Source organism: Acinetobacter sp. YH12098 (assembly GCF_013419235.1).
Lineage (GTDB): Bacteria > Pseudomonadota > Gammaproteobacteria > Pseudomonadales > Moraxellaceae > Acinetobacter > Acinetobacter amyesii.
The window spans coordinates 1-55,521 of record NZ_VPAO01000029.1 but is presented as its reverse complement, the minus strand read 5'-3'; the positions used below and the strand labels follow the sequence as shown (position 1 = coordinate 55,521).

Below are 55,521 nucleotides of genomic sequence, written 5' to 3'. Positions count from 1 at the left end.
GAGGAATTGCCACAAGATACGATAAGCTAAAACGTAACTATCAAAGCGCTGTTGCTTTAGCTTGTATATTTATATGGTTGCCTCTTTAGCTCAATTTATCGGCTGTAAATGTCAACACACCCTAATATCAGTACAAATTTAGGGATTTCTGAAGGGAAAATTATTGATGACAATGGCAAACTTTATGCACATGCAACTGCAACCTGCATGATTATACGTCCTTAATATTTTATTTTTCTGCTCGCAATTCAATGCGAGCAGATGATGATTCAAACTTAAATTGCTGAATGTAAGGCACGAATTAATTGGCCTTCGCTTAGATCAATGCGATTACTGCCCTTTTGAAAGCAGTAATATTTTAAAGCACTATCTAACTCAACACGAAGTTCCCGTTGTTCTGAGATAGACCATACTTTAGAACAATTTGAGCCTGATAATGCATTACCTGCCAATTGGTATAAATACAAATCTTGCTTGCGTTTTAAAGGCACACGACGACCATCATCTTTATGTTCAAAACGTAAATGACATGGTACATTGATCAACCATTTTTCACTAAACCACAGTTGTAATAAATCACCCAATGCCAAGTCACGTCGACCCAAAGGCCAAACGTCAACGTATGCACCTTCGACAGGTGTTTGATATTTCTCTTGGTTACTGATAATGGAAAGATAGTTTTCTTGGTAAAAAGAAAAATTTGAAAAAATCTGAGAAATAGTCAGCGTATTCATTCGCTTTCTCCTGTTTAGCCATTTTAGTGCTGGCAAGTTGGGTTTAAATCCACACTGTTTAAACATATGTTTAAACGCTCTGTTGTTGCATTCAGACTATCAATTGAATTTTTTCTTTGCAAGCCTAAGATTCATTTTTTCTAAAAAATTCTTCTTTTTGTTCAAATAAAAAACATCTATCACGCATTTCTCCTCATATTGGTATTTTTAGCTTGACCCTCTTCAAAATCTGCTTATAATCGCATTCAGATTCTCCAATAGCTCAGTCGGTAGAGCGACGGACTGTTAATCCGCAGGTCCCTGGTTCGAGCCCAGGTTGGAGAGCCAAATTCTAAAGCCCATTTATTTAAATGGGCTTTTTTAATGCCTATGATTTACATATAATCTATAAGTCATTGTCATTAAAATAAAAAAATGTTCATTCAAGTTGATGCTGAATCAAATAAAACTGCCTTAAAACACTATCTCACTGCATTCATTTTTCTTTTAATTTTTATCAGCCCATTTGCAATTTATTTGGTGAGCTGTACACCCGAAAGTGAAATTGAACAACACTTCAAAACGCCACCCAATTTATATAATAGTGAATCTAACACCCTTCTTGACAGCAACCTACAATGGTTGGTTCCACCTCAGCAGATTCAAAATCACAATATTATTCGCGAAATATCTGAATCTGTATTGAACGAGATAACAGAAGGACAATATTGGTCGAGCACACCGATTACACTGCAAAACCAATCTGATCAACTGTATATCCATATTGATTTTGCAGGTCAGCAACAAACTCGAAAAGATCTTGAAATTTCGGTACTGCCGTTATGCATTGTTAACGAAAAAGAAACACCATGTATGAAAGCTGGATTAAATGCAACTGGACAACTTTTTAACATCTCAACTCAAAAAAATACGCAATATCGCACATTGGAGACCAATAAATCTTGGATCTTTTATGGCCATGATTTCCAAGAAAATTATATTATTCCACCACAAGCCACTCTCAAATTTTTAGTTAAAGCCAACATCCCTGAACACTTAACCCTGCAATGGCTTAGGCTAAGCATCAGTACTAGCCCCATTGTTGAGAAACAGCAGAATTATATGCTCATGACGCAAAACAGTATGAAAATAAAATATGCACTTGCTCTATTGCCACTCTTCATTTTAGCTTTGATGCACATTTTTCAAGGGTTTGAAAGCCTGCGTAATTTATCTATCGGCGCACTTTCAGCACTTTTATTTGTAATCAACACCATCATTTGGGATATCCACTATATGGTGATTGGTTGTCTGATTTTATGTTTTGCAAGTGTCTGTTATTGTTTTGAGAGCCGATATTATCGATTGCTTTATTTAACGGGTTATTTACTAATTGCAGGCTATTCGCAGCAATATTATGGTGGTTTTAATAAACACTTCTTCACCCAAACCAGTTTAATTTTATTGATAGGTTTATCGATGTTTTATCTTGAACCTAAAGATAGCTAAATCATTTTCATAAAAAAGCTCTGCAAATCGCAGAGCTTTTTCTCATTTAACTACCCTTAGATTACATTAAAGCTCAAAGTATATTTATATCGTTTTAATGCGTCTCCCTTCATTTCAAAAGGCTGCTGATAGTCAATTTTCAGTAAATACTGACCACGATCTGATAGGCTAAAATTCAAGTTTCCTTCTTGATCAGTTTTAAGCGTTTTATAAACTTTTCCTTCACGGCTGTAATCCGTTGTTTGCTGCAAAATTTCAATCTGCAAACCCGCAACCGCTTTTTTCTGATCTAGCACTTTCAGTTGTACTGGCTCATTTTGCATAATGGCATTCGGATGGGTTCTAAATTGCACATCAAAACCATCATGCAAATAATTCACTACATTTGTAGACGTTACACGGCGCGATACAAAAGTTTCAATGATTTCTTGGGTTTGAATACTTTTGATTTGCGACTTTTTAGTCAACTCGGCTGTATAAATAACATTTGCATTCGCAGTTTTTTGAGGATCACGTACACCATTGATTAACGCTTTCCACTGCTTTTGATCATAAGCAAAACGCGCTGTACTTCCCTGCTTTTCACCACGAATACGATACGTGCCATCCTGCTTATTTTCTAAACTATAACTGCTGACTGTTTGAGTTTTTGCCCAATCAGCATCCGTTAAATGCAGCTTTTCACCTGACGGTGTATGTACATGGAAATTAAAATTTTTAATGGCTATTTCAGAAACAAACGGATTGTCATAAAAACCAGAAAGAATGGCACTATGATTATTAAATGTTTGATAGTTTAGAGGTGCAACATAAGGATAATGCGCTTCAGCCTGACCAACCGCACACAAAGCGATACAGAGTAAAGTGAATTGTAATTTCATATTGAATAAGTGAGCTTAAATTGTTTGATTCATAGAGATCGTTTCATTTTAGATTCACCCAAGACAATTGTAAATAATTCTTATTATCGTTTATTTTAAGTGCATAAAAAATCCCCCATTTTGGAGGATTATTTTATCAAGCTGCTTTGACTGGCACACCACTATGAAAGCGGAATAAATCATCTGGGCTGCTAATCAGATTTTTTTCAACTTCACGAATATGCTCAATACGCATCTGAATATCTTCTTTCGGGTTCTTTAGCTTATTGGTCATCGCCACATCCATGGCTAATGCCAAATAGTCCTCATAATGGCGTGATTCAGACTTTAGCAAATAGCGGTAGTAACGCCCCAACTCTTCATCCACATGTGGTGCAAGCGCATAGAAACGCTCACATGACCGTGCTTCAACAAATGCGCCTATCACCAAGATATCAATTAACGCTTCTGGCTCATAAGTCCGTACTTCTTTGCGTAGACCACCTGCATACCGACCAGCACTGATTGCAGTCCATTCCTGACCACGTTTTGCCATCAGTTCCAGCACTTGCTCATAGTGCAGCATTTCTTCACGAACTAGCTGTGCCAGTTTGATTTGTAAATCAGAGAAAAAACTATAACGAAACATCAAATTCATTGCTGTACTTGCAGCTTTCTTTTCACAATTGGCATGATCCTGCATTAGGATATCCAAATTATTTAAAGCTTCATCTAGCCATGCTTTTGGTGTTTCACACCCCAAGAAGCCAATGACTGGCTTCATTAGGGCATCATAATCAATATTTGACATATACTTTACTTAAAAAATTAACGTGCGGCTTTAATCGCAGCTTTCATTTGTTTCACAGACTGTGCCAATCCAATAAATACAGCATCAGCAATAATCGAGTGACCAATATTCAATTCATGAATTTGCGCAATGCGCGCAATCGGAGTGACATTGTCAATATTTAAGCCATGACCAGCATTCACAATCAATCCTTTAGATGCCGCATATTCAGCACCTTGAATGATACGCTCCAGCTCTGCTTTCTGCGCTTCAGGTGTTTCAGCATCTGCATATGCACCTGTATGCAACTCAATCGTTGGCGCGCCACAGGCAATCGCCGCATCAATTTGAGCAAAGTCAGCATCAATAAATAATGAAACTTCGCAACCAATCGCTGCGAGTGCTTGAGTCGCATTTTTTACATCTTCAAAATGCCCAACAACATCTAGACCGCCTTCAGTCGTGACTTCTTCACGCTTTTCAGGAACAAAGCATACATGATGCGGCTGAATCTCTTTGGCAAATTCAACCATTTCATTGGTCACTGCCATTTCAAGATTCATATGGGTTTTTAATACAGAACGCATACGACGCACATCATCATCTTTAATATGGCGACGATCTTCACGTAAATGTAGCGTAATCCCTTCCGCCCCCGCTTGCTCACAAATAATTGCGGCATTCACAGGATCTGGATAAGTTGTCCCACGTGCATTTCGTAGTGTTGCCACATGGTCAATATTTACACCAAGCAAAGCTGCCATAATTCTTTCCTAATGACGTTGAGTTTGAGAATTCTGTATCCACAATTGACGACTTTTTAATGGACGATCGCCAAGCAAGGAAGTAATCATTTGTCGGTACAACTTAGACAGTAATTGTAACTGTTCAGAATTAAATTCCCCACCTTTTTCATAATCACACATACTTAAAATATGTTGACCTGACAATGTTGCGCGTGAGGCTTTAATGACAGGTTGAAAACCTTCATTTAAATGAAATTGATAATTTTCATGAGGCTGAATTTGCTGTTGATTTGCATCAGTTGAAAAATCCAACGCAAAACCCAACTCTTCAAGCAGCACATGCTCAAATTGTCTAAGGATTTGCCGTAAGAATAGATCAGGGTGGGCCTGGACAGACATGCATTGAAGTTTTTCCAAGGTGTGTGCATATTGAGCAAATGTCTCAGGCATCTCAACCTCTAACGGACATAGCCTCAATAAAACTTCATTTAGATAAAATCCTGAAAAAAAAGCATCACCAAAAAAGAAAATCGGTTGATTTACAATTTCGAGTTTACTAAAGTTTTTAAGTTCGGACTTACCAGATGCTTGCAAGCAAATTGGTTGATACTGGGGAGGTGGCGTTTGCCTGAGAATACCATCAATTCGACCATGCTCCTGAGTAAACAAGTGCACAATATGACTTTTTTCACGATATTTACGATGGTGAATTAAATAACCATGCAGTATCTCATTACGCATGATTTGAAATATTAATCCTTGTCTTTCTTTTTCTTGTCGTCTTCATCTTCATCCCCATCTGGAATGACTGCACCCACAACTGCAGCAGTACCTTTAACCACGCCTTTTGTGGTTTTATAAGCCACTTTGACAGGAACAGTAACGATTTTATGAATACACCCTTGTAGAAACAAAACACATGCCACTACAGCTAATACTTTCATCATTACTCTTCCCTCAAAGTTTGTTATTTAACGATTAGATATCGCTATAACCCAAGCTTTTCAACGCACGTTCATCATCAGACCAACCACCTTTGACTTTCACCCAAAGTGTCAGCATGATTTTTTGCTCGAACATTTTTTCCATATCCACACGTGCATCCATACCGATTTTCTTCAGTTTGGCACCCTTCTCACCAATCACAATAGCCTTCTGACCAGAGCGATCGACAAAAATCGTCGCATCAATATAGGTACACGCCGCTTTAGGACGACCAGTTTTTGGATTAACTGTTGCTTCTTCTGTTTTAAACGACTCAATTTGAACGGTTAGATCATAAGGAAGCTCTTCCCCCAATTGACGCATGATTTTTTCACGAATAATTTCAGAGGCAAGGAAGCGCTCTGAACGATCCGTTAATTGCTCAAGTGAATACAGTGGTGGTTGGAATGGTAAATATTTCTCAATCGTGCTGCGCAAATGATCTAAATTTGCACCACGTAATGCTGATACAGGAACAATTTCTGCAAAATTCATTAATTTTGCACGCTCTTGTATCAATGGTAATGCATGGTTTTTATTCTCTAGTGTATCAATTTTATTGATCACAAGAATCACTGGCATATCGGCATTTTTTAGCTTTTCTAACACTAAATCATCATTCTGTGTCCATTTGTCTGCATCAATCACAAACAAAACTAAGTTCACATCACGAAGTGCAGAATGTGCCGCACGGTTCATCATTTTATTAATGGCACGGACTTCTTTTTTGTGCATCCCCGGGGTATCTACGAATACCGCTTGAGATTTTTCGCGTGAGTCAATACCCACAATTTTATGACGTGTGGTCTGTGGTTTACGAGAGGTAATGGAAAGTTTTTGACCCAAAATATGGTTCATCAACGTTGATTTACCCACGTTTGGACGACCAACAATCGCTACAAAACCACTTTTAAAATCGGCCGGAATTTCAGTGCCTTGCGCACTAAAAAACTGACTAATTAAATCGTTACTGTCGCCTTGCGACTCATGATCAGCATCTACGTGATCGGAATGAGTAGTCATTAAGACTTTTTCTCCAAAATTTCTAAGATTTCTGCCGCTACTGCCTGTTCAGCAAAGCGACGGCTTGAACCTTCACCGTATTTAACAGGGAGCCCTTCAACTGTACATTCAACTTTAAAATGTTGGTTCGGAGCATCACCCTGAATATCTACAACCTCGTAAACCGGGAGAGGTTTTTTACGTGCTTGTAAATACTCTTGCAAACGTGATTTAGGATCTTTCAGTTGATCAGTTGGTTCAATATGATCTAAATATGGCACATACCATTTAAGAACAATCGGTTCCAGAATTTTTAAATCCTGACAATCGACATAGATTGCACCAATGATCGATTCAACGGTATCCGCAAGTATAGACTCACGATGATGACCGCCAGATTTCAACTCACCTGTACTCAAGATTAATTCTTGACTGAGTTTTAAGTCATTGGCAATTTTTCCTAGCGCTTCCTGACGAACCAGTGTCGCACGCATACGCGTTAGACGCCCTTCATTTTCATGCGGGTAGGCATGGTACAGATAATTGGCAATTATCATACCCAACAATGAATCGCCCAGATATTCTAGGCGTTCATAATTGTATTTATGGCTCACCGATCGGTGGGTCAAGGCCAGTTGTAACAATTCAGGTTGTTTAAACTGATAACCGATACGACTTGCTAAACGAGCTTCATTTAGCTTGGACTGAGCTTTGATCAAAACTTTTCTCGAACTTCAACACAATATCAATATTCAATAAGAAAGGTTTTCTTATTTCATAATCTGTTTTCACTTGTAGACCATCTACATTAGTGACTTGAGCAATATCTTTAAAATTTAAATCACGTACACCATTCATATCTAAACGCTGTGACATTTGTGACTCAAACTTACTCGGAGCAATATTTTTAGGACTGCTCTTCATCAATTCTTCAATTTCATTGTTGACGAGACGATCGTCAACATACGGTCCCCAAACCGCAATTAAAGCTTTAGCTAAAAAAGCAAAACCAATAATAGCAATTAAAATTGCTATATAAGACGTTCCCCGTTGATGTCTCATTTTATTTTCCTGATGTAAGACTAATCAATACTGCCATTACGGCTAAACGAAGGCAGTTTTAAACCAGGTTCCTTATGCATCCACTTGTAAAAAGCCCGTCCAGTGAGGTTTTCTTCAGGCACAAAGCCCCAAAAACGACTGTCCGCACTTTGATCGCGATTATCCCCCATCGCGAAATAGTGACCTTTAGGAACCTTAACTTCCCAATATAAACCATTTTCTGTTGAATATTTACCATTTTCAACATAGTTGATAAATGGCGCTTGGCGCGCAACATTGACACCTTCAAGCTCACGCATGGTAAACGTATGCTTACCCATGGTTTCTTTATGATAAATCGATGTAGGTGTGTCGAGTTGATCTTTTTCACGGCTAAATTCCACAGGAACTTTTGCCACTTTCTGACCATTCACACTCAGTTGACCATGATCATAAATAATATGATCCCCTGGTAAACCAACCACACGTTTAATATAGCTAATGGTTGGTTGTGGTGGATAACGGAATACAATGACATCACCACGCTCAGGTTCACCGACATCAAGAATTTTTTTATTGACGATAGGTAAACGTACGCCATACTGATATTTATTCACCACAATAAAATCACCTGTCTCTAAAGTTGGAACCATAGAGTCTGATGGAATATTAAATGGCTCATATAAGAATGAACGCATTACCAAAACTATCGCTAGAATCGGCCAAAAGTCATAAGCCCATGCGATAACGACATTTTCATTCCCTTTACCTTTGGTCTGTCGTTGTTTCCAGACAAACTTATCCAACAGCCAAATTAAGAAAAAAATGACTGTGGCAGGAACAAGGATCAAATTAAAGTCAAAATCCATGAGCTCATAAACCTCTATTTATTATCTTTCTACTTTCAATACCGCAAGGAACGCTTCTTGTGGGATTTCGACGCTGCCCACTTGTTTCATACGTTTCTTACCTTCTTTTTGTTTCGCAAGAAGTTTCTTCTTACGCGACACGTCACCACCATAACATTTAGCCAAAACGTTTTTACGCATCGCTTTTACAGTTGAACGTGCAATGATTTGCGCGCCAATTGCTGCTTGAATAGCCACATCAAACATTTGACGTGGAATCAAGTCTTTCATTTTTTCAACTAGAGCAATACCACGATGACGAGCATCTTGGCGGTGACAAATCATGGCCAAGGCATCAACCTTCTCACCATTAATTAGCACATCCACCTTAACCAAAGATGAACTCTCAAAACGGACAAAGCTATAGTCAAGCGATGCAAAGCCACGTGAACATGATTTCAACTTATCAAAGAAATCCATTACCACTTCAGCCATTGGAATTTCAAACGTAATGGCCACTTGGTTCGCCATGAACTTCATATTCTTTTGAACGCCGCGACGTTCAACACATAAAGTCATCACATTACCCAAGTATTCTTGCGGTACTAAAATGTGACATTCAGCAATTGGCTCACGTAAGTCTTCAACTGTTGAACCATCCGGCATTTTAGAAGGACTATCGATATAAATGGTTTGACCATTTTTCATCACCGCTTCATAAATTACGGTTGGTGCTGAAGAAATCAGGTCCAGATCATACTCACGTTCTAAACGTTCTTGTACTATTTCCATGTGCAGCATACCCAAGAAGCCACAACGGAAGCCAAAACCAAGTGCATCTGAACTTTCAGGTTCAAAGAACAACGCTGAGTCATTAATTTGCAGTTTGTGCAGCGCCTCACGGAACGGTTCAAATTCACTTGAATCGATTGGGAATAAACCTGCATAGACCTGTGGTTTAACTTTTTTGAAGCCTGGTAAGGTTGGTACTTCTGGTGTAGTTGCCAAGGTAATCGTATCACCAACTGGAGCACCAAAAATATCTTTAATACCCGCGATCACGAAACCAACTTCACCTGCTTCGAGCATGTCAGTTTCTGTATGTTTAGGATTAAAAATACCTACTGAAGTAATGATGTGCGTTTGACCTGTTGATTTCATCAACATTTTATCGCCTTTACGCACACGGCCTTCTTTAATACGAACCAAAGAAACCACGCCTAAATAGTTGTCGAACCAAGAGTCAACAATTAAGGCTTGTAATGGTGCATTACGATCGCCTTCGGGTGCAGGAATAACATTTACCAGTGTTTCAAGCACCCCTTCAATGCCTAGACCGGTTTTAGCTGAACATGTAGGTGCTTCAGTCGCTTCGATACCAATAATGTCTTCAATTTCTTGAATAACACGCTCTGGCTCTGCTTGCGGCAAATCAATTTTATTTAAAACAGGTAGGACTTCTAAACCTTGTTCAATTGCGGTATAGCAATTCGCTACAGATTGTGCTTCTACCCCTTGTGCAGCATCGACAACCAATAGTGCACCTTCACACGCAGCCAATGAACGTGAAACTTCATAAGAAAAGTCAACGTGCCCCGGTGTGTCAATGAAGTTGAGTTGGTATTCTTCACCATTAGGATGGGTGTAATACAAAGTCACTGACGCAGCTTTAATCGTAATACCACGCTCACGTTCCAATTCCATAGAATCTAGAACCTGCGCCTGCATTTCACGATCTTGCAAACCACCACAAGTTTGAATAAATCGGTCGGCAAGGGTCGACTTACCATGGTCGATATGCGCAATGATCGAGAAGTTACGAATGTTTTTTATATCAACAGATTTTTTAGCTTGCGCCATGGGCTACCTTGGAAAAATAAAAGCGCTATACATGCAATTCTTTATGCATAGCAAAAGCCGAATAGAAATTGCCGAGGATTATAGCAGATGGATTTTTCAAAGTATCGAAAATAATGCATTGCTTTTATGCAAGTCATTCATCCTACATGGAGAACTTGGCTAGTCTTGGTTTGAAATTTTGCGATAAAATCAAACTCAAAGATCATAAGCACTAAAATCCAGCGGATTTAGGCTATCCGCAATAGGTTGATACGCTTGGGTAAAGGTTGGCGACATGCGTTTTGGACGACCTGTGGCAATTTCAATGCATGCCCACTGCGTATTGCCTGTAAATAATATCGCTTTGTCTTTAGGGCGATAAAATACATACTGCCGAAACGAATACAATGCATTGATATCATTTAGCCAAGTTCGTAAAATAATCTCCTCACCTTCGAGCGCTGCTTTACGATATTGCACATGATGCTCAACAGCGACCATGGCATGCTTCAATTCAATATATTCTTTTAAGCCTAAACCCAAAGCTTCAATATGTGCTGTCGCGACATCTTGCATCCAACTGACGTACACCACGTTATTCACATGATTTAATGTGTCGATATGTTCAGCTTGAACTGTAATTTTTAAATCAAAGATATCGCTCATAGCGTCCTGCAAATTTTAAATTGTGGCCCACAGTCTACCCATTTTTATCTAAGGGTGAATTGCAAAAACGCTAAAGTTAAAAAACCACTCGCTTGGAGTGGTTTTCATTCAGCAAATCATTATTGAATGCGCATGCCCACAATCGCACGTTGCCCCTGACGAATCAAAGAAACACGTGCAATGCTGCCATTTTTCAATTCTGAAATAACTTTCACAAAATCTTCTGCATTATTCACAGCTTTATTATTAACTTGAGTCACAACGTCACCCGGCTGAATTCGCGCTTGTGCAGCAATACCACTAGCTCGTACATCTTGAATTAATACACCACCTTTCACACTCAGTTGCTTTAATTCATCTGCAGTTAAATTACGAATTGACACCCCAATCACCGGGCCTTTTTTCACAGGTGCAATTTCAGCTTTTGCAGGCGTATCATCTGGTGCAGTGATCAAGGTTGCTGAAATGTTTTGGCGTTTATCATCACGTAATACTTCAAGCTGAATACTTTGATTAGGACCTGTACGATTGAGATAATTCAGTAGTTCGCCAGTACGTGAAATCGGTGTACCATTAAATTTCAAAATGACATCACCCGCTTTAAAGCCAGCTTTTGCTGCGGGTGAATTCGGTGCAACTTGAGTAATCAATGAGCCCTCAGGTTTTGAAAGGTTATAGGATTCAGCAAGATTCCGATCGATATCTTGCAGCATAACGCCTAAGTAAGCACGTGTCACCTTGCCGTTTTTCTTTAATTGGTCTGCAACATCCATCGCCACATCAATAGGAATCGAGAACGATAAACCCATATAACCACCCGTACCACTAAAGATACGAGAGTTCACCCCAACCACTTCACCAGACTGGTTAAATAAAGGGCCGCCTGAGTTTCCGGGGTTCAATGCCACATCGGTTTGAATAAATGGAACCGAGGTTTCTCCCATCATATTGCGCATTTTCGCACTGACAATCCCTGCCGAAGCTGAATAGTCAAAACCAAATGGTGAACCAATAGCCAACACTGGCTCACCTACACGTAAACGGTCAACATTACCTGTGCGTAGCTCTGGAAAATTTGAACCTTTCACCTTTAGCAAAGCCACATCAGTCCGCTCATCACTACCCACAACGGTGGCATCAATTTCACGGCGGTCATTCAATACGATGGTGACTTTCGATGCATCTTCTACCACATGGTGATTAGTTAATAGATAACCATCTTTACTAATAAAGAATGCGCTTCCATAACCGGTCTTTTCTTGCGGCATTTTTTGCTGCGGGATAACGACCTGATTACCGAAAAAGCGTCGTAATATTTCTGGGACTTGTTGCTGCAAAAGCTCTTCTTGACTAAGCTTTTTAACCACATTCACGCTTACGACAGCTGGGCTGACTTGTTCAACCAAATTGGAAAAATCAACAGGACCCGCTGCCTGAGTCTGCACGCTAGCAACCGTAAACACAGCTGCATAGAGTCCCTTTTGTAAATACGATTTATTCATTGTTAGCATTCACTCAATTGTGCTTATCATTTGAAATACGTTAGTTTTTATCACAATGCAAGTCTAAGCTTCGTAATAAAATGTTTGATGATTATTTATGATAAACAATCTTAAACATTCCTTAAATATTACAGATCTATGAATATTTTTCATTATTTAGTTAATTTATAGTCATTGCGTTTTTAGGCAAAAACAGTTGTGATGATCGGACATTTTTAAAATTAGCTGATGGACATGTCTAATTTAAACACGACACATCAATTTGATGTGATTATTGTGGGAAGTGGCGGTGCAGGCCTAAGTTTAGCCCTATCGTTACCAGATCATTTTAATATTGCTGTTTTAGCTAAATCGACGCTGACGGATGCCAGTACATATTATGCCCAAGGTGGTGTTGCTGCCGTCCTCGATAAAACAGATTCTATTGAACAACATATCAATGACACCATGATTGCCGGTGCGCATTTATGTGAAATGGCAGCGGTAAAACAAACCGTTGAAGGTGGTAAATCTTCTGTCGATTTTCTACTGAATCAGGGTGTGCAATTTACTTTAGACGACCAAGAACAGTTACATCTGACACGTGAAGGTGGTCACTCTCACCGGCGGATTATCCATGCAGCAGATGCCACAGGTCGTGCTATTTCCACAACATTGGTTGAACGTGCGCAAGAAAAAGCCAATATTCATATTTTTGAAAATTTTATTGCAATCGATTTAATCACCGCACAAAAATTAAATCCTGAAGCTGAAAACCGTGCTCTCGGTCTATATGCTTTAGATGAAAAAACCGAAAAAGTACATACCTTTTTAGCACCGTTCACTGCCCTTGCCTGTGGTGGTGCCATGAAGGCATATTTATATACATCAAATCCCGACATTGCGACGGGTGATGGTATTGCCATGGCGTATCGTGCAGGCTGCCGTGTTGCCAATATGGAGTTTAACCAATTCCATCCAACCTGTTTATATCATCCTCAAGCTCGCTCTTTCTTAATTACCGAAGCGATGCGTGGCGAAGGTGCCTATTTACGTCTTCCAGATGGTGAACGCTTTATGCTGCGCTTTGATGAGCGTGCCGAATTAGCACCACGCGATATCGTAGCGCGCGCTATTGATTATGAAATCAAACGTCTAGGAATCCGTCATGTTTGGCTTGATATCACCCATAAACCTGCAGAATTTGTCAAAGAACATTTCCCTACATTGTATGAACGCTTAATGGAACTCGGTATTGATATTACCAAAGAAATGATTCCGGTGGTTCCGGCAGCACACTACACCTGTGGTGGCGTTGTGGTTGATGAAAACAGTCAGACCGATATTCCAGGCCTATATGCCATTGGAGAAACCTCTTATACCGGCCTACATGGTGCAAACCGTATGGCAAGTAACTCCTTACTTGAATGTTTCGTCTATGGTATGAGTGCTTCAACACATATCACAGCACAACATCAAGGGACTTATCAGGCGCCTCATGTCCCAGAATGGGATGACTCGCAAGTGACTAACCCTGATGAAGATGTAGTGATTTTGCAAAATTGGGACGAGCTTCGCCAAACCATGTGGAACTACGTGGGCATTGTCAGAACGACCAAGCGGCTTCAACGAGCGCTCCATCGTATTGAAATGCTTAAGCGTGAAATCACCGAGTATTATCAAGATTATCAAGTCAGTAAAAATCTGATTGAACTCCGTAACTTAGTATTGGTATCAGAAATGATTGTGCGCTGTGCAATGGAACGTAAAGAGTCTCGTGGACTGCATTTCACTTTGGACTATCCTGAACAAGCAGCAGAATTACGAAAAACAGTCCTAACTCCACCCAATTTCCAAGTGGAATGTCCATTGGTGAATACAGAACTGGTTTCTTAAACATCTAAAATGTCTAAAAACCATAAAAAGCCGAATGTAAATTCGGCTTTTTATTTGAATCAGCAAATGCAATTGAGCCTTTATAATCGCTTCGGTGGAATAGAATAGCTTCCTGTTATATGTGCAACAGGCTCATCCACACCTGCTGAATACACCAACACCTCACCATAAATTATACTTTTGCCCACTTTCAGCAATCGACACTCGCCTATTAAGTCTTTATTGGCTTCTGGCTTTCTTAAAAAATTAATATTCATATTGGTCGTGACCGCAAGTCCCACAATCCCGATCTCCCCCAAGATGGCCACATATAGCGCAAAGTCAGCCAAAGTCATCATGGTTGGGCCAGAAATCGTATTACCCGGTCTTAGATCTTGTTCAGTGACATGCCAAATTAAGGTCGCGGTTTGCTGTCCAACTTCTTGAATCGTGCAATTTTTTAAACTTGGGGCAAATTCACGTTGTAAAAAATCAATAATCGCCTGCTTTCGATGCGGCATAAAAAAATCATCCATAACTTATGCTATGAATGATTTTTAAATCAAATACCTAAAGATTACTATGGCATTTTAGATCTGTTGCAAATGCAATAATGCCTGTTGAAAAACCTGTTCAGGTGTTTGCGTCGCATCGAGGCGCTTCATGCGTGCAGGTTCATTTTCATGAATTTCAGCAAAACCTGAACGCACTTTCTCAAAGAAAGTTGCTTTCTCTTGCTCAAATCGATCTAAAGCGCCACGTTCACGTGCACGTAACATCCCCGTTTCAATAGGAGCATCTAACCAAAAGGTAATATCAGGCATACGCGCCACAAAACCGCCATTTAAAACTTTCAGTTTTTCTCGGTCCAAACCACGGCCTGCACACTGATATGCAAAACTCGAATCTGTAAAACGGTCACATAAAACGATTTTATCTGCAGACAGTGCCGGTAGAATCACGGCTTCTAAATGCTGTGCACGTGCTGCATACATCAGCAATAATTCAGTATCATTACTCATGGTTTCTTCGTGGTTCACCGAAAGTAACAGTGAGCGAATTTGCTCTGCCATAGGTGTACCACCCGGCTCACGGGTTAATACCACATCTTTTGCTAAGTGTTGGAAATGCTCATGTAGTTTACGAATCAACGTGGTTTTACCCACACCTTCCGTGCCTTCAAAACTAATAAACATGCTCACTCCTCAATTTTTCGCACGAATTACCGATAAATACTCTTGTACCGCTCGGTTATGGTCTGACAAATTACTGCTAAATTTATGACCACCGTTACCTGTTGCCACGAAATAGATGTTATTTGACGCATCTGGATGCATCGCGGCTTCAATTGCTTTTTGACTCGGCAAAGCAATCGGTGTAGGCGGTAAGCCATTGATCGTATACGTATTATATGCTGTAGGTGTACGTAGATCTTGGCGAGTGATATTGCCTTGGTATTTATCACCCATGCCATAAATAACCGTAGGGTCCGTTTGTAAACGCATGCCTTGCTGTAAACGACGGACAAACACACCAGATACTTGCTCCAACTCACGATCAAGACTGGTTTCTTTTTCAATAATCGACGCCATAATCAAGGCTTCATATTTATCTTTGTACGGTAAATTTTGAGCTCGATTATTCCAAGCCTGATCTAAGGCTTTGATTTGTCGGTTATACAAATCCTTCAAAATTTTTCGATCAGACTCGCCTTTTGCAAAGAAATACGTATTCGGTGCAAATAATCCTTCAGGGTGTGAATACGGAATACCGAGCTCTTTTAAGATTTGTGCATACGGTAAATGACTGATGTCATGTGTCACCAAAGGGTCATTTTTTAAAGCATCTATCAGTTGCTTAAATGTCGTCCCTTCGATCACTAAAATTCGATTCATTTGCGCATTTTCAGAGTTAGAAATCAGTTTCATGACTTCACGTACGCTCATGCCTTCATGGATTTCATACACACCTGCTTTTAAGGTGTCATTAATCATGAACTTTTGGTACAACTTCAAAATAATAGGAAAATTAACTTGTTTCTCTTTGGCTAGTCTGTCAATAAATCCTGAATAGGTATCCCCTGCACCAATCGCCAACATTTGCTTTTTGCCTTCCACAGGATAGGCTTTAAACAAACTCGACCACAGTAAAATCGCCACAAGTACAACGATACCAAGTAGCACAACCAAACATGCTTTAAATGGAAAACCTGCTTTGGCAGATTTTTTCTTATTTGTTTTTTTAGACACGGTGGACATATTAACGAATCTGACTTAATTGAAGTGTTCGGAAAAGTTCAATACAAGCTTGAACATCTAACTCAACTCCATTCAGAGTTGATGCAATTTTCATGGGATTTAAGGCATTACAGAAAAAAACACTCTGAAAATGCGTAATTTCATCCATATTGACGTGACGTTGAGTACATGGAATCTGAAGCTGCTGCATCCGTTTTAAAATTTCTGCACGCATGACACCATGCACGCCATTATAACGAAGTTCGGGCGTAATCCATCCTTCATTTGTGCGAATAAAACAATTACTGCTCACACCTTCGACAACTGTACCTTGCACATCCGTCACTAAAGCTTCGCCCCATGGGGTTTGATCCAACTCTGCTTTGAGCATGACTTGTTCTAATCGATTTAAGGACTTTAAGCCCACCAAACTTGGCATGGTTAACCCAATAGCTTGATGTAATACACCACTTTCGACAGTTTCGTACTCAAAATCTGCAACGGTTTTGGGGTAATAAAACACCCAAACCTCTGCGGGGTGCTCAGGTAAACTATAGCCACGCTGACCAATACCACGACTCAACACAATTTTTAAAGTGCCATTGACGACATCTTGTTTACGTAACAATTTTAAAGTGTCTTCAATAAGGTTTAAATCTGCATTTAGCTTTAATCGCTCATTGCTCAATTTTAATCGTGCAATATGCAAAGCTAAAAGTTCTATTTGTCCTTGGCGAATACGTGCCGTGCTAAAACAGCCATCGCCATAGTGAAAGGCTCGATCAAGTAAATTAACTTGTTCTATTTGCTGCGCATTTTTAAAACACTGCATACGTCGTCATCCCAATTACATCACTTTATTTTAAAAAATAATTGCTCAGCATATATTTCTTTTTTGTTCATATTAAATTCTTTTTTAATTATTTTTTCTGCATTAAAACTACAGATATTCTTGCCTCATCCAACAAAACATGTATAAAAATTGAGGACAACATGAATCTATCGAAATTAAAACTTGGGGTTTTGGCTGCATTCATTTCTGCCACAGCATTCAGTGCATCTGCCAAAGATTTCTTAAATGTGTCATATGATCCAACCCGTGAATTGTATGACAACTTCAATAAAGACTTTAGTGTTTACTGGAAAAAAACCACAGGCCAAGACATTAACTTTAAACAATCTCATGGTGGCTCAGGCAAACAGGCTCGTGCAGTTATTGATGGTCTAGATGCAGATGTAGTTACGTTGGCTTTGGCTGCAGATATTGATGAAATTGCTGCACGTGGTTTAGTTGCAAAAGACTGGCAAAAGAAATTTCCGCAAAACTCAACGCCATATACATCGACCATTGTGTTCTTAGTGCATAAAGGCAACCCGAAAGGCATTAAAGACTGGGGCGATTTAATTAAACCTGGTGTCGACATTATTACCCCGAACCCAAAAACATCGGGTGGTGCGCGCTGGAACTATCTAGCAGCGTGGGCTTGGGCAAAACATCAAGCAGGTGGTAATGATGCAAAAGCCCAAGAATTTGTCCGTCAAATTTATAAGCAAACCAAAGTCCTCGACTCAGGTGCTCGTGGTGCAACAACTACATTCGCAGAACGTGGTATTGGTGACGTGTTATTGGCATGGGAAAATGAAGCACATTTGGCAGTTCGTGAACAGCCGGGTAAGTTTGAGATCGTGACCCCTTCACTTTCTATCTTGGCCGAGCCGCCTGTTGCGATAGTAGAAAAAAATGCCAAGAAGGATGGCAATGAAAATTTAGCCAAAGCGTATTTAAATTATCTGTACTCACCTGCAGGTCAAACCATTGCAGCACAGAACTATTATCGTCCACGTAATGCTGCGGTACTGGCAAAATATAAATCCGTCTTTAAACCTTTAAAATTAGTGACTATTGATAAAGAGTTTGGCGGTTGGAGCAAAGTACAGAAAAAACATTTTGAAAATGGTGGCGTCTTTGATCAAATCGTGAAGACCAATAATTCCAAATAATGCTTTAGATACAGGAAAGCATCTTCCTTTCGCATAAGGTCGATGCTTTTTTTTCGTAGATACGTCTGTTATCTTTTTTATTCATATAAAATTCGTTTTTAATTATTTTTTATGCATAAAGATTGGCGCTATTCTTCACCCATGTTACAGATAAAGTAAAAATTATTGAGGTTCACATGAGTATTTCCGCAAAGTTAAAATTGGGTGTTCTTGCTGCAGTCATTTCGACAGTTTCTTTTGGCGCAGCTGCAAAAGATTTTTTAAACGTATCTTACGACCCAACGCGTGAACTCTATGAAAGTGTGAATAAAGACTTCAGCAAATATTGGGAAAGCCGTACAGGTCAAAAAATTAATTTTAAACAATCTCACGGTGGTTCTGGCAAACAAGCGCGTGCAGTCATTGATGGCTTAGATGCCGATGTGGTGACTTTAGCACTTGCAGCGGATATTGATGTGATTGCAGAAAAAGCCAAACTTTTACCTGCAGATTGGCAGAAGAAACTTCCACAAAACTCAACGCCATATACCTCAACGATTGTATTCTTAGTCCGTAAAGGCAACCCAAAAGCGATTAAAGATTGGGGCGATCTAGTTAAACCAGGCGTGGGTATTATCACCCCAAACCCGAAAACCTCAGGCGGTGCGCGTTGGAACTATTTAGCTGCGTGGGCTTGGGCAAAACATCAAGCGGGTGGTAATGATACAACGGCTCAAGAATTCGTCCGTAAGATTTATAAAAACACCAAAGTACTCGATTCAGGCGCACGTGGTTCGACTACGACCTTTGCTGAACGTGGTATTGGTGATGTATTGCTGGCTTGGGAAAATGAAGCACATTTAGCGATTCGTGAACAACCGGGTAAATTTGAAATTGTGACCCCTTCACTTTCAATTTTAGCTGAGCCCCCTGTTGCTATTTTAGAAAAAAACGCAGAGAAAAAAGGTAATCTTTATTTAGCCAAAGGTTATTTAAACTTCCTTTATTCACCACGTGGTCAGCAAATCGCGGCTCAAAATTTTTACCGTCCACGTAACGCTACAACGCTTGCACAATACGCATCAGTCTTTAAGCCACTTAAACTCGTCACCATTGATAAAGAATTTGGTGGTTGGGATAAAGTCCAAAAAGCACACTTTGAAAATGGCGGCGTGTTTGACCAAATCGTCAAAACCAACAATGGAAAATAAGACCATTCATTGACTGAATCAGGAGAACTTGACATGACACATACAGTAATTGTCCCGGGTGTAGGCGGTAGTGAACACGCACATTGGCAATCTTGGTTACAACGTCAGCTCATGTCTAGCTCTCGTGTTCAGCAAAAAGACTGGAATCATCCTGTACTAAAAGACTGGATTAAACAATTCGTTCAAACCGTACGACCTTTACAGGGTGAAATTCAAATTGTGGCGCATAGCTTTGGTTGTTTAACCACGGTGGCAGCATTGGCCTTGTATCCAGAACTTAATAAAAAAATCAAAAATTTAGTTTTGGTTGCGCCAGCCAATCCAGCACGCTTTGGAGAAAACGGCTTTGCACGCGACAGTACGACGGATTACAAAGCATTTTTTCATCAGTTAAGTATTCGTGTGCCGACAACGATGTTGATTAGTGAAAATGATCCTTGGCTTGGCTTTGAAGATGCAAAACAACTTGCTGATGCTTGGAAGCTTTACCCTGTGAATATGGGTGCTGTGGGTCACATTAATGTTGCATCAGGTTTTGGACCGTTTCCTGAAATTTTCAATTACTTAATTTCAGAAAACCACATGAAACATATCAGCTTTACTGATGAAAACAAGTATTTATTTCAATTTGCTTTTTAAGTACTGAGCATTAAGCTTGTCGCAAAATCATTTATTCAATTTTGCTGACCTTTTAAGTCAGCTTTTCTCATTTTGAGGAGTCATCATGTCGCAGCGATCCCGAGTGCTGCCAGGATTTGGTCTTTCTCTAGGCTTTACCCTAGCGTATTTATCCTTAATTGTGCTCATTCCCCTTTCGGCCGTATTTATTAAATCTTTAGGTATCGGTTGGGATGGACTATGGGAAATTTTAAGCTCAGAACGTATTTTAAAATCGTTACAACTGAGTTTTAGTGCCGCCATTATTGCTGCGTTAGTCAATGTGGTTTTTGGTTTGCTCTTAGCATGGTGTTTGGTTCGTTATACCTTCCCGGGTAAACGTATTGTCGATGCTTTGGTTGATTTACCTTTTGCATTGCCAACTGCCGTTGCGGGTATTGCATTAACTTCGTTATATGCACCGACTGGTTGGATCGGTCAGTACCTTGAACCCATTGGCATTAAAGTCGCATATACCCCAATCGGGATTACCTTGGCTCTCATCTTTATTGGTATTCCTTTTGTGGTTCGTACTGTACAGCCTGTACTGAGCGACCTAGAAACTGAACTTGAAGAAGCAGCTTCTGCACTGGGTGCAAATCGCTTTCAGATCGTGACCAAAGTGATCTTACCTATTCTATTTCCTGCACTGTTAACAGGTTTTGCTTTGGCCTTTGCACGCGGTGTGGGTGAATATGGTTCGGTGATTTTTATCGCAGGTAACCAACCCTTCAAAACTGAAATTGCGCCATTGATGATTATCTCTCGTCTTGAGGAATATGATTATGCAGGCGCGACCACGATTGCGGTTGTGATGCTGGTGATTTCTTTTGCCATTTTATTCTTAATTAACTTGGTTCAAGCATGGGCAAGTCGCCGTACAGGGAGAACTGCACGATGAATACGAACAGTAATGCGCTTGCGGAAAAATTACAGTCGCGTGATGCAACGCGTGAACCGACATGGGTTCGTTATACCCTGATCATCATTGCTTTAATTTTCTTCTTAAGCTGCCTGATTCTGCCATTGGTTTTGGTTTTCGTTGAAGCCTTTAAACAAGGTGTTGGCGTTTACTTCCAAGCACTGGTACATCCAGATACATTATCAGCAGTAAAACTTACGCTACTGACAGCTGTGATTGCCGTACCGTTGAACGTCGTCTTTGGTGTAGCTGCGGCATGGTCTGTTGCCAAGTTTAATTTCCGTGGTAAATCTATTTTAACCACGATTATTGATATGCCATTTTCAGTCTCTCCAGTTATTGCTGGCTTAATGTTGGTATTGATTTTTGGTACTCAAGGTTGGTTAGGCGGCTGGCTAATGGATAACGACATCAAAATTTTATATGCCGTTCCAGCCATTGTCCTTGCTACTGTGTTTATTACCGTTCCTTTTGTGGCACGTGAGTTGATTCCATTAATGGAAGCTCAAGGGACTGAGGAAGAAGAAGCAGCAATCGTATTGGGTGCTTCAGGCTGGCAGACCTTCTGGAAAGTGACACTTCCAAATATCAAATGGGGCTTAATCTACGGCGTGATTCTCTGTAATGCACGTGCAATGGGTGAGTTTGGTGCTGTTTCTGTAGTTTCAGGTCACATTCGTGGCGAAACCAATACCTTACCGCTACACGTAGAAATCCTTTATAACGAATATACCTTTAGTGCTGCTTTTGCTGTGTCTTCACTATTAGCGCTCTTGGCGATTGTGACCCTGATTTTAAAAACATGGGTTGAACTACGTCAGGAACGACAAGACAAGCGTAAAGAAGATTCACAAGTTTCTTAAGGAATGACCTCATGAGTATTCAAGTAAAAAATATTGAAAAACACTTTGGTGCATTCCATGCACTTAAAAATATCTCTTTAGATTTCCCTGATGGCCAGCTCGTTGCGTTGCTTGGCCCATCAGGCTGTGGTAAAACCACCCTGCTCCGTATCATTGCAGGACTTGAATCTGCCGATGGCGGTCAAGTCATTCTAGAAGGTGAAGATGCCACTAAAGTTCATGTCCGTGAACGTGAAGTTGGTTTTGTATTCCAACATTATGCACTATTCCGTCATATGACCGTATTTGACAACATTGCTTTTGGTTTACGCGTACGCCCACGTGCAACACGCCCATCTGAAGCCGAGATCAAAAAACGGGTTACTCGTTTGCTTGATCTTGTTCAGCTTGGTTTCTTGGCTGACCGTTACCCGGCTCAGCTTTCAGGTGGTCAACGTCAACGTATTGCCTTAGCACGTGCTTTAGCGGTTGAGCCGCGTGTGTTATTACTGGATGAACCTTTTGGTGCATTGGATGCCAAAGTTCGTAAAGAATTACGCCGCTGGTTACGTACCTTGCATGACGAACTCCACATTACCTCTATTTTCGTGACCCATGACCAAGAAGAAGCGCTTGAAGTGGCCGATCAAATCATTGTGATGAATAAAGGCAACGTAGAACAGATTGGCTCGCCACGTGAAGTTTATGAAAAACCTGCAACACCGTTTGTATTTGACTTTTTAGGTCAAGCCAACCGTTTTGAAGGTCAAAATAGCAATGGCCTAATACAAATTGGTGAAGACCGAATTTTGTTGCCACAAAACGCCAATGCGCCGCAAGGCAATGTCATTGCCTTCGCTCGCCCGGATGAACTGCGTATTCATGCACAACCGCAAGAAAATGCCATCCAAGCGACTTTTGTACGTGAGCTTTGGATTGCAGGTAAAGTCATTGCTGAACTGCATGACCGCCAAGGCAATCTGATCGAAATTTCATTAACGGCTGATGAAGCGAAAGCGCATCAATTCCGCCCAAATCAAACGGTATGGTTAAGTGCAACGAACTTGCATTTATTTGAAAACCAAGTTGCATAAAACAATAAGTTGGGGCCTTCACAAGCCCCACTTGCTTTTAAGGTAAAATAAAATTATGAATTTCCAACAATTAAGAATTATTCGAGAAACCGTACGTCAGAATTTTAATTTAACAGAAGCGTCTGCTGCACTTTACACCTCGCAGTCTGGCGTGAGTAAACACATCAAAGATCTAGAAGATGAACTTGGTGTACAGCTGTTTATCCGTAAAGGTAAACGTCTACTCGGTTTAACCGAACCAGGCCAGTCATTATTGGGTATCGTTGAACGCATGCTTGTAGATGCAGACAATATTAAACGTCTGGCAGATGACTTCAACAAAGTAGATGAAGGGACATTGACGATTGCGACCACACATACGCAAGCACGTTATGTCTTGCCGCCGATTGTGAACCAATTTAAAAAAGAATTTCCAAAAGTTCATCTAATTTTGCAACAAGCAAGCCCTGTTGAAATTACAGAAATGCTCCTTCAAGGTGAAGCGGATATCGGGATCGCAACCGAATCATTAACCAATGAAGATAACCTGGCAAGCGTGCCTTACTACAACTGGCAACACAGCATCATTACGCCTAAAGAGCACCCACTGACCCAAAAATCAAATATCACCATTGAAGATTTATCGAACTATCCAATTATTACCTATCACGGTGGTTTTACAGGTCGTTCAAAAATTGATAAAGCCTTTGAAGATTCAGGCTTTGATGTTGATATCGTGATGTCCGCACTTGATGCAGACGTTATTAAAACCTATGTTGAACTTAATATGGGAGTGGGTATTGTCAACGATGTGGCATATAACCCAGAACGTGATTACCGTTTAAAACAAATTCCTACCGATATTTTTGGTGTTAATACCACTTGGATTGCTGTTCGCAAAGGACATTTACTACGCGGTTATGGCTATGAGTTTATTTCTTTATGTTCACCAGATGCTGACATCAAAGCGTTGAAAAAAGTCGCTTACCCAGAAGACTGATAGACCAATTAACGAATTAAAGAGAACACCTGCTGTCCTCTTTTTTTGGTAAACACATATTTTATCTAGGTTTTCTTGGCTTTATTTTTAACTGTGATTAAAATACATCCAACACAATAAAAATTAAAACCTCATTACTTCCGACCCATAAGCCAGGACTTTATGAAAAATCAATTCGTCGCAGTGGCAGTCGGTATCGTCTGCCCCATACAGATCATGTATGCAGCAGGGATAGAAAACTCAGATCAATCGATCTCGGCCTTTCTTGAACCCGGAAATTATACTGAAGCCAGTTTCGCTTATGTTGATGCTCAAATTGACGGGAAAGTACAGAACCAAGGTTTAATTAGTGAATTGGGCATCACTGATTTTTCTACAGGGAATCTCGCCCATCAACAATTTTCTGGGAAATTGGCACTTAAAATTCAACCGCATGAAAATATTTCTGCGGGGGTGATTTATGAGCAACCCTTTCATACCGATATCAGTTATCAATATAGTCCTCGCTTACCAGATAGCTCAAATATCGATATTGAAAGCGCCGACATTAACTTTAGAACGCATAACCTAACTGGACTGGTAGGCTATCAACCCAATAATAATTGGAATATTTATAGTGGTTTAAGCCTACAAACATTTAAGGGTGATTTAAAAATTTCTGGGCAACAATATGCTGCTCTCAATGGCTACCATGCCGATTTTAAACAAGATGAAGCGCTTGGTTGGCTGCTCGGATTCAGTTATCAAATCCCTGAATATGCTATTAAAACTAGCCTAACCTATCGTTCAAAAATCAAACATGAAAATAAGACCTCTGAATCAACTTTATATTCAAATGGTCCTTTTCAATTAGTACTTGACACCCATACCTCCATTCAAACGCCACAAAGCGTCAATTTTGAATTTCAAACAGCCATTAGCCCACACAATGTTGTATATGGCACAGTTCGGTGGATTAATTGGAAAGATTTCAACATTCAGCCACCGCAGTTTAATGCCGTGCTTCAATATGCAGCACTCGATCCACAATACCGTGATTTAGCTGATATCCAATTGGTGGAATATCAGAAAGATCAATGGTCAGGAAAGTTAGGGATTGCACATCAATTGAATCCGAGTTGGCTCGCTGCTGCAGAGTTTATTTGGGACAACGGGACAGGAAATGCGGCGTCTACCTTAAACCCAAGTGATGGCTATCGAGGTTTAGGTTTAGGTTTAGGTATGATGCATAAATTTAACCCGAACAATTTTCTAGCGACGGGGCTGTATTATATGAAACTCTCAAAACCATCGAATACTGAAACATCTCATATTTCAGGTCTTGCCAGCGTCTCAGACAATGATGCCATGATCTATGGTCTGAAATTTGGTCACAGATTTTAAACGCCTTCTAAAAACAAAAAAAAAAACGAGCCGAAGCTCGTTTTTTTTTGTTTCAGTAAGAACTTACCAATGGTAGCTCACACCTACTTTACCTACTGGAAGCCATTCATATTTGTCATCTTGTTCGATGCTACGTTCATGGTCAGCAAGTAATTCGCGGTCAGCAGCAGTACCACCAACAGCCGTTAATTTTGCAGTTGGGTTACCAGTGTAATAAGCACCTACTTCACCGAATACGCCCCAGTTTTTATTTAATTTTGGTGCAAAACCAAAACCTAGGTATGGTGCGATATCGTTATCGTAAGACACTTTACCGTTTAGGCGTTCGAAAGAAGTTTCTTTACCATCAATTTCGATTTCACCGCTTTTCGCTGTAGATTTCAAACCATATTCAGTGTCAATATAACCTACACCCGCAGCAACATAAAGGCCTTGAGCCCATGGATTAGCACTTGCACCCCAAGGACGAACTTCTGCATTTAAATAACCAACTTTGTTATCCATATCCATGTCGTATTTTACGCCATCGACAGATAAGTCATCAGACCATGAAATATCACCACCGTTATAACCTAATGCAAGGCCGACGTATGGGTTCGCAGTCCAAAGTAACGCACCACCATAACCAGTCGTACCCACTTCTAGACGAGCGCCAGTTGGGATAAGTTGGTTTTGATCAAATGCATAGCCATCATGAACTACAGAGGTATCTGCCATTGCAGTACCTGCAGCAGTAAGTAGAGCAGCTACTGTTAATAAACGTAATGATTTCATGTGTTTCTCCTCAAAATAAACTCTTATTCAGATTTTACAGACTTGTTATATGGCACATGTTAAAAGGAAACACAGCTCAACATTTATGCAAATTTACTGATTTTTTGTTAACTTTTGATACATTTAGATTTTAATATTGATTAATAAAGAGTTTTTGTTTCATTTTTTTAAATATAATAATGATGTTAAGGAAGAATTCTGTATATTTTGCGTATTTTTTATACAAACCTTATGAAAATGCTAAATTCATCACTCTTAATTTCTTGGATTTAGTGCTTGCTTAATAATTAATTCCGATCCTAGGCCGATTTACCATCTATTTTTAACTCGATTTAGTGTAAAATCTTGGAAAATTTTTTTCTGGATGGAAGAACATGTCTCAGCTTTCAACAATCATTGAACAAGCGTTTGAAGACCGTGCTAATTTCACTGCAGCTGACTGTCCTGCTGAAGTACGTACAGCAGTAGAAGAAGTGATCGCTGGCCTAGATAACGGTACATTACGTGTTGCTGAAAAAATTGATGGTGAATGGATTGTTCATCAATGGGTGAAAAAAGCCGTTTTGCTTTCATTCAAATTGAACGACAACAAACCAATGGAAGCTGGTGACTTACGCTTCTATGACAAAGTTGATACTAAGTTCTCTGACTGGACTGAAGAACAATTTAAAGCTGCTGGTGTACGTGTAGTACCGCCTGCTGTAGCACGTAAAGGTTCTTTCCAAGCAAAAAATGTTGTATTGATGCCTTCTTATGTGAACATCGGTGCATATGTTGACGAAGGTACGATGGTTGATACATGGGCAACTGTTGGTTCATGTGCTCAAATTGGTAAAAACGTACACTTATCTGGTGGCGTTGGTATTGGTGGCGTTCTTGAACCACTTCAAGCGAATCCAACAATTATTGAAGACAATTGCTTTATCGGCGCGCGTTCTGAAATCGTTGAAGGTGTGATCGTAGAAGAAGGTTCTGTGATTTCAATGGGCGTATTCATTGGTCAATCGACTAAGATTTATGACCGTGAAACTGGCGAAATCCATTACGGTCGTGTTCCTGCTGGCTCTGTTGTGGTTTCTGGCAGCCTGCCTTCTAAATGCGGTAAATACAGCCTATATGCTGCAGTAATCGTGAAAAAAGTTGACGCGAAAACTCGTGCGAAAACAAGCTTGAACGAATTATTACGCGAAGACTAAGTTTTATTTCAGCGGAGCATTCGTGTTCCGTGGAGCTTCTATCGCTCCTCGTCTCTACGGTTAGCAATAATCGTAGAGATTTTTTGTTTTTTTATATCTGGTTAATTTTGTTATGAGTACCCTTCGATCTTCCGCTATTCCTGTTTCTGATCCGTCTGCGGGTTTACGTATTACGGAGATTTTTTATTCATTGCAAGGTGAAGCCAATACCGCAGGTTTGCCTACGGTCTTTATCCGCTTGACGGGCTGTCCCTTACGTTGCACTTATTGTGATACAACCTATTCGTTTGAAGGCGGTGAACGCCAATCATTAGAAGAAATTATTCAAACCACTTTAGATTTTAAAACCCCTTATATTTGCGTGACGGGTGGTGAGCCGCTTGCTCAACCGAACGCCCTTCCCCTCATGACTCGTCTGGCCGATTTAGGTTGCGAAGTCTCTTTAGAAACCAGTGGTGCTTTAGATGTGTCTAAAGTTGACCCACGTGTTTCAAAGGTTATGGATTTAAAAACCCCGACATCGGGTGAAGTTGCACGAAACTTGCTTAGCAACTTCGACCATTTAACAGCGCATGATCAAATCAAATTTGTGATTTGTAATCGTGAAGACTATGAATGGTCAAAACAGCAAGTTGAGCGCTATAAACTAAACGAAAAAGTTAGCACCATTTGGTTCTCTCCGGCCTTTGCCGTTGAAAAAGGTGCTGTTCGTTTGCCTCAGCTTGCACGTGATTTAGCACAATGGATTTTAGAAGACCATCTCCCTGTTCGCTTCCAATTGCAATTACATAAATTGCTTTGGAACGATGAAACTGGTCGTTAAGTTTTAAAGAATTATTTGGAGTAATGCATATGCGCCCTCGTGCCATAGTTTTATTGTCTGGCGGCTTAGACTCAACCACTTGTTTAGCTTGGGCTCAAGCGCGTTATGAATGTATCGCCTTGAGTTTTATGTATGGTCAACGTTCTACGACAGAACTAGATGCTGCTCGTGAGTTAACTAAGCAGGCTGGTGTAGAACATCGTGTTATTAATATCGATTTAGGTAACTTAGGTGGCTCTGCGTTAACTGACCATAGCATTGAAGTTCCTGATCATGAACAAGCCGGTATTCCTGTAACTTATGTACCAGCGCGTAACACGATTTTCTTGTCCTATGCTTTAGCTGCGGCGGAAGTTTTTGGTGCAGAAGCGATTGTCATTGGTATTAATGCAGTTGATTACTCAGGCTATCCAGACTGCCGTCCAGAGTTTATCGAAGCATTTGCCAACATGGCTCGCCTTGCAACAAAGGTTGGCGTTGAAGGAAAACCACTTAAATTTGAAACACCTCTGTTACATTTATCCAAAGCAAATATCATTCGCTTAGGTATAGAACATGGCGTAGACTACAGTCAAACGGTGTCTTGCTATCAAGCAGATGACCAAGGTCGTGCTTGCGGTAAATGCGATAGCTGCCGTCTTCGTAAACAAGGTTTCGTTGACGCAGGTGTTGAAGATCCGACACGTTACATACCGAAATAACAAGGTAGGGTTTATGAAAAATTTAAAATCAAACATTATTCTTTCTGCTGCTTTCTCTGCAGCTGCATTGTTTGCTTCAGTTGCACACGCTGACAACGAAAAGCTTCAACAAGCATATAAGAGCACTAACGTTAAATCTTCGTTAATTAATGTTTGTAAAGAAGAAACAGGCAAAGGTAAAAAACTAACTGCCGCTGAAGTTAGCAAATACTGTACTTGTGCTGTTGAAGCAGATGGTCGTTTAACCAATGCTCAAAAATGGGAAATCCAAAGCACAATCAACCAGAAGAAAAGTCCTGCAACACTCGCTTTTGTTCAAAAACAAAATAAAGACCTTCAAGCATGTTTCGGCCCTCAGTTAACAGGTAAATTAAAAACTTTAACTGAAGAAGCAATGAAATCTGCTCAAGCGAAAAAATAATTTTCGTCTTAAAAAAGCCTGCAAATGCAGGCTTTTTTATTGCTTTAAGTTCAAAGTAAATTCTGTATGATGGTCATATTTCACATACTTTGTTTAAGCCCATTTAGGGATAAGACATGAAAAAGGAAATCTTCATGACTGAAATTAGCTTACCAAATCAAACCTTCCCAACCACCTCAGGTGAAGTCAACCTTGCAGAACTAAACAATGACTGGCTGATCATCTACTTCTACCCTAAAGATTCAACACCAGGATGTACGACGCAAGCCATTGGGTTTTCATGCTTAAAAGATCAGTTTGATGCGCTTAATACACCAATCTACGGCATTTCTCGCGACTCGGTTAAAGCCCATCAAAACTTCACTGAAAAGCAAAATCTAAGCATTGATTTAATCAGTGATAAAGAAGAAGTGCTATGTCAGCATTTCGATGTGATTAAAGAAAAAAATATGTATGGCAAAAAGGTTATGGGCATCGAACGCTCAACCTTTATTTTCCATAATGGAAAGCTGGTAAAAGAATATCGTAAAGTCAAAGCTGCAGGCCATGCAGAACAAGTCTTAGAAGATTTAAAAGCATTACAAGCTGCATAAAATTAATGATTTGAGCCCGCTCCTTTAGGAATGGGCTCAAATTTAATGAGGACATATAACTAGAGCAATAATGAAATTGCAATTCCCCACATCACAACGCCAATAATAAAGTCTAAAACTTTCCATGCCTTTGCACTTTGGAAGAGCGGTAATAAATAGCGCGCACCAAATCCGAGGACAAAGAAAAACACCCATGAAGCTGTAATTGCCCCAATCGCAAAATATACGGCTGTCGATTCAAACTTCGTTGAAATAGACCCAATCAGCACAACCGTATCGAGATACACATGTGGATTTAACCACGTTAAAGCCAAGCAAATCAGTATCAACTTCAATAGTTTGGTTTCATTCTTCTCACTGGGCGCTAAACTGCTCGAAGTTTTAAAGGCTTGCAGAAAATGCTGTGCCCCATAAACTGCTAAAAAGGTTGCGCCCAAATATTTCGCCCCACTCACAATTTCCGGATGACTTTCAACCAATTGGGAGAATCCGAGCACACCTAGTAAGATGAGTATCGAATCAGAAGCAGCGCAAATAGCACAAAGCCAAAAAACATACTGCTTTTTTAACCCCTGCTTGAGAATAAACGCATTTTGCGCACCAATCGCGATAATTAGGCTAAATCCAACTGCGAGCCCTTGCATATAACTGTGCAACATTTTTAACTACACTTTCAAAGCTTTAAATGAATGTTGCTATTATCTAAGCTTATTGCTAAAAATAAGTATTTATAAATAAATATCAATATAACTAAGTTTTTCTTAATTTATAAAATTTCTAATGCTCATAGGTGACTCATGTTACAAAGCAAACATAGTGAAGCTTTTCTTGCGGTTGCTGAAACAGGAAGCTTTGAACAAGCGGCACTGCGTTTAAACATTACGGCATCTGCGGTCACGCTCAGGCTGCAAACCTTAGAAAAGAAATTAGGTCATGTACTCATTGTACGTGAACGACCCTGCCGCCCAACACTCGCGGGCCAATCATTATTACATTATTTACAACACAGCAAATTACTAGAACATAATTTTCTGCAAAATCTAACAGGACAAACGGCGAATGCTTTCTATCAAGTCAATATTGCGACCAATGCTGACTCACTTGCGACATGGTTGCTTCCGCTACTCAAAGATCTCTTAATTGAAGAAAAAATCGTGATTCATTTTCAGGTCGATGATCAGTCACAAACACATCATTTATTAGAAGCCGGTTTGGTCAATGCCTGTGTCACAACAGAATCAGAAGCCATGAAGGGCTGCGTCGCAGAATATCTGGGAGAAATGCATTATCGCTTTGTAGCAACCCCTGATTTTATCCAAAGATGGTTCGGTCAAGGTGTGACGCGAAATGCGTTAAGGGCTGCGCCTGCACTGATTTTTAATGAGAAAGATGACTTACATACACAATCGATTCAGAAGAATTTCGGACTCAACCCTTCACAATATCCACATCATTTCATTCCCTCTTCAACGGCATTTTTTGATGCCATTACGATGGGCTTGGGCTATGGATGGTTACCCGACTATCAAAGTAAAGACTTATTAGCAGCGGGAAAATTGATAGAGCTTTCAACAGAACTCAGTATTGATCTAGCTTTGTATTGGCATCATTGGAACCAACAATCTGTTCAATTACAAAAATTGACTGCTGTTGTGCTGCAACATGCCAAAGATCATATGTGTTAAACCCTGTAAGACTGCGGTTATTCAAGCCGCCATTGGCCTTTGAGCTGAATCAGTACTTGCTCACCAACTCCACCGAGTGCTTTACGCATACCAAAATCACTACGCTTAATGGTTGCTAAAGATTGAACATCCAACACTTTTGGATTTTGCGGACTTGGGGTAAGTGTAGTATCGAAGATCACAGGTTTAGTGATACCACGAATGGTCAGATCCCCTCGAATCATATATTTCGCATAAGCCACGGGTTCGATTTGTTTACTGACAAACTTCACTTGCTTAAATTCAGCGGCATCAAAATATTCACTTCCCAAGATTAATCCCTTTAAGCTTGGGTTACTAAAACTGATGCTATCTACATCTAACACCAAATGAGCTGAACCTTTATGTGGAATTTCAGGATCAAACTTAAGGTTCGACTGAACCTTATTAAAGCGCCCTTCAACAATCGACAGCCCCACAGATTTAATACCAAAAGTGACCTGACTATTAGGCGTTAGCGTCCATTCAGCAGCATGTAGGGGCAATACGCAGCATAAAGCGAAGGCTCCCATATATTTTGCTAACGTTCCGTGACGCAAATTCATGTTTTTCTCCTGAATAAAACACAGCCTAAAATCACTACAACGTTTATTTTTTTGCTCCATTGTAGTGCTAGAAATTTTAGCGTTTTTTTATAGCAGATTTGTTTTATCCTGAGTCATAAATTTGTGTTGAAGTTGTTTATAAATGTCTGTCTGTTGAAATTTTTGCAAAAATTCGACGGTACCTTGAGGAAAAGCATCATGCTGAATTTCACCACGATAATACGCCTCGCGTACCGGTGTCGCAGAGATCGCCCCTTCTAGACTATCCAGCTCAACCATTTCCCATTCGGGGAAGAATTTTAAATAATAAGAAGAATCATCTTTAAAATGTCCAATCAAACCGACTTTTGCATTCGTTTCAACTAAATCATTCACCAAAGATTTGACTAACTTTTGCCATTTTTCATCGTTATATACATCTATCACATGCACAAACTTGATTCGCTTCTGATCTTGCTCTGAAAAATTTGACAGGATCATCTGCTCACGTTCTGACGCTAAAAATGGATTTTTGATATTACGTTCATTTTGCGCCGAACCAAGCGCCAAAAGCACATAATGACTCTGTTGCAAAGCTATTTTAATGGTTTGCAAATGCGCTAAATGGAACGGCTGAAAACGCCCAATGAAAACCAAATAATCAAATGTATATTTCATATCAAATCAAACTTTTTATGAACTGAGCAGTTGTGCCACAGGCTGAAATATGCGACATAATGTCGAGCATAAAATCAAAACGAAACTTTTACGCAAGGATAGTACGATGACACTGAGCTGTATTCAACAACCCCATGAACATTTGAATGCGAATTTGGACAATGGCGTACTGACCTTAGCCATTAACCGACCTCAGGCGAAGAACGCGCTGTATACAGAATTATATCTGTGGATTGCAAAAGCATTAGATGAAGCTGATCAAGATACTTCAGTGCGTGTAGTTGTACTCCGTGGTCAAGATGCGGACTTCAGTGCGGGCAATGACATGCAAGATTTTATGAAATCTGCTGCTCAAAAAGGACAAGCTCCAGCTTCAGAAGGCGCACCGTTCATTTTATTAAAATCTGCTGCTCAATTTTCTAAGCCGCTGATCGCTGCGGTTCGCGGTGTTGCCATTGGGATTGGTGTTACGATTCTGCTTCATTGCGATCTTGTCTACAGCGACAATACTGCCCTATTCCAAATTCCGTTTGTGAGCCTTGGTCTATCGCCTGAAGGTGCATCAAGCAAGCTATTGGTTCAACAAGCCGGCTACCATAAAGCGGCGGAATTACTGTTAACTGCTCAGAAGTTTGATAGTGCGACAGCGCTTTCAGCAAATTTGGTCAATAGCATTGAAGAAGATGCTTATGCGACAGCTGCGAAAAAAGCAGCACAGTTATCTGCACTTCCACTAGCGTCTTTGGTTCAATCAAAAGCATTAATGAAACATAATGTAGATGAAATCGTGGCATGGATTGACCATGAAGCTGAGATTTTCATGGATCGAGTAGGTTCTCCAGAAATGATGGAAGCTGTTGCAGCCTTTATGCAAAAACGCAAACCTGACTTCTCTCAGTTCAATTAATGTTTTAATGGAACGTAAAAAACCACTCATATTTGGGTGGTTTTTTTCATCTTAGCCCCAATCTATTTTCTAAATTTAAAAACTGGATGTTTCCACATGACTGCAGCATCACAAACTGAAACTAAACCTGAAAAGAAACGCTACTACGAGCCTGCGCCTGAAGGCATCGATATCGAGAATTTTAAAAAAATTGTACAAAGCCGTCGTTCTGTACGTAAGTTTACCGACAAGGCCATTCCAAACGATGTTTTAGATGAATGCTTAGACCTTGCCCTGCTTGCGCCAAATTCATCAAATTTACAGCCTTGGACATTCTATGTCGTTCAGAACCCTGCAAAGAAAAAACAGTTGGTGAAAGCTTGCTTAGGGCAACTTGCGGCAAAAACTGCTGCTGAATTGATTGTCTGTGTCGCGCGTACCGACCGTGTAGATGAAATGGCAAAACGGAATATTTCGGAATTTCCATTTCCTGAAGCACCTGCAGCGGTACAGAAGTATTACAAGTTTATTCCTTATAACTATAAAACTGGTTACTTCAACGCCCTAGGTAACTTTAAGAAAGTTGCTTTCAAAGTTGCACGTACACTGGATAAACAATTGCCTGTAACAGCTTTTAATGAAGCAGATGCAAAAATTTGGGCGAGCAAAACCACAGCATTGGCTTGTGAAAACTTAGTTTTGGCTTTACGTGCCTATGGTTTTGACAGTTGTATGATGGAAGGTTTTGATGAACCTTTGGTGAAGAAGATTTTAGGATTAAATGCCCAGCAATACCCAGTGATGGTGATTGGTGCAGGTGAACGTGCTAAAGATGGTGTGTTCTTCCCGCAGTATCGTTTTGACCGTGATTTATTTATTCAGAAGGTTTAACTTGCTTTCAATTGAATACTCACAACCTCAATTAGCTACGTGACTTTAGTGTATAACGCGTAGGTATTACGTTACTTTGAAGGATCAAAGTAACCAAAATCCCTTTTTAGACAGAAGATTCATCCTTGAATCTCTGTCTAACGGGTGACATCCATGTCACCCTTCGTGTATCTACTTTTTTCTATAACTTAAAAATTTAAAAGCATCATTAAAATTGAATATCCACCATTTGAATAAACTCAAATGCCGGCTCTTCATAAGGATGACTTACTTTTAAAGCCCTTGCGACCTCACTCGCCTTCTCTTCAGGCACGATGGTTTCCACACGCCATTCAGGGATAGATTCAAGCTGATCCAACTCACCAATAAATGGATTTGCACCTTTTACAGGTTTAAACTGCCCTGTTCCAATTACTTGCCAAGCGCAGTGTTCATAGTTGCCTATACCGCCTGCTCCTGCTTCAAATACGGCCAGTTTAGTCGACTCTAAGTGAGACTCAGGTACATAATAAATCAGTTTTAACATTGGTTATTCCAGACGCTATTGTGCAGTTACATTATTTAAAGCACTGTAAATCATTTTCAATGCAACATTATTCGATGCATGCGGATAGGTAGCATATAAACCTAATTTCGGTAATTCCACATCAGTTTGAATGACTTTGACCGAATCATTTAAAAACTTGAGTAAATATTCAGGCACAAAACTCAGTCCCATGCCCATATTAATCAAATTTAAATGCTGCATGACATTGGTCACCCACAGCATGTGATCATGTTGTTGCTGATCAAAAGGAATCAAGGCATTTAAGGTATCGTAAAATACAGGGGAAGCATTTTGTTCACACATAATAATGGTGTGATTTTTTAACTCTTGAAGTTTTAAGATGCGATCTGATGGGTGCAGATGCGCTGCGCCAACCAAATAAATTTGCTCACTTAAAACCTGAATATTGGTAAAGTCGTCATGGCTTAAGTGGTAACGAGTAAAACTAATATCCAATTCAGTATTTTTAAGTTTTTGAATCTGCTCAGTACACGTCAAGCTATGTAAATGAATTTTTAAATCAGGAATATGCTGTTTTAATTGCGCCAAAATACTCGGCATAATTTTCAATTCTGCGACATTTAAAAAGCCAATATGTATCTGATTATTTTTGGCTTGCGCCACGTGGCGAGCTGCTGCTACAGCTTGTTTGGCATTTTCTAGTGCTTGCTCGGCATATTTCAGAAAAGCCTGCCCTTCATCGGTCAGTAAGACTTTGCGAGCAGAACGTTCAAATAATTGCACCCCAACTTCCTGTTCTAAATCTTTAATTTGCTGACTGAGCGATGGTTGTACTGTAAATAGTTTTTCCGCTGCCTTAGTGAAACTTTGTTCTTTCGCCACCGTCACAAAATAACGTAAATGTCGTAATTCCATTCGCTTCACTCCACACACTCACTACATCACCCGTGTCATGCAGTCAAAATACCAATAGATCTATAGTTTATATGAATATCCATTCTACTCAGAAAATCATTTGCCTAGACTGCGGACTATTCCAAGTTTGCGCTTCACATACACATGGAGTTTTGTATGACACAGCAATTCGATACCGATGTTCTGATTATTGGCACAGGGCCTGCGGGTTCTACTTTAGGTTTAGCCTTGGCAAATTATGGCATTCAGGTTCAGCTTTTTACCCAATTTAATTGGTTAGCCAATAGTCCTCGTGCCCATATTACCAACCAACGTGCGATGGAAGTGTTACGTGACTTAGGTATCGAAGAACAAGTTCTCGACATTGCCACACCTTGGGAACAAATGGGTGAAAGCCTCATTACCACAAGTCTTGTCGGTGAAGAAATTGCCCGTATGAGTGCTTGGGGCACGGGCGATGAACGTCATGGCGATTATATTAAAGGCAGCCCTTGTCCATTGGTTGATCTCATTCAACCGAAAATGGAAGCTTTATTAGTTAAAAATGCGGCTGAACGTGGTGCGATTTATAATTTTAATACTGAATATTTATCGCATGTACAAGATGAACATGGCGTAACTGCAACATTCCTTAATCGTATTACCCAGACTGAATTTAGCTTACGTGCCAAATATTTAATTGGTATGGATGGGGCTCGTTCTAAAGTGCTTGAGCAACTTGATTTACCGCTTGAAGGTGTGATGTCACGCGCCGGTACGGTATACGTGACCTTTAAAGCAGATCTTTCACAATATGTGAAAAACCGCCCTGCTATTTTGCAATGGATTGTTAACCCTGAAGCGAGCTTTGGTGATTTGGGCATGGGCTTACTCCGTGCCATTACACCTTGGAATGAATGGATTATGGGTTGGGGCTTTGATATTTCCAAAGGCGAACCACAAGTCACCGAAGAACAAGTTCGTGCGCGTTTAAATGCCTTTGTTGGTGCAGAAGTTGAAAATGTCGAAATTCAAAAACTGTCTTATTGGTATGTGAACCAAACATGGGCAACTGAATATTCAAAAGGTCGTGTATTCTGCGGTGGTGATGCGGTGCATCGTCATCCACCATCAAGTGGCTTAGGTTCAAATACCTGTATGCAAGATGCTTTTAACCTCGGTTGGAAATTGGCGTATGCCATCAAAGGTTGGGCTGCTCCTGCTCTACTTGAATCTTATACCACTGAGCGTGCGCCTGTCGGCAAGCAAATCGTGGCGCGTGCCAATCAATCTCGCTTTGACTATAAGCATCTCAAAGAGGTATTTGGTTTTGACCAAGGCATCACAACTCAAGCTCAAATGATGCAACGTATTTTTGCGGAAGATGAACAAGCTGCAGAAATTCGTCAAAAGCTATATCAAGCCTTAGAAATTAAAAACTTTGAGTTTAATGCCCAAGGTGTAGAGTTGAATCAGCGCTATACATCCAATGCCATGATTGCGGAATCTGAGCCTGAGATCTTTGCCAAAGATCAACAGCTTTACTTGCAAGCAACCACGCGTCCGGGGGCTAAAGTTCCACATACTTGGATTATTGATGCCAAAGGCTATAAGCAATCAACTCTAGATATTACTGGGCATGGTCGTTTCACTCTACTGACAGGTCTTTCAGGCAAAGGTTGGAAATCTGCTGCTGAATCGTTGAATCTACCTTATTTAGATGTGATTCAAATTGGATCACGTGAATATCGTGACGTTTATGGGACATGGAATGCGAAATCTGAAATCCATGAATCAGGCGCTGTCTTAGTTCGTCCAGATGGTTATGTCGCTTGGCGATACCAAGACAGTACTAATGCTGCTTTTGATTATGAAAATACGTTGAAGGCGGTGTTAAAACAGATTCAATTGGCTGTTTAATCAAAAAAACCACCTTCGGGTGGTTTTATTAATTCAATACTTTAGGATTTTTCTTTCCTACAATGTTGTTTTTTTCTACACCTATTTCAGCTTTATCTAACAACAAGACTAAATTTTGTGTTCGATGATTTGAACTTTTTGGCACAAAACTATTTTGACTATATCCATTTTTATAAACGCAAATCGACCAACTATATTTTGCTGGAAATATATGAATAAATTGCAAACTTTTCTCTGCAGAAAATGTAGCAATTCCTTCCTGTGTTTTTTTTAATGTAGATTCAGTAAAAGACTTGCCTTGCCATGTTGTAAGATTTAAAAATACTTCTGCATCGTCCAACTTTTCATTTTGCTCATTGATAACAGTTATATTAATTTTCGGATGCTTCGTTTTTAAAATAGGAAAGCACCCACTTAACAATGTTGACGGAAACATAAAGCCTAAAAGTAAAAATATTTTTATATCTTTTAATAATAAAAATTGTTTAAAGCTCATTATTAATTTTTGCAGTTTTTTAATTATGCATTAGTTTACATAAAAAACCGCCTTACAGCGGTTTCAATTGTTCAAATATTACATCTGTAAAGCATAACCCAAAACTAAAAACACCAACTGCAAACACACCACTGCACCAAAAAGCTTCCAGCCCTTTTTACGCAGCGCAGACTTATCCACTGCTGAATATTCTACTATTTTAATCATGTCATCACCTCATCATGAGTGTTGATACTGAACACGTTTAGTTATCCATCTTTCTTTTATCTTGCTGTCTTTTATCTTGCATAGTTATTGTGCATAAATTACACACTAGCATGTTTCCACAAATATAAAAGCAAAATCTAAACCAAGTTCAGTGGGAGAAATAAAAATTTAAAACCAACAAAAAACCACCCGCAGGTGGTTCAAAAAACGAAAGCGATTATATGTGTAAAAACAAGCATTCACAATAATTAATATATCTTTTGGTAAATTTTAACCATAAAAAAGCCACCCGAAGGCGGCTCTTTTCTATGATTCATCTATCTAAGATTAACCAATAAATTTACGTGCATTACGGAACATACGTAACCAAGCACCATCTTGATCCCAATCTTCTGGTTTCCACGAATGCTGAATCGCACGGAAGTTACGTTCAGGGTGCGGCATCATAATCGTTGCACGGCCGTCTTTAGACGTTACACCTGAAATCGCTTCTGGCGAACCATTCGGGTTCATTGGGTAATGCTGCGTTGGGTTGCCTTGGCTATTGACATAACGCAAGATCACTTGATCGCCTGCATTCAATGCTGCAATGTTTTCCGCACTAGCAACCACACGGCCTTCACCATGTGCAACAGCGATAGGAAGAATCGAACCTTCCATGCCTTCTAACAATACAGAGTTAGATTTTTCAACGCGTACGTTAACTGCACGCGCTTCAAACATCTCAGATGTATTACGGTGGAAACGAGGCCAAGCTTCTGCGCCAGGAATAAGCGGTGCAAGCTGAGACAACATTTGGCAGCCGTTACAGATACCTAGAGAGAATGTTTCATCACGGTTGAAGAATTTCTCAAATTGGTCACGAAGTTTAGGATTGAACAATACAGATTTAGCCCAACCGCCGCCTGCGCCCAATACGTCACCGTAAGAGAAACCGCCACACGCTACTAGACCTTCAAAGTCATCAAGACTGATACGGCCAGCAAGCAAGTCACTCATGTGTACGTCTACGGTATTGAAGCCGACTTTATCGAATGCAGCAGCCATTTCTACATGACCGTTTACACCTTGTTCACGCAGAATCACCATGTTTGGACGGCGTTCATTGATGTACGGCGCTTCGATTGGCTCGTTCAAATCAAATGTTGGTTTTGCAATTAAACCTGCATGTGATTTGTCCGCGATTAACGCATATTCTTGATCCGCAGTTTCTACGTTGTCACGTAGACGTTGGATTTGATGCGACACTTCTGTCCATGCTTGCTGTAATTCAGCACGGTCTAAGCTCAAACCATTTACAGTTAAAGTATCTGTATCGTTTACAGTACCTACAACTGCAATTGCATCACGCAATGAAGACGCTGCAACTTCAGCTTCTAAGGCAGCCCAATCCGCTTTGCTGATTTGAAGCACAGCACCAATTTCTTCTGCAAACAAACTTGCTGTAGATTGATCTTCAAGTGCTGCACCTAGGCGTGAAGCGAACATCATTTCTGCAACAGTTGCCAATAGACCGCCATCACCGATGTCATGGTACGCCTTGATTAGACCACGGTTGTTCCAGTCTTGAACCAATGCAAAGAATGCTTTGAAGTCATCGAAGCTATCTACATCAGGTGTTACAGAACCAATTGCTTTATAAACTTGAGCAAGGATCGAACCGCCTAGACGGAATTGACCTTTAGAAAGATCGATACGTACCAGTACAGACTCGATATTTTTAAGTTCTGGTGTCAGTGTTTTGCGTACATCAGTCACAGGTGCAAATGCTGTGATCACGCCTGACATTGGAGAAGTTACAGATTTGTCTTCACCTTCGTCATTCCAAGTGGTACGCATAGACAATGAGTCTTTACCTACTGGAATTGCGATACCTAGTGCAGGACACATTTCCATACCGATGGCTTTAACACCTTCGAATAGCGCTTGGTCTTCACCTTGTTGACCTGCAGCAGCCATCCAGTTTGCAGACAATTTAATGTCGCTGATCTGGTCGATTTTTGCAGACATGATGTTCGAAATTGATTCTGCTACAGATAAACGTGCAGACGCCGCAGGATTTAACAACGCAACTGGTGGACGTTCACCCATTGCCATTGCTTCACCTGTATAACCGACAAGGCTCGTCGTTGTAACCGCTGCATCCGCTACAGGCACTTGCCACTTACCTACGAACTGATCACGTGCAACCATACCTGTAATCGAACGGTCACCAATGGTGATTAAGAACGATTTAGATGCAACTGTAGGGTTCTTAAGCACGCGGTAAATCGCATCTTTTAAATCTGTTACTGTTTCAGCAGTGAAGTCATCGCCTTTACGTTCAATCGTTTCGTATGAACGGCTCATACGCGGTGTACCGCCAAGCATTACTTGCATTGGCATATCCACAGCTTTATTTTCAAACAGTGGATCGTTCACAGTCAATTGGCGCGCTTCAGTTGCTTCACCCAATACGGCGAATGGGCAGCGTTCACGTGCACAGAGTGATTCAAATAACTCTAAAGAAGATGGACGAATCGCCAATACATAACGCTCTTGCGCTTCGTTCGACCAGATCTCCATTGGAGACATGCCTTTTTCCAATGATGGAATTTTACGAAGATCAAGGATTGCACCTAACTCGTGATCGTTCACAAGTTCAGGCATGGCATTTGAGATACCGCCCGCACCCACGTCATGTACAGACACGATTGGGTTATGGTCTTCCATGCGCCAGCAAGCATCGATGACTTCTTGGCAACGACGTTCCATTTCTGGGTTTTCACGCTGTACAGATGCGAAATCTAGGTTTTCACCTAACTTACCGCTGTCTACAGAAGATGCAGCACCACCGCCTAGACCGATCAACATTGCAGGACCGCCAAGTACGATTAAAAGATCGCCCGGTTGGATCGCATCTTTTTCAACGTGGTCAGGACGAATGTTACCGTAACCGCCAGCAATCATAATTGGCTTATGGAAGCCTTTTACATCGCCATTTACATTTTGTTCAAATGTACGGAAGTAACCATTTAACGCAGGACGACCGAATTCGTTGTTAAACGCAGCGCCACCCAATGGGCCTTCAATCATAATTTGAAGCGGAGATGCCATACGAGACGGCTTGCCGTAGTTTTCTTCCCAAGGCTGTTCAAAGCCCGGAATATTCAAGTTAGAAACAGTGAAACCTGTTAAACCTGCTTTTGGCTTACCGCCACGGCCTGTTGCGCCTTCATCACGGATTTCACCGCCTGAACCTGTTGCAGCACCCGCAAATGGAGCAATTGCTGTCGGATGGTTATGCGTTTCCACCTTCATTAAGATGTGTGCCGCTTGGCTCTTATACTTATAAACGTGCTGACCTGTTTCTTCGTCTTTTTTCGGATAGAAACGTTGAGTGTCAAAGCCTACGATTACTGATGCGTTGTCTTTATATGCTGACAAAACGTCATCTGGAGATTCTTTATAAGTATTTTTAATCATTTGGAACAATGACAATGGCTGAACTTCACCATCAATTGTCCATTCAGAACCAAAAATTTTATGACGGCAGTGCTCAGAGTTTGCTTGAGCAAACATCATCAATTCGATGTCATGCGGGTTACGGCCAAGCTTGTTAAACGCTGCAACTAAATAATCAATTTCTTCGTCAGATAGTGCAAAACCAAACTCAGAGTTTGCTTTCACTAAAGCGTCTTTGCCTTGACCTAAAATATCAATTGCATTTAACGGCTTTGGTTCAGTTTCAGAGAACAGCGCAGTCGCTTCTTCAATTTGATTGAAAACGCTTTCTGTCATGCGGTCATGCAATGCCAGTTTTACTTCATCAGAAACAGCATTTATGCCCTTCAAAGTAAATAAAACACCGCGTTCAAGGCGATGAACCGGTGTATTACAGTTGGCAAAAATATCTGTTGCCTTAGACGACCACGGAGAGATGGTTCCAACACGTGGCGTCACTAAAATTTGGACTTCGTCACTTGCTGCTTGGTGCAATTCAAAAGATTGACCATCGTTGAGAAGCTGTAAAGCGGATTGCTGTTGTTGCTCGTTGAGCGCTTGGTCAAATAAATAAACCAATTGGCTTTCAATTGATTGAACAGAACTAATTGACGTTAAACGTGATAATAGTTGAGTTTTCTTAAATGAAGAATGTGCAGGTGCACCGGCAACGATAAACATGCTGATTTTGGCTCCACGGGCTGGTCTTTGGGACCATGCCGCAATGTGACTTGAAGAGAGCGCATATTCTACTGCGTATTGGCAAAATCAGCTAGATGGCAAAACACGTTTCTCAGCATAATTCCTATAATAAATACTAAGAATTCCTTTATTTTCAGTTAAAAAAAATTGAATGTTTAAGTTTGACAGAATGTGTTGATAGCAATATTAAGAATACTCATAACATTGAAATATTTTATAATTTTTTTCTTACTTCAAAGAATAGATCTAAAGCATATCTATAAAAAAATGTACTTGGAAACCAATTAATTCGATTAACTGGGATAAAACCTCCTATAACCAAAAGGCCACCCATGGGTAGCCATTTAGTCAATTTATTTTAAGTATTATGGGCGTAGTGTTCCATTTGACTGAACTGCATTTTTAACTTTATTCAGACCATTACCCAAAATATCTGTTATTGCTCGACTATTGGTTTTTTGATTAAGCAGATTTATATCATCTGGACTATTGTTCACATTTGACGTAATCGTTTCTGTCGATTTTCTGACGCTGCCCGGAGCACTATTAGGTGCATTATAGGTGTCTCTAGCATTGCGAACATCCCGAAGATCTTGAGAATCAATAGATGCTGCACCACTTAATTCAAATCCAGATTGCTGATTTTTCTTTTGTACTTCATTCATATTCGTGAGTTTAACTCCATTTTGTTCAGCATTTGAGTTATCTAAATTTGCAGAATTCGCATCTGGTTTAACATTTGAAGTATTTAGATTTTCGGCTGTTCCACCTGCTCGAGCAACAACACTAAAACCAGTACCTGTGACTTGACTACCTTGATAGGTTTTAGAACTTGAGTTACTAACATCAAATTCAGCACTTACCCCACCTTCATGGCGCCAGTCTTCAGTAGTCGCAGCTCCATTATTTGTACTTGACCGTTTTACTTGTTCTGCTGGAGTATCGGCTTTTGCGCCTGTTGAAAACCCTGCTCCAACATTAAATCCAGTAGAACTTTGACTAGCTGTATTTTCGGCGGCACGCAAATTAACATGTTCGCCCTCTATAGATGTATTGTTAGCGGCAAATCGAGTACCTTCAAAGTTTGCATCACCCGTGGTTGAAATACGAATATTACCACCCGTCGAATCTAAGCTACCAACCACTGCCTGAGAACTTTGCATCTGACTGTTATTTTGTCCATAACTTGCACTCGCCTCAAAGTCGCCTTTACCTGGACCAAGTCCCAATTTGGCACTTACGTCAATATCTTTTGAAGAACTACTAGACGAATGCGTATCTCGTGCTGCATTGAAGTTTAATTCTCCAGCTTGAATCGTAATATCACCAACTGACTGGAACTGAGCACCATTTAAGGTTGTTGCATTTTCTGAAATGGAAGTTATTCCACCCTCTCGTGCAACAAAACTCGATGTTACCGCTTGCGTATCATGACTCGATTCCGAACTCACTGACCCTGTGTAAGAGGCACTAACTCCTGCAGACAGACCAGTACTTCTCGATGTGCTCTGACTATCTGCTGCAACAACTCCAACACTTGCACTTGCAGAAGCACTTACACCAGCTTCAGCAGAAGCATAGACCCCGATTCTTGCATCATGTGATGAAGAATTTTTCGAATATGTTTGAGAATCGCTCACAGCTACATCTGTAATAGTTGCCGCTTTTTGGAATACGCTACCTGCATCAACTTGCGTCGCTTCATCTACAATTCCATTTAATGCTGTTCTTGAGAATTCGCCACCAGCAGTAAATGTATTGCCTTTATTTGTAACGCTTTTGAAAGATTCTTTGCTGTCTTCAGTCGCTACACGCAAGCCAGCTCCAGCTTCTGCACTCGCCCCTGCACTTGCTTGAGCACTTCCCTGCACTGGATTAATATTACTAGCATCAGCTCCAGCACCCGCACTTGCACTCGCTCCTGCTTCTGCTTGCCCACTAATATAAACACCTGCTAATCGACTAGAACTTGAGCGCGTCTCTTCGTGCGTATCTTGCACTGCAAGATTATGTATATCCTTAGCTTCTATTTTTAAATTTCCTGCTGAAGATACATTTGCACCGTGGAAAGTTGCTGTCTCATCTACATTGATGTACATACCACCCGTACCAGAACTGAGTGATGATAAATTATGGGTTGTGCTCGACATAGATTCGGATTCTTTTTCGACCTTAGCACCAATGGTAGTTGTCGTATTAAGCTGTGCTGCGACATCTGCATTTACCCCAGTATTTACACCCATTGCACCGACAGACGCACCTACACCCACTCCTGCGTTGGCACTCGCATCTGCTTCTGAATAAATACCGCTTGATGTCACTTTTTTATCACGGCTTGCATATTCAGTATTTTGTCCAGCGGTCACATTTAAAGCTTTCGCATTAATCCCTAGGCCACCTTGAACATCAACTTTAGAACCTCGGACATTTACAGTTCCTTCTTTTGAAGTTATTAATAAGCTACCTGCAGAATTAACATTTGAACTTATGCTTGAAGTACCACCACTTTTTTCTACTTCAACGGTCTTTTCTGAGAACCTTAAACTAGCTTCTCCTTTCGCACCAACTGCTACACTTGCTTCAGCCCCAACCTTAAGTTTAGAACTCTCAGTACCTGCATTCGCTTCGGCAAAAGTATCACTTTGATCCTGTGTTGAATCTAGATACCTCTGAGTCGTTAAACTTTGAGGTGCTTCAGAATCAATTTGCTCTGCCTTCGTGCCGTAGATCGGTTTATTATTGTCTTTTTGCCCACTATTGGTTGCTTTCAAATATGTTGTGGTTGTAGTTTTCTTCTCATGGTGTTGTTCATCTTTACCATCAAGAATATCAACTCCCTTTTTGCCACTTAAAATACTTAAACTTTCTTTATCTTTAATATTTAAATTTGACCCCTCAATCACGATTTTATTTGCAGAGTCAACAACAATACTTCCTACTGTGACCTCACTTGCATTATTTGTACCTTTAAAATCTTTAGTTTCTTGAGATTGTTTACCCCAAATACCACCGCCAACACCAAAGCCTGAACGAGATGATTGTGATGTAACTTGTTCAGTATCTTGAACAGATTCAATTTTAAAATCACCACCCGTTTGTACATAAAGCTGACCGGTAACATCCAACTTACTACCTGAAATAACAGTATTTCCGCCACTAATCATTGCTGCATCTGAACCAAAACTGACATCTGAACCTTCATGATTAACAGTTTGGGAATTCATCGTACCTTTACCGATACTCTTCGTGGTTGCAATTACATTACCTTGTTCATCTTTTTGCTCATAAATAACGTCACCGCGCTTAATGTTTTTGGTTTCCGCTTTTTTAAATTCAATTGCAGAGATATTAATATCGCCATCAGCATTTAGCATAGCGGCTCCCTCAGCTTTTAATGCAGCACCAATATTATTAATATCTTTTGCAGCATCAATCACTAAAGAGTTTTTGCTTACTATACTTGCTTTTGGCCCAACAACAGTTTCGTTATATGCATCACCACCAAAATTATAAACCTTAGTAATATTATTTACCGAACCTTGAGTTGAAGTAAGGTTTATATCATCACCTGAAATTTTACCGCTTAGGTTATTAATATCGTTTAAAGAAGTAATATTTACATAACCACCTTTAACAGTGGATTCATTGTTCGTAAATGATTTTACATCCAATGAAACTTCGAGGTTACCACGCAACACAGAACCTGTAGTTTCAATATCACTGATTGTTTTAGAGCTCAAATACACTTGTGGAACAAGTACGGTTTGACCAGCAACTTTTTGTTCGACCATCCAAACAATATCGGTATGTAAATTTTTCAATTGATCCGCAGATAATGCTTTACCATATTCAAGGTTTAAAATTTCTTGACTTTCAGCAGCATTACTAAATAGACGTTGAATCATTTCAACTTGTGATTCAAATCCAGAAGCCAAGACGTTTCGCCCACCAAGCTGGTCCAATTGCTTTTGGATCAAATTCATTTCATAGCTATCATCACCTAAACGTTTTAATAATGCGTCAGGATCAATTCCTAATAATTCATTTAAATAACTTGAACCAATAACATCTGCAGATTCGCCATAAATTGGATTACGCTCTACCAAATACTGGGAAGTTGGATCTTTAGATTGAATATATTCCGTATTACGACCCGCCGGTAAATTAATATCTACAGTTGGAATTTTATCTACTGGATAAACTGGGCGTTCAACAGGCAAGGTTTCTTCAGGCTTTTCTTCTGAATCACCAGGATCAACATCATCTGCATTTTGCGTCATTTCTGCTTTATTTTCTTGACTAAGATCTTGATCAGTTTCAATATCTTTTTGATCTGATGGAGATCCTTCACCTTCGATTTTGGTTGGATCTACAGATCCCTCCTCTACACCATTTTTTGACGTATCTTGTTCAAAATTTTGAAGTTTTTCTGGAGTTATATTCCCACATTCCTTGTTACAGTCATTTAAGGGATTAGCGGGTTCAGGAGTTTTAGGATTAGAAATTGAACTATTTTCCGGTTTATCTTTTTCAGAAACATCTTGTGCATAAATTGAATTAATAAAATGCCCATTACCATCTACCTTAACGATAGCTGATGCAGCTATAACGGATTTCTTGGTCGGTTCATAATTTTCAGAATTAGTTGTAAGCGGACTACCTAAACTAAAATAATTACCCGCAATAATTTTTTTCTTAAATACATCAACAACATTAGTCATATCTTCATTTTTAACCTTATCTTTATAAAAAAGATATTGTTCTAAATCAGCAAAGAATTCATCTTGTTTAATGTTGACATTACCTGCAGCTATTTGTTTTTCGTATAACGCTTTGTCCGTGTCCGACAAAGATTCATAAAATATTTTTTGAATATAATGAACAAGATAATTAATTTCCTGATCATCTTCAATGTTTAAGCCATTGAGTTCTGTCGGTATTTTAAAGCCGCTTGTTCCATCTTTGACCAGAAAAACACCCACGTCCCATCGACTAGGCTTATCAACTTCATCAGAGATCGCCAAATACTGAACTGTCACTTTTTGATCACGAACAAGTTCTAAACTTTCATTTTTAAAGACTGCATCCTTTGCTAAATCTAAATTAATTCGGCCTTTGCCGTCAATTACACTGCCAGACGCATAAATCTGACCACCTAAATTTTGCCCAGATTTATCGACTTTAATCGTGACATTACCATCGTCTGCAATGATGCTAGCGGACTCAGTATGCTTTAGATAATTTGTTAAAGTTTTAAAATACTGATCTTCAGTTCCTTCACTATCAGGTCTAACTGACAAATCAGTATTTTTAGTCCAAATCTCGGTGATAAAGCCCGCATTAACACCATTATCATGGCCTTTATCTCCCTGGAAGGCAATCTGATTCCAGACTATGGTATTACCAAATTCATCCGTCCCAGTTTTATTTACCTTCTTTTCACTATTCCAACCAATACCGACATTTTTTGGTATTTTCCAAGTTAACTTATTTGATAGTGCATGACCCATATAAGTTGTTGAATTAATAAAATCACCTTTAGTGTCAATTAAAATATTACCGTTTTTACTGTTCAATAAATAGTTGTTGGTAAAGTTATTGGCATAGATATTAATATCACCTAAAGCTGAAATTACGCCACCTGAACCCGTATCAGTAAATAACTTAGAACCATCTTGTTGTACTTTATAACTAGAAAATTCTATGCCATGTTTTTTGTTCTCAATATCTGTATTATTTCTCGATTCTGAACCAATACTTAATACATTGGCATAAATACTGCCTGAGTTTTCAATTTTATTTGCATGCTCAATTTGAGTATTTAAATTCAACTCACCGTTAGACACTATGGCAGAATCAAGAGATTCACCTTCACTACTCAAAGCAATCTCATTGACCAATAAATCTGCATCAATATTTAACTGTGAATTCTCATTTGCAAATATCAAGTTTTTATTATTAATCTGTGCTGCTTTGATCGAGTTATTCTTAGAGTCTGCACGTACAAAACCATTGATCTCATTTGTAAAATTATGAGTTAAAATCAAATCAGATGAAATTAAGTTTGTTGTTGCAGTATTTTGCATAGTATCTGCCAATAATTTAGCACTATGCAAAGTCAATGTCCCCAAATTATCAAAGAAAGGCTGATTTTTTAAATTAAGTTGTGCATTATAAAAATATGCTGAAGCTTCAGCTTTATTATTAAAAGTATCAACAACCAACTCATTCAAATCGGTATTTGGAGCATTTTTACCACTTAAATATAGACTACCGTAGTTATCTAATAAATTAATCCTATCTGCGATAAAACTCGTGTAAATATTGAATTCTGCATTTTTATTGTTATAAATATTCAATACTTGTGTCAAATCCAATTTCGACAGTTGTAAATTCAATGCATCTACACGCCCAATATTGCGAAATAAATTTGTTTTCAAATTCAAGTTTGAACTTGAAATATCTTTATTCTGAATATTTGCTGCTTGTAATGTAAGTTGATCAGTTGCATCATTTGAATAGGTCATAATTAACCCATCATTTTGAATTCCAGCTGATGATTTAGTATCCAAGCTGATTAAACTTGCTTGGCCACCTGACAAAATATCACCTTGGTTAATAATTTGACCTGAGGAGGTAATATGAAGTTGCTTTCCAGCATGTAAAACAGCTTTATCAAAGTTAGTTAAGCTTTGATTATTTATTACATCTAATTGATCATAGGCTAAAATATTACCTTTATTAGTTAAATCTTTTGCATCTATCTCAACATTTTTAGCAACTATCTTATTTTCATTATCTAGTTTAGTACTAATTATATCGATATTATTTTCAGACTGTATCAACCCAGTATTTAATACTTTAGCAGCGGAATCCGCTGTTTCTAGCTTAATAGAATCTACAGCTAACAGTGAACCATCATTTTGGATGTCTGATTTACGCGACAAAATATTTAAATTTGCGTTGCTGCTGATCAAACCTGATGTGCTGTTATCAAAACTATTTACACGAATATCCAAATTAGAATTCGTAAAAATAGATCCTTGGTTTATAAATTCATTTAAGTCACTAAAGCTTAATTTATTTGACTGTATTGCACCCAAATTTATTAGATTTAAAACATCAATGCTTAATTGATTTTTACCAAACAAATTACCAAAATTGTTTAGGCTTTTTTTGGCTGTCATCTCAAGCATATCGGATGCACTGAATAAGCCATCTTGATTAACAATAATATCACTTGCATTAACATCAATTAAGCCAGCATAAGCAAGGCCATCATTAACTAATTTATTAGTATTCAGGCTTAAATTTTGTGAAGAATTTAGTACTGCATCTTTTTGCGTAATTAAATCTTCTTGTGCTGTAAGCAATGTATTTTTTGATTCAATCCATCCTGCATGGTCAATATTTCCAGCTTGAACTGACGCTATTTGTTCAGCAATAACAACTGCAGAATCATCGATAATTGCTTGACCTTTAGTCAGTACTTGAATATTTTTAGAACTGGTTTGACCAGATATTTTTAATTGCTTTTCTGCATTTAATACAATATTTTCATCACTAATCAGTACACTATTTTTACTCAAATCAAGATTATTTCCAGCCGTCAAAGTTGTATTTTTAGACAAAATTGTACGACTAACATTTATATCCTGTGCACCTAGTTTAGCTTCATTTTGAACACTAATTTTTGCGTCTTGAATTAAATGATTTGTAGCTTGTATATCTGCATTTTCAGCAACAAATTTACCCTTCAATTGAATATTTTTAGCTTTTAAATCTGCATTTTGAATAATGGAATAAATCGCACTATCAGCTGATTTTAGTTCATCTGTTGCCTCTAAGCTTAGGTTAGATGCATTTAACAATCCATCTTGTTGAAGATCAGATGCTTTCACAGAAATTTTTTCGTTAGCAACCAATTCAGCTGTATGTTTAATGTCAATTTTTTCATCAGCTTTTAAAGTTGCGTTACGCGCATAAATTCCGCCCTCAATTGACATTGTTTTCGCAACAATATCTGCATAATTCTGATGTAAAAGCGATGCATCCTTTCCGACATTGAATGTATTGATGGCAGTAATTTGTGAATTAATACTTTTAAGCTGCCCTAGAAGCTCAATATTTTCTGCACTCAACTTCACTAGATCAGTTGCAGCAAGTTGACCTAGCTGGCTTAATTTCAATGTTTCAACTGCATTCAAATCTAGTGATTTTGCAAAAATCAGACCACTAGAACTAATATGGGTTCCTTGTAATGTAGCTTGATCTTGGGCAATTAACGATGCCGAATCATTCACCACTATGGAATCTTGGCTTGTTGAATTAATTTGATTTGCGTATATTTTCCCTGATAATTCAGTATCTTTTGCTTGTAGTTCAACACTTCCGATAATATTTAAAAGACCTGTCTGAGTCACTTTTAGATTTTTATCAGAATTTAATTTCACTTGATTTGATTCGACATAACCATCGATTTGAACCAAATCAGATGCTTTCAGATGAGTTTTACTTTCAGCTATTAAATCTGCAGAATTCTTCAACAAAATAGATTGTGCTGTAGCATCAATGTTCTCTGCATAATTCTTGCCAGCTAATTGTATGTTTTCTCCAGAGAGTGACAATTGTTGAGCTACTGAAATAAGCGAATCTTCTTGTGTTATAAAATTGTTTTCAGCCGAGATTTTATTATTTTTTGCATACAACTGACCTGCCAATTCAATATTTTGAGCATTCAGATTCATCTCATCTGTCGCTGACCAAACTGAAGCGTGTCCGATAGTTAAATTGTTAACGATATTGGCTTTCTGTTGTACTGTAAAAATTTGCCCCTGAACATTTGCATCTTTGGCTGCTATATCCAATGTTTTTTGGCTTTTTAAAACACTATTTTGACCAATATTAAGCTGATCATTGGCTTGAATTTGAACTGATTCCGCATCAGCTTCAGCATTTAAATCTATATTTTCAGCTTGTATATCAATCTTGCTTGTTGTCGACTTAAGCTTCGCTTGGTCAATATTAATATTTCCAAATTGACTCTGAACCAATACATTTTTTTGTCCAATGACTTTTGTATTTTGGTTCAATTCAATATTATTTTGTGCTTTAAGTAATATATCCCTGCTTAATGATGCTATTTCAGTTGCACCATGTGTTGTCAGTGTTCCACTTTCAATCGATAGTTGTTCTTTTGAAGTCAGCGTTGAATTTTGAACCGTTAGTTTTTCTTTATTCTTGATATTCAGCTTTTCATTGACATTTAATATAGCCTTATTCAATGCCATATTTTTAGTTGTAAAGTTGGCATTGTTTTCTGCATCAATAGTTCCATCTGTAATACCTAAGTCGATTTGATCATTATCTTGCGAACCAATTTCAATATTTTTTGCACTTAAACTACCAGCAAGGTTTATTTGTTGCACTGAAGCATTGGTATTTTGAAGACTGATTGTTTCCTTTGCTGATATTTTGTTTTTTAGCTCAATTTTCCCTGCTGCAGTTAAAATAAAGTCCTGAGCACTAGCCGCTACATTTCCTAGCATTTTCACCCCGACACCTTGGTCAGACGAAATTAAACTAATGCGATCTGCATAAATCCCTCCAAGCAATGTAGAGTCTATTGCATAGGTAGGATTATTTTGTAAGTCACTAACAGCGGTGACCTGACCTGTTTTAGCGTCATAATCATGTGCACCTGTAACAACTTCAAGTTGTTTGGCATTAATTTGACCGTCTACATTCAAATTACGGGAAAGCAATTGTAAAAGGTTCTGTTCTGAACCATTTAAGCCATTTCCATTTACAGTGATGTTTCCTTGACGAATACTGTAACCATTAATTGAGCCATCAGTTGAAAACTGTGGTGTGCCCGTTGTTAGTGTTGCTCTATCTGTGTTAATAAATCCACAACCTGAACATGTAATGCCATACGGATTTGCAATAACAAGGTCAGCTTTAGCTCCTGCAATTTCAATATGACCACTTAGCTGACTTCGATTTGTACCTGTAACTTCATTTAAAATAACGCGCGCACTTTTATCCAAGTTTTTGTTAGTTTGAATTTTTCCAGCTAACTGAGTCATCACAGATAACGCATCTGGCTTCATCGCGGCATTATTTAAGACTTGGCCTGATTTATCTACGTTATAATTTAAATAGCGGTTATGTGAAATTCCTGCTGCATTTGCAGTTGCAATATCAATAACTTGTACACCATTATTGGCATTATAAACACGTGTATTGCCAGATTGGACCTCTACATTTGCAAAGCTTTGTTGCACAAATAGCATGGCCGCCAAAGGTGTAAGTACCGCAAAAAAGCCTGTTACTTTCCCTACTACCGACTGTGCACCATCTTTACTACCTGATGTATCTTTTCCTTTAGAAGAAACTGTTTCTGATACAACATCAAATGCATTCTTTGACTTATTCCAAATTGTTTTATAAATATGATTCATGGTTTATTCCTTAAAATGAAACAGTCGTAGAGAAGAAAAAGTCAGCAGATTGCTTCTTCATAAAGTTTTCTTGATGAATAGGTTGAGTTGCGATTAACTCGAGAGAAACGTTACTTACGTTGAAGGTCGTGCTCAAACTGACACTACTGAGTTCACCAACGGAGTTTGAATTTACTTTGCTATCAACTTTGCCGTAATCTAGACCAAGTACATGGCGTGCATAAACAGCCGTACCATTGATGTCATAAGCTTTATTAAGGGTTAAATCATTTTTAAATGCATAGCCATGATCACCACTCAAAGAGTTTTGATTAAAGCCACGTACACTATATAAACTGCCGATTGAATATTGTTCTGAACCATAAAGTGGATCAAAAGCTTGCTGCCCTGAGAAACTACTAGAAAGGCTAAAGCTTTGTCCTAACCAGTTAAAGCCTTTTAAATAACTGATGCCATAGCTCAATTTTTCGAATTGCGCTTTAGGCATATCTACTGGTAAATCTGAGGCATCTTCCAAAGCGTTAAATACTTTTAAGCCTTTGGCATAGCCAAGATTCATATTGACTAAACCTGTAAATAATCGATCACTATAGTTAAGACCTAAATCTAATACACTTAGTTTTCGGCTACTCACCCCAAGTTTGATATTTTCTAAAAAGGCTTCTGTATCTTTTGAGGTAAGTGCTGCATTTATACGAAATTGATTGTTTAATCCACGGTGTATGAGTCGATCTAACTTTGCCGAGTAGGTGACAGTTTCACCATGAGATACCAGTTGATTTAAGCCAGTATCAATTGTGCTGTCATATTCAGAGCGAGATGCATTTAAATTCAATGTGTTATAACCAAATGGCAAAACATACATTGCACTCGCAGAAAACGAGTCAGTTCGATTTATATTGAAAGGTAATGATCTATTATATGAAACATTAATTAAGTCATTTAAACCAAATGGATTATCTAGGCTAAGCCCCAATGCTGCTTGATTTTCGCCTGTTGAATCCTGCCCTTTATTGTCATAACTAAAATATCCATTCAGTCGCTTTGAAGGCTCATTATCAAAAACAACAATACTTTCACCGGGCTGTTCGCCAGCTAAAATATCCATTTTGGCATTATTTGATTGGAGGCGATTAATTTGATCAATCGCTTGCTCAAGATCACGCAGATTCAATGGTTTGCCTTTTACAAAGCCAAAAGCAGTCGCCAAAGATAGTGTACCTTGCGCTCTCTCGGTTGTTTTTAGCTCTGTTAATTTTCCCTCTTCTATTTGTAATATTAAAATTCCAGATTTTAAATCTTGTTCTGGCAAATAGACTCTTGTCGCGACATAACCTTGATTTAAATATGAAGCAGTAATTTGACTCATCAATCCTTCAATCGCATGTGTATTCATACAACTATTGGTGTAAGGAGATATAATTGAGTCTAGTGCTTTATTTTTAAGTAAATGATTCCCAGAAACTTCAATTTTTTGAATATCATTACAAGGACCTGAATCACTTGTACCAATACTTGGCGCAGCTGCTTCTATTCGTGTTGGTGGCTTTGACGATTGTAATAATTGCTGTTGTTCATATTTCAGCCGTTCTTGTATATTTTGTTGTAAACGTTCATTTTCTTTATTTGCCAAATCCACAGGATTGTTTGCATGTGCATAATTCATGCATCCTGCAATAGCGATACACAAGCTTAATTTTTTGATTGATAATTTCATAAGTGATCCTAGAAGAAGAATCTGCCTGCTTTTTTAGTTACAATTTTTAATAAAAAAGAAACAGATTTTCGTAAAGTATCACTATTGACTTATTTTTCTATCACTGAAAATAGTTATATTTCCAGCAAGTGATTATAAATTAGGGTCTGTTGACATTTGTTGATTAAAAAAATAGCGAGATAGTAAAATTAAATCGCCAAACCCAATTTTACACTCGCTATGCCTCGAACAATGCTAAATGATCAACACTGGTCCAAGTTA

Annotated in this window: 47 protein-coding genes, 1 tRNA gene and 2 pseudogenes; 22 read left to right on the top strand and 28 right to left on the bottom strand. The window is 39.2% G+C overall.

The window, feature by feature from the left end:
- Window positions 1–89 (top strand): annotated as a pseudogene (locus tag FTU38_RS11030) (IS5/IS1182 family transposase); the annotation flags it as partial.
- A gap of 34 nt (window positions 90–123) precedes the next feature.
- Window positions 124–225, top strand: a pseudogene (locus tag FTU38_RS11025) (phenylacetic acid degradation protein); the annotation flags it as partial.
- A 50-nt stretch (window positions 226–275) separates the two neighbouring features.
- Here FTU38_RS11025 and FTU38_RS11020 read toward each other — a convergent pair.
- A complete protein-coding gene (locus FTU38_RS11020) occupies window positions 276–734 on the bottom strand; it encodes a hypothetical protein (protein ID WP_168378022.1) in 459 nt (152 codons plus the stop codon).
- A 251-nt stretch (window positions 735–985) separates the two neighbouring features.
- On the opposite strand from FTU38_RS11020, the gene FTU38_RS11015 reads away from it, so the two are divergent.
- Window positions 986–1,061: transfer RNA gene (locus tag FTU38_RS11015), tRNA-Asn, on the top strand.
- A gap of 87 nt (window positions 1,062–1,148) precedes the next feature.
- Window positions 1,149–2,222: a hypothetical protein gene (locus FTU38_RS11010; protein WP_180003238.1), complete on the top strand. Its 1,074-nt coding sequence runs from the start codon at window positions 1,149–1,151 to the stop codon at window positions 2,220–2,222.
- Window positions 2,223–2,278: 56 nt separating this feature from the next.
- On the opposite strand, the gene FTU38_RS11005 is transcribed toward FTU38_RS11010, so the two are convergent.
- From FTU38_RS11005 to FTU38_RS10950, 12 genes are all read right to left on the bottom strand, one after another.
- Complete coding sequence (locus tag FTU38_RS11005; RefSeq protein ID WP_180003240.1) at window positions 2,279–3,103, bottom strand: DUF4198 domain-containing protein; 825 nt, start codon at window positions 3,101–3,103, stop codon at window positions 2,279–2,281.
- Window positions 3,104–3,239: 136 nt separating this feature from the next.
- Window positions 3,240–3,893: a tRNA-(ms[2]io[6]A)-hydroxylase gene (locus FTU38_RS11000; protein WP_180003242.1), complete on the bottom strand. Its 654-nt coding sequence runs from the start codon at window positions 3,891–3,893 to the stop codon at window positions 3,240–3,242.
- Between the two features lie 17 nt (window positions 3,894–3,910).
- Window positions 3,911–4,636 carry a pyridoxine 5'-phosphate synthase gene (pdxJ, locus tag FTU38_RS10995; RefSeq protein ID WP_180003244.1) on the bottom strand — a complete coding sequence of 242 codons (726 nt, stop codon included), beginning with the start codon at window positions 4,634–4,636 and terminating at the stop codon, window positions 3,911–3,913.
- 9 nt (window positions 4,637–4,645) lie between these two features.
- The gene (recO, locus tag FTU38_RS10990; RefSeq protein WP_180003386.1) at window positions 4,646–5,362 is read right to left on the bottom strand and encodes a DNA repair protein RecO; all 717 of its coding nucleotides are present in this window, start codon (window positions 5,360–5,362) and stop codon (window positions 4,646–4,648) included.
- 8 nt (window positions 5,363–5,370) lie between these two features.
- On the bottom strand, window positions 5,371–5,565 hold the full coding sequence (locus FTU38_RS10985) for an NF038104 family lipoprotein (protein ID WP_078192000.1): 195 nt from the start codon (window positions 5,563–5,565) through the stop codon (window positions 5,371–5,373).
- Between the two features lie 31 nt (window positions 5,566–5,596).
- Window positions 5,597–6,625 (bottom strand): GTPase Era, encoded by a 1,029-nt coding sequence (gene era / locus FTU38_RS10980; protein ID WP_067765139.1) that lies wholly within the window; start codon window positions 6,623–6,625, stop codon window positions 5,597–5,599.
- Entirely contained in the window at window positions 6,625–7,323 is a 699-nt protein-coding gene (gene rnc, locus FTU38_RS10975) for a ribonuclease III (RefSeq protein WP_111883979.1), read from the bottom strand. The genes era and rnc overlap by 1 nt, the downstream gene beginning before the upstream one ends.
- Window positions 7,295–7,666: a DUF4845 domain-containing protein gene (locus tag FTU38_RS10970; protein WP_168378031.1), complete on the bottom strand. Its 372-nt coding sequence runs from the start codon at window positions 7,664–7,666 to the stop codon at window positions 7,295–7,297. The genes rnc and FTU38_RS10970 overlap by 29 nt, the downstream gene beginning before the upstream one ends.
- A 20-nt stretch (window positions 7,667–7,686) precedes the next feature.
- Window positions 7,687–8,514 (bottom strand): signal peptidase I, encoded by an 828-nt coding sequence (gene lepB, locus FTU38_RS10965; protein ID WP_180003248.1) that lies wholly within the window; start codon window positions 8,512–8,514, stop codon window positions 7,687–7,689.
- A gap of 21 nt (window positions 8,515–8,535) precedes the next feature.
- Window positions 8,536–10,353 carry a translation elongation factor 4 gene (gene lepA / locus FTU38_RS10960; protein ID WP_180111181.1) on the bottom strand — a complete coding sequence of 606 codons (1,818 nt, stop codon included), beginning with the start codon at window positions 10,351–10,353 and terminating at the stop codon, window positions 8,536–8,538.
- A 195-nt stretch (window positions 10,354–10,548) separates the two neighbouring features.
- Window positions 10,549–10,998: a thioesterase family protein gene (locus tag FTU38_RS10955; protein ID WP_078192006.1), complete on the bottom strand. Its 450-nt coding sequence runs from the start codon at window positions 10,996–10,998 to the stop codon at window positions 10,549–10,551.
- 119 nt (window positions 10,999–11,117) lie between these two features.
- Window positions 11,118–12,500: a Do family serine endopeptidase gene (locus FTU38_RS10950; protein ID WP_168378034.1), complete on the bottom strand. Its 1,383-nt coding sequence runs from the start codon at window positions 12,498–12,500 to the stop codon at window positions 11,118–11,120.
- A 228-nt stretch (window positions 12,501–12,728) separates the two neighbouring features.
- On the opposite strand from FTU38_RS10950, the gene nadB reads away from it, so the two are divergent.
- Window positions 12,729–14,375, top strand: a complete 1,647-nt coding sequence (nadB, locus tag FTU38_RS10945; protein ID WP_180111180.1) for an L-aspartate oxidase — start codon at window positions 12,729–12,731, stop codon at window positions 14,373–14,375.
- Between the two features lie 80 nt (window positions 14,376–14,455).
- On the opposite strand, the gene FTU38_RS10940 is transcribed toward nadB, so the two are convergent.
- From FTU38_RS10940 to pabC, 4 genes are all read right to left on the bottom strand, one after another.
- Complete coding sequence (locus FTU38_RS10940; protein WP_180007634.1) at window positions 14,456–14,875, bottom strand: PaaI family thioesterase; 420 nt, start codon at window positions 14,873–14,875, stop codon at window positions 14,456–14,458.
- Window positions 14,876–14,944: 69 nt separating this feature from the next.
- Window positions 14,945–15,550: a dTMP kinase gene (gene tmk / locus FTU38_RS10935; RefSeq protein ID WP_180007633.1), complete on the bottom strand. Its 606-nt coding sequence runs from the start codon at window positions 15,548–15,550 to the stop codon at window positions 14,945–14,947.
- A gap of 9 nt (window positions 15,551–15,559) precedes the next feature.
- Window positions 15,560–16,612 (bottom strand): endolytic transglycosylase MltG, encoded by a 1,053-nt coding sequence (mltG, locus tag FTU38_RS10930; protein ID WP_180007632.1) that lies wholly within the window; start codon window positions 16,610–16,612, stop codon window positions 15,560–15,562.
- A gap of 1 nt (window position 16,613) precedes the next feature.
- Window positions 16,614–17,423: an aminodeoxychorismate lyase gene (gene pabC, locus FTU38_RS10925; RefSeq protein WP_180111179.1), complete on the bottom strand. Its 810-nt coding sequence runs from the start codon at window positions 17,421–17,423 to the stop codon at window positions 16,614–16,616.
- Window positions 17,424–17,584: 161 nt separating this feature from the next.
- On the opposite strand from pabC, the gene FTU38_RS10920 reads away from it, so the two are divergent.
- The 8 genes from FTU38_RS10920 (at window position 17,585) to FTU38_RS10885 (ending at window position 25,659) form a co-directional block, all read left to right on the top strand.
- Window positions 17,585–18,592 (top strand): sulfate ABC transporter substrate-binding protein, encoded by a 1,008-nt coding sequence (locus tag FTU38_RS10920; RefSeq protein WP_180111177.1) that lies wholly within the window; start codon window positions 17,585–17,587, stop codon window positions 18,590–18,592.
- A gap of 176 nt (window positions 18,593–18,768) precedes the next feature.
- Window positions 18,769–19,782, top strand: a complete 1,014-nt coding sequence (locus tag FTU38_RS10915) for a sulfate ABC transporter substrate-binding protein (RefSeq protein WP_180111175.1) — start codon at window positions 18,769–18,771, stop codon at window positions 19,780–19,782.
- A gap of 33 nt (window positions 19,783–19,815) precedes the next feature.
- Window positions 19,816–20,421 (top strand): alpha/beta hydrolase, encoded by a 606-nt coding sequence (locus FTU38_RS10910; RefSeq protein ID WP_180007628.1) that lies wholly within the window; start codon window positions 19,816–19,818, stop codon window positions 20,419–20,421.
- Between the two features lie 85 nt (window positions 20,422–20,506).
- Window positions 20,507–21,340 (top strand): sulfate ABC transporter permease subunit CysT, encoded by an 834-nt coding sequence (gene cysT / locus FTU38_RS10905; RefSeq protein WP_078190342.1) that lies wholly within the window; start codon window positions 20,507–20,509, stop codon window positions 21,338–21,340.
- Window positions 21,337–22,224, top strand: a complete 888-nt coding sequence (gene cysW / locus FTU38_RS10900; protein WP_078192018.1) for a sulfate ABC transporter permease subunit CysW — start codon at window positions 21,337–21,339, stop codon at window positions 22,222–22,224. Before cysT ends, cysW begins: the two co-directional genes overlap by 4 nt.
- Window positions 22,225–22,235: 11 nt before the next feature.
- Window positions 22,236–23,297, top strand: a complete 1,062-nt coding sequence (locus tag FTU38_RS10895) for a sulfate/molybdate ABC transporter ATP-binding protein (RefSeq protein WP_078190344.1) — start codon at window positions 22,236–22,238, stop codon at window positions 23,295–23,297.
- Between the two features lie 55 nt (window positions 23,298–23,352).
- The gene (locus FTU38_RS10890; protein WP_180111173.1) at window positions 23,353–24,276 is read left to right on the top strand and encodes a CysB family HTH-type transcriptional regulator; all 924 of its coding nucleotides are present in this window, start codon (window positions 23,353–23,355) and stop codon (window positions 24,274–24,276) included.
- Between the two features lie 162 nt (window positions 24,277–24,438).
- Window positions 24,439–25,659: an outer membrane protein transport protein gene (locus FTU38_RS10885; RefSeq protein WP_257225709.1), complete on the top strand. Its 1,221-nt coding sequence runs from the start codon at window positions 24,439–24,441 to the stop codon at window positions 25,657–25,659.
- Between the two features lie 63 nt (window positions 25,660–25,722).
- Here FTU38_RS10885 and carO read toward each other — a convergent pair whose 3' ends face one another.
- The gene (carO, locus tag FTU38_RS10880) at window positions 25,723–26,433 is read right to left on the bottom strand and encodes an ornithine uptake porin CarO (protein ID WP_180023341.1); all 711 of its coding nucleotides are present in this window, start codon (window positions 26,431–26,433) and stop codon (window positions 25,723–25,725) included.
- A 374-nt stretch (window positions 26,434–26,807) separates the two neighbouring features.
- On the opposite strand from carO, the gene dapD reads away from it, so the two are divergent.
- The 5 genes from dapD (at window position 26,808) to FTU38_RS10855 (ending at window position 30,167) form a co-directional block, all read left to right on the top strand.
- Entirely contained in the window at window positions 26,808–27,629 is an 822-nt protein-coding gene (dapD, locus tag FTU38_RS10875; RefSeq protein WP_180111171.1) for a 2,3,4,5-tetrahydropyridine-2,6-dicarboxylate N-succinyltransferase, read from the top strand.
- 112 nt (window positions 27,630–27,741) lie between these two features.
- Window positions 27,742–28,452: a 7-carboxy-7-deazaguanine synthase QueE gene (queE, locus tag FTU38_RS10870; protein ID WP_180111169.1), complete on the top strand. Its 711-nt coding sequence runs from the start codon at window positions 27,742–27,744 to the stop codon at window positions 28,450–28,452.
- Between the two features lie 29 nt (window positions 28,453–28,481).
- A complete protein-coding gene (gene queC, locus FTU38_RS10865; RefSeq protein WP_078190349.1) occupies window positions 28,482–29,153 on the top strand; it encodes a 7-cyano-7-deazaguanine synthase QueC in 672 nt (223 codons plus the stop codon).
- A gap of 13 nt (window positions 29,154–29,166) precedes the next feature.
- Window positions 29,167–29,574 (top strand): hypothetical protein, encoded by a 408-nt coding sequence (locus FTU38_RS10860; protein ID WP_180111167.1) that lies wholly within the window; start codon window positions 29,167–29,169, stop codon window positions 29,572–29,574.
- A gap of 134 nt (window positions 29,575–29,708) precedes the next feature.
- Window positions 29,709–30,167 (top strand): peroxiredoxin, encoded by a 459-nt coding sequence (locus tag FTU38_RS10855; RefSeq protein ID WP_180026885.1) that lies wholly within the window; start codon window positions 29,709–29,711, stop codon window positions 30,165–30,167.
- 59 nt (window positions 30,168–30,226) lie between these two features.
- On the opposite strand, the gene FTU38_RS10850 is transcribed toward FTU38_RS10855, so the two are convergent.
- Window positions 30,227–30,826, bottom strand: a complete 600-nt coding sequence (locus tag FTU38_RS10850; protein ID WP_180111165.1) for a LysE/ArgO family amino acid transporter — start codon at window positions 30,824–30,826, stop codon at window positions 30,227–30,229.
- Between the two features lie 138 nt (window positions 30,827–30,964).
- On the opposite strand from FTU38_RS10850, the gene FTU38_RS10845 reads away from it, so the two are divergent.
- On the top strand, window positions 30,965–31,852 hold the full coding sequence (locus FTU38_RS10845) for a LysR family transcriptional regulator ArgP (RefSeq protein ID WP_180009956.1): 888 nt from the start codon (window positions 30,965–30,967) through the stop codon (window positions 31,850–31,852).
- A 17-nt stretch (window positions 31,853–31,869) separates the two neighbouring features.
- On the opposite strand, the gene FTU38_RS10840 is transcribed toward FTU38_RS10845, so the two are convergent.
- Together FTU38_RS10840 and FTU38_RS10835 are read right to left on the bottom strand one after the other, a co-directional pair.
- Entirely contained in the window at window positions 31,870–32,436 is a 567-nt protein-coding gene (locus FTU38_RS10840) for a YceI family protein (RefSeq protein ID WP_180007620.1), read from the bottom strand.
- A gap of 87 nt (window positions 32,437–32,523) precedes the next feature.
- Window positions 32,524–33,093: a nicotinate-nicotinamide nucleotide adenylyltransferase gene (locus FTU38_RS10835; protein WP_180111163.1), complete on the bottom strand. Its 570-nt coding sequence runs from the start codon at window positions 33,091–33,093 to the stop codon at window positions 32,524–32,526.
- A 106-nt stretch (window positions 33,094–33,199) separates the two neighbouring features.
- Here FTU38_RS10835 and FTU38_RS10830 point away from each other — a divergent pair, with 106 nt between their 5' ends.
- Both FTU38_RS10830 and FTU38_RS10825 read left to right on the top strand, forming a co-directional pair.
- Complete coding sequence (locus tag FTU38_RS10830) at window positions 33,200–34,000, top strand: enoyl-CoA hydratase-related protein (protein WP_078192396.1); 801 nt, start codon at window positions 33,200–33,202, stop codon at window positions 33,998–34,000.
- 96 nt (window positions 34,001–34,096) lie between these two features.
- Window positions 34,097–34,870, top strand: coding sequence for a nitroreductase family protein (locus FTU38_RS10825; protein WP_180111161.1), 774 nt, complete (start codon window positions 34,097–34,099; stop codon window positions 34,868–34,870).
- A gap of 208 nt (window positions 34,871–35,078) precedes the next feature.
- Here FTU38_RS10825 and FTU38_RS10820 read toward each other — a convergent pair whose 3' ends face one another.
- Together FTU38_RS10820 and FTU38_RS10815 are read right to left on the bottom strand one after the other, a co-directional pair.
- On the bottom strand, window positions 35,079–35,396 hold the full coding sequence (locus FTU38_RS10820; RefSeq protein WP_180111159.1) for an NGG1p interacting factor NIF3: 318 nt from the start codon (window positions 35,394–35,396) through the stop codon (window positions 35,079–35,081).
- Between the two features lie 15 nt (window positions 35,397–35,411).
- Window positions 35,412–36,293, bottom strand: a complete 882-nt coding sequence (locus FTU38_RS10815; protein ID WP_180111157.1) for a LysR family transcriptional regulator — start codon at window positions 36,291–36,293, stop codon at window positions 35,412–35,414.
- A 156-nt stretch (window positions 36,294–36,449) separates the two neighbouring features.
- On the opposite strand from FTU38_RS10815, the gene FTU38_RS10810 reads away from it, so the two are divergent.
- The gene (locus FTU38_RS10810; protein ID WP_180111155.1) at window positions 36,450–38,192 is read left to right on the top strand and encodes an FAD-dependent monooxygenase; all 1,743 of its coding nucleotides are present in this window, start codon (window positions 36,450–36,452) and stop codon (window positions 38,190–38,192) included.
- A gap of 28 nt (window positions 38,193–38,220) precedes the next feature.
- Here the strand turns inward: FTU38_RS10810 and FTU38_RS10805 are convergent, their stop codons facing one another.
- The 5 genes from FTU38_RS10805 to FTU38_RS10790 form a co-directional block, all read right to left on the bottom strand.
- The gene (locus FTU38_RS10805; protein ID WP_180111153.1) at window positions 38,221–38,688 is read right to left on the bottom strand and encodes a hypothetical protein; all 468 of its coding nucleotides are present in this window, start codon (window positions 38,686–38,688) and stop codon (window positions 38,221–38,223) included.
- 78 nt (window positions 38,689–38,766) lie between these two features.
- Window positions 38,767–38,895, bottom strand: a complete 129-nt coding sequence (locus FTU38_RS16860) for a KGW motif small protein (RefSeq protein WP_257225708.1) — start codon at window positions 38,893–38,895, stop codon at window positions 38,767–38,769.
- A 327-nt stretch (window positions 38,896–39,222) separates the two neighbouring features.
- The gene (gene purL / locus FTU38_RS10800) at window positions 39,223–43,059 is read right to left on the bottom strand and encodes a phosphoribosylformylglycinamidine synthase (protein WP_180111151.1); all 3,837 of its coding nucleotides are present in this window, start codon (window positions 43,057–43,059) and stop codon (window positions 39,223–39,225) included.
- A 386-nt stretch (window positions 43,060–43,445) separates the two neighbouring features.
- Entirely contained in the window at window positions 43,446–53,543 is a 10,098-nt protein-coding gene (locus FTU38_RS10795) for a hemagglutinin repeat-containing protein (RefSeq protein ID WP_180111149.1), read from the bottom strand.
- 10 nt (window positions 53,544–53,553) lie between these two features.
- Window positions 53,554–55,260, bottom strand: coding sequence for a ShlB/FhaC/HecB family hemolysin secretion/activation protein (locus tag FTU38_RS10790; protein ID WP_180111147.1), 1,707 nt, complete (start codon window positions 55,258–55,260; stop codon window positions 53,554–53,556).
- Window positions 55,261–55,521 lie beyond the last annotated feature (261 nt).

What these genes read in the sequence shown, in the direction of transcription:
- FTU38_RS10970 (WP_168378031.1), bottom strand. Translation starts at nt 7,666, where the DNA reads ATGAGACATCAACGGGGAACGTCTTATATAGCAATTTTAATTGCTATT.
- FTU38_RS10920 (WP_180111177.1), top strand. Translation starts at nt 17,585, where the DNA reads ATGAATCTATCGAAATTAAAACTTGGGGTTTTGGCTGCATTCATTTCT.
- FTU38_RS10790 (WP_180111147.1), bottom strand. Translation starts at nt 55,260, where the DNA reads ATGAAATTATCAATCAAAAAATTAAGCTTGTGTATCGCTATTGCAGGA.
- FTU38_RS10950 (WP_168378034.1), bottom strand. Translation starts at nt 12,500, where the DNA reads ATGAATAAATCGTATTTACAAAAGGGACTCTATGCAGCTGTGTTTACG.
- FTU38_RS11000 (WP_180003242.1), bottom strand. Translation starts at nt 3,893, where the DNA reads ATGTCAAATATTGATTATGATGCCCTAATGAAGCCAGTCATTGGCTTC.
- FTU38_RS10840 (WP_180007620.1), bottom strand. Translation starts at nt 32,436, where the DNA reads ATGAATTTGCGTCACGGAACGTTAGCAAAATATATGGGAGCCTTCGCT.
- FTU38_RS10805 (WP_180111153.1), bottom strand. Translation starts at nt 38,688, where the DNA reads ATGAGCTTTAAACAATTTTTATTATTAAAAGATATAAAAATATTTTTA.
- FTU38_RS11020 (WP_168378022.1), bottom strand. Translation starts at nt 734, where the DNA reads ATGAATACGCTGACTATTTCTCAGATTTTTTCAAATTTTTCTTTTTAC.
- pabC (WP_180111179.1), bottom strand. Translation starts at nt 17,423, where the DNA reads ATGCAGTGTTTTAAAAATGCGCAGCAAATAGAACAAGTTAATTTACTT.
- nadB (WP_180111180.1), top strand. Translation starts at nt 12,729, where the DNA reads ATGGACATGTCTAATTTAAACACGACACATCAATTTGATGTGATTATT.
- cysW (WP_078192018.1), top strand. Translation starts at nt 21,337, where the DNA reads ATGAATACGAACAGTAATGCGCTTGCGGAAAAATTACAGTCGCGTGAT.
- FTU38_RS10955 (WP_078192006.1), bottom strand. Translation starts at nt 10,998, where the DNA reads ATGAGCGATATCTTTGATTTAAAAATTACAGTTCAAGCTGAACATATC.
- cysT (WP_078190342.1), top strand. Translation starts at nt 20,507, where the DNA reads ATGTCGCAGCGATCCCGAGTGCTGCCAGGATTTGGTCTTTCTCTAGGC.
- FTU38_RS10820 (WP_180111159.1), bottom strand. Translation starts at nt 35,396, where the DNA reads ATGTTAAAACTGATTTATTATGTACCTGAGTCTCACTTAGAGTCGACT.
- era (WP_067765139.1), bottom strand. Translation starts at nt 6,625, where the DNA reads ATGACTACTCATTCCGATCACGTAGATGCTGATCATGAGTCGCAAGGC.
- FTU38_RS10810 (WP_180111155.1), top strand. Translation starts at nt 36,450, where the DNA reads ATGACACAGCAATTCGATACCGATGTTCTGATTATTGGCACAGGGCCT.
- FTU38_RS10815 (WP_180111157.1), bottom strand. Translation starts at nt 36,293, where the DNA reads ATGGAATTACGACATTTACGTTATTTTGTGACGGTGGCGAAAGAACAA.
- FTU38_RS10825 (WP_180111161.1), top strand. Translation starts at nt 34,097, where the DNA reads ATGACTGCAGCATCACAAACTGAAACTAAACCTGAAAAGAAACGCTAC.
- FTU38_RS11005 (WP_180003240.1), bottom strand. Translation starts at nt 3,103, where the DNA reads ATGAAATTACAATTCACTTTACTCTGTATCGCTTTGTGTGCGGTTGGT.
- FTU38_RS10985 (WP_078192000.1), bottom strand. Translation starts at nt 5,565, where the DNA reads ATGATGAAAGTATTAGCTGTAGTGGCATGTGTTTTGTTTCTACAAGGG.
- queE (WP_180111169.1), top strand. Translation starts at nt 27,742, where the DNA reads ATGAGTACCCTTCGATCTTCCGCTATTCCTGTTTCTGATCCGTCTGCG.
- FTU38_RS10910 (WP_180007628.1), top strand. Translation starts at nt 19,816, where the DNA reads ATGACACATACAGTAATTGTCCCGGGTGTAGGCGGTAGTGAACACGCA.
- FTU38_RS10850 (WP_180111165.1), bottom strand. Translation starts at nt 30,826, where the DNA reads ATGTTGCACAGTTATATGCAAGGGCTCGCAGTTGGATTTAGCCTAATT.
- FTU38_RS10830 (WP_078192396.1), top strand. Translation starts at nt 33,200, where the DNA reads ATGACACTGAGCTGTATTCAACAACCCCATGAACATTTGAATGCGAAT.
- FTU38_RS10885 (WP_257225709.1), top strand. Translation starts at nt 24,439, where the DNA reads ATGAAAAATCAATTCGTCGCAGTGGCAGTCGGTATCGTCTGCCCCATA.
- pdxJ (WP_180003244.1), bottom strand. Translation starts at nt 4,636, where the DNA reads ATGGCAGCTTTGCTTGGTGTAAATATTGACCATGTGGCAACACTACGA.
- FTU38_RS10915 (WP_180111175.1), top strand. Translation starts at nt 18,769, where the DNA reads ATGAGTATTTCCGCAAAGTTAAAATTGGGTGTTCTTGCTGCAGTCATT.
- lepB (WP_180003248.1), bottom strand. Translation starts at nt 8,514, where the DNA reads ATGGATTTTGACTTTAATTTGATCCTTGTTCCTGCCACAGTCATTTTT.
- queC (WP_078190349.1), top strand. Translation starts at nt 28,482, where the DNA reads ATGCGCCCTCGTGCCATAGTTTTATTGTCTGGCGGCTTAGACTCAACC.
- FTU38_RS10940 (WP_180007634.1), bottom strand. Translation starts at nt 14,875, where the DNA reads ATGCCGCATCGAAAGCAGGCGATTATTGATTTTTTACAACGTGAATTT.
- tmk (WP_180007633.1), bottom strand. Translation starts at nt 15,550, where the DNA reads ATGTTTATTAGTTTTGAAGGCACGGAAGGTGTGGGTAAAACCACGTTG.
- FTU38_RS10890 (WP_180111173.1), top strand. Translation starts at nt 23,353, where the DNA reads ATGAATTTCCAACAATTAAGAATTATTCGAGAAACCGTACGTCAGAAT.
- FTU38_RS10835 (WP_180111163.1), bottom strand. Translation starts at nt 33,093, where the DNA reads ATGAAATATACATTTGATTATTTGGTTTTCATTGGGCGTTTTCAGCCG.
- purL (WP_180111151.1), bottom strand. Translation starts at nt 43,059, where the DNA reads ATGTTTATCGTTGCCGGTGCACCTGCACATTCTTCATTTAAGAAAACT.
- carO (WP_180023341.1), bottom strand. Translation starts at nt 26,433, where the DNA reads ATGAAATCATTACGTTTATTAACAGTAGCTGCTCTACTTACTGCTGCA.
- FTU38_RS10860 (WP_180111167.1), top strand. Translation starts at nt 29,167, where the DNA reads ATGAAAAATTTAAAATCAAACATTATTCTTTCTGCTGCTTTCTCTGCA.
- FTU38_RS10895 (WP_078190344.1), top strand. Translation starts at nt 22,236, where the DNA reads ATGAGTATTCAAGTAAAAAATATTGAAAAACACTTTGGTGCATTCCAT.
- dapD (WP_180111171.1), top strand. Translation starts at nt 26,808, where the DNA reads ATGTCTCAGCTTTCAACAATCATTGAACAAGCGTTTGAAGACCGTGCT.
- FTU38_RS10845 (WP_180009956.1), top strand. Translation starts at nt 30,965, where the DNA reads ATGTTACAAAGCAAACATAGTGAAGCTTTTCTTGCGGTTGCTGAAACA.
- FTU38_RS16860 (WP_257225708.1), bottom strand. Translation starts at nt 38,895, where the DNA reads ATGATTAAAATAGTAGAATATTCAGCAGTGGATAAGTCTGCGCTGCGT.
- mltG (WP_180007632.1), bottom strand. Translation starts at nt 16,612, where the DNA reads ATGTCCACCGTGTCTAAAAAAACAAATAAGAAAAAATCTGCCAAAGCA.
- FTU38_RS10855 (WP_180026885.1), top strand. Translation starts at nt 29,709, where the DNA reads ATGACTGAAATTAGCTTACCAAATCAAACCTTCCCAACCACCTCAGGT.
- FTU38_RS10795 (WP_180111149.1), bottom strand. Translation starts at nt 53,543, where the DNA reads ATGAATCATATTTATAAAACAATTTGGAATAAGTCAAAGAATGCATTT.
- FTU38_RS11010 (WP_180003238.1), top strand. Translation starts at nt 1,149, where the DNA reads ATGTTCATTCAAGTTGATGCTGAATCAAATAAAACTGCCTTAAAACAC.
- lepA (WP_180111181.1), bottom strand. Translation starts at nt 10,353, where the DNA reads ATGGCGCAAGCTAAAAAATCTGTTGATATAAAAAACATTCGTAACTTC.